Genomic DNA, 57,108 nt, shown 5'->3' on the forward strand with positions numbered 1-57,108 from the left:
CGGCGGCAGGTCGGGGGCGATCCCGAGTGCCTTCGTGACGGTCCACGAGACGGCCAGAGCCGTTACGAGGGCGGCGACGTAGACGAGGAGGAGCCGGCCCGCTCCTGTGCGCGCCCGCAGTGCCCACACCACGGTCAGCGGGACCGTCCAGAACAGCACGCAGCTGAAGAGCCACATCGCGTACAGGGTCAGCTTCGGGTCGAGGGCGGTGTCGCTGTCCAGCAGGGCGGCCGGCCAGGAGTCGAAGGTGCCGTAGACGGTGTGGAAGGCCGCCATGAAGGTGGAGAAGGCGATCGCGATCCACAGCAGCACCAGCCGTCCGGCGCCGCGGCGGGCCCGCGGCGCCGGCCTGCCCGGGGGCCGGGCCGGACGCGCCTGCCAGGCCAGGACCGCGACGGCGGCGTGCAGCACCCACTCCGGCAGCGACAGGAGCCCGGACATGCCGTGGCCCACCAGCCCCGTCGCCACGTACATCACCGCCTGTGAGCCGTTCAGCAGCGCGACGCAGCCGAGCGCCGGCCTGGTGACGGCAGCCGGCCGGTGCCGCAGGAGCACCAGGACGACCGGGTAGCTCCAGGCGATCGCCGACATGCCGTGCCACATCATCCGGAGCCCCTGCCGGGCGTCCGCGGCGGCGTCGCCGGCCATCAGGGCGTCGAGGGTCGGGGCGGCCTGTACGAACGTGTGCAGCACCGCGGTGACCGTCGCCACGGCCACGGCGGCCCACAGGGCCCACGGCCGTGCAACGGCCGCCGTCGTGGCGCTCGTGTCCCGCGTCATGATTTTCGTCGAGGTGTTCATGCCGTGCCTCCCGCCGTCGGGGAATCAGCTGGACCACTCACGCGCTCTTCCATACAGCGCTGTATGGAAGACGATAGGATGATCCATACAGTGCTGTATAGATGCTGGAGAGGTGACCTGTCTCATGGCGGTGGCGCGTACCCCGCGCGGCAGTTGGATTGCCGCGGGCCTGCAAGCTCTGACCTCCGGCGGGGTGGAGGCGGTGCGGATCGAGGTGCTGGCCAAGGAGCTCGGCGTCACCCGGGGCGGCTTCTACTGGCACTTCGCCGACCGGCAGGCCCTGCTCGAGGAGATGCTCGACGCCTGGGAGGGCGACGCGACCACGGCGGTGATCGAGAAGGCCGAGGCCGCCGGCGGTGACGCGCGGACCAGGCTGCGGCGGCTGTTCGCCGTCGCCGCCTCCGGCGAGGGCCTGCTCACCGACATCTTCACCGACTTCGCGATACGCGACTGGTCGCGGCGCGAGCCGGCCGTGGCGGAACGGCTGCGGCGCGTCGACAACCGGCGGATGGCGTACCTGCGCGAGCTGTTCGGCGAATTCTGCACCGATCCCGACGACGTCGAGGCCCGCTGCACGCTGTGCTTCATGGTGTGGATCGGCAACCGCCTCCTGGACCTCGACCACGGCGGACGCAGCCCGGCCGAGGTCATGGAGCTCATCCAGCGCCGGCTGCTGCAGTAGGGGCGGCGCGCCCGTCCGGGCGGCTACGTGCCCCGCTCGGCCGGTGCGTCCGGTCCCGCGGGCGGCGCCGGTTCGCCCGGCTCGACCGGGGCGGCGGTGCGCTCCTCGATCGCCCGCCGCTGCTCGGGCGTCACCGGGATCTCCACGCGGTGGCGGTAGTACCACGAGCTCAGGGCCAGCCGCAGCCGCTGCCTGCGGGGCAGCTCCCCCGCGGGGGCGGCGAGCGGCCGCGGGATCTCACGCACCATCAGGCGGTAGCCGCGGCCGGCGGACAGCGGCACGTGGCCTTCGCCGAGCCCGCCCTGGACGTCCTGCTCGACGTTCCCGCTCTCGTGGCCCTCGGTCAGCAGCGTGCGGTCGTGGGCCTGCAGGGCCAGGCAGATCCGCCGGGTGGCCCAGAAGGCCAGCACCGGACCCGCGACCACCGCGATGCGGAAGATCCAGGTCAGGGTGTTGACGGAGACCCGGAAGGAGAACGCGGCCACGTCGTTCCCGCCGGCGGCCAGCAGCACGGCGTAGAAGACGATGCCGGCCACCCCCAGGGCGGTCCGGGCCGCCTGGTTGCGGGGGCGGTCGCTCAGGTGGTGCTCGGTGCGGTCGCCCGCCACCCACTTCTCGATGAAGGGGTACAGGTAAAGGCCCGTGAACAGCACACCCGGCAGGATGACCGCGGGGATGAGCACGTTCCACATGAAGGTGTGCCCCCACAGCACGGTCTCCCACGGGGGCATGATGCGCAGGGCCCCCTCCAGGAACCCCACGTACCAGTCGGGCTGGGCGTCCGTCGCCACCTGGTCGGCGCGGTAGGGCCCGTAGGCCCACACGGGGTTGACCTGCGCGAGCGCGCCGAGCGCGGTCAGCAGGCCGAACAGCATCAGGAACAGCCCCGAGGACTTGGTGGCGAACTGCGGGAACATGGGCGTCCCGACCGCGTTGCGGTTGGTCCGGCCGCGCTCCGCCCAGTGGGTGTGCTTGAGGTAGACCACCAGGAGCAGGTGCACGGTGATCAGGGCGATGAGCACGCCGGGTACGAAGAGCACGTGCACGACGTACAGGCGGGGCATGATCACGTGCCCGGGGAACGGCCCGCGCCAGATGAACGAGCTCAGGTACGTGCCCACGACGGGGATCGACAGCACGATCGTGTGGGCCGTCCGCAGCCCGGTCCCGGACAGCAGGTCGTCGGGCAGCGAGTAGCCGGCGAACCCTTCGAGGAGCGCGAGGACGAACAGCGTCAGCCCCACGATCCAGTTGACCTCCCGGGGCCTGCGGAAGGCCCCCGTGAAGAACACGCGCAGCATGTGCACGGCGATCGCGGCCACGAAGATCAGCGCCGCCCAGTGGTGCACCTGCCGCATCAGCAGCCCGCCGCGCACCTCGAAGCTCAGGTCGAGCGTCGAGAGGTAGGCCTGCGACATCCGCAGGCCCCGCAGCGGCTCGTAGGGCCCGGCGTACACGCTCTGCGTCATGCCCGGGTCGAAGAAGAGCGTGAGGTAGGAGCCGGTGAGCACCAGGACGACGAAGCTGTAGAGGGCGAGCTCCCCCAGCAGGTACGACCAGTGGTCGGGGAACGCCTTGCGCAGCAGGGCCTTGGCCGCCTCGGCGGCCGGCAGCCGCCGGTCCAGCGCCATGAAGCCGGTCAGCGCCGCCTCCCGGACCTTCTCTTTCACCCGTCACGCTCCCTGTCGCCTCCGGCACCCGCTTCCGCGCGCGGGACCGCGGCTGATGGGTAACCGGCGCGCCCGGAGCTCAACCGCATGATCGCCGGGTGTCACCCGGAGCGCGCGGGGAAGGGACGGAGCGGCGGGGGCTCACTAAGCGGCGCTCTGCCGCGCCAGCGCCTTCTCGCGCCCGGCGTCGAGGACGGCCAGCACCCCGAACGTGAGGAGCGCCGCCGCGGTCGCCACGACGTAGCACCAGGGCGAGGGGAGGTAGTTCGCCGCGCGCAGGACCGTGCCTTCGTCGTCGCTGACGAGCCGGTAGACGATCGACAGCGGGCCCTCCCAGACACCCACGACGAGCGCCGCGATGGACAGGACCCTGTACCAGGCCTCGTGCATTCCGCCTCCTCAGGCCGGAGTTCTGTTTCGTTGATACGACTGTATCAACGAAAAGGGGCGGTAATGTCGGGTTTCGTCACGCATTTTAGTGAGGGATAAGCTGCCTTCGTGCGTGACGAAATTCAGGGTCGGTGCCGCGTCTGCGCCGGGCCGCTCGCCGTGGCGGTCCGGGGCCGCCCGCCCGTCTACTGCTCGCGGAGCTGCCAGGCCAGGGCGTACCGGCAGCGGGCCGGCGCGCGCGGCGGCCGCGAGGCGGGGGCGACCGCGGCCGGGGGGCCCGTCGCCGGCGGCGCGGGGGAGAGACGGCGTCAGATCGCCGGGGCCGTCTGGAGGATCGCGGCCGAGCGGGGCCTGGAGGCGGCCAGCATGCGCGAGGTCGCGGCCGAGGCCGGGGTCTCGCTGCGCGTCGTCCAGTACCACTTCGGGAGCAAGCACGGCCTCCTCGTCTCGGCGCTGCACCTGCTGCACGAGGAGAACGACCGGCGGGCCCGGGAGCGCATGGCCGCGCTGCCCGGCCCCGCGGACCCGCGGGCGGTGCTGGGCGCCGTCCTGAACGAGTTCCTGCCCCTGGACGAGCAGCGCCGCAGCGCTCTGCGCGTCTTCGTCGCGTACTACGTGCGCAGCCTGACCGATCCGGCGCTGGCCGCAGTCTTCCTGCACGCCTCCCAGCCCGTCGAGCAGCTGGTCGCCGGCCTGATCGCGCGGGCGGGGGCGGCGCCCGGCACCGACCCGGGGCGGGAGGCGGACCTGCTGGTGTCAGGGGTGACGGGGCTGGGCATGGACGTGCTCCACGGCCGGCGCACCCTCGCCGACGTCCGGGCGACGCTGGACTACCACCTCGACCGGATCCTGCCCGCGCACCGACCGCACGGCGGGAGAGGGCGGGCGCCGGGCCGTCCGGCGCCGCCCCCTTCCGTCACCTGACCGCCGGACCGTCAGGAGGCCTGGCCGGGGATCTCCGCGCGGACCGTGCGGGCCGCTGTGACCAGGTTTTCCAGGGAGGCCCGGACCTCGGTCCAGCCGCGGGTCTTCAGGCCGCAGTCGGGGTTGACCCACAGGCGCTCGCCGGGGATCGCCTCCAGGCCCTTGCGCAGCAGTGCCGCCGCCTCGTCCGCCCCCGGGATGCGCGGGGAGTGGATGTCGTAGACGCCGGGGCCGACCTCGCGCGGGTAGCCGGCGACGGCCAGCTCCGCGGCGACCTGCATGTGCGAGCGGGCGGCCTCCAGGCTGATGACGTCGGCGTCGAGGTCGTCGATGGCCTGGAGGACGTCGCCGAACTCCGCGTAGCACATGTGCGTGTGGATCTGGGTGTCCGGCCGGACGCCGCTGGTGGACAGGCGGAAGGACTCGGTCGCCCACGCGAGGTACCCGGCGTGGTCGGCGGCGCGCAGCGGCAGCGTCTCGCGCAGGGCGGGCTCGTCCACCTGGATGACCGACGTCCCGGCGGCCTCCAGGTCGTTCACCTCGTCGCGCAGGGCGAGGGCCACCTGGCGGGCGGTCTCGCCGAGCAGCTGGTCGTCGCGGACGAACGACCAGGCGAGCATGGTGACCGGGCCGGTCAGCATGCCCTTGACCGGGCGGCCCGCCACCGACTGGGCGAAGCGGGTCCAGCGCACGGTCATCGGCTCGGGGCGGGAGATGTCGCCGGCGAGGATCGGCGGGCGGACGTAGCGCGTGCCGTACGACTGCACCCAGCCGTGCTGCGTGGCCAGATAGCCCGTCAGCTGTTCGGCGAAGTACTGCACCATGTCGTTGCGCTCGGGCTCGCCGTGCACCAGGACGTCGATGCCGGCCTTCTCCTGGAAGGAGATGACCTCGCGGATCTCGGCCTCGATGCGCCGCTCGTAGGCGGCCTCGTCGATCCGTCCGGCGCGCAGGTCGGCGCGGGCGGTGCGCAGCTCCGTGGTCTGCGGGAAGGAGCCGATGGTGGTGGTCGGCAGCAGCGGCAGCCCGAGGTGGGCGCGCTGTGCGGCCGCCCGCTGGGCGTACGGCTGCGAGCGGCGCCCGTCGGTGGCGGTGACGGCCGCGGCGCGGGCGCGCACGGCCGGGTCGCGGGTGATGGCGGAGCCGGCGCGGGAGGCCAGGTCGGCGCGGTTGGCGGCCAGTTCGGCCGCGATGGTGTCGGTGCCCTGCGCCAGGCCGCGGGCCAGGGTGACGACCTCGGCGGTCTTCTGGCGGGCGAAGGCGAGCCAGCGGACGATCTGCGGGTCGATGTCCCGCTCGGCCGCCGCGTCCAGCGGGACGTGCAGCAGGGAGCAGGAGGAGGAGACGTCGACGCGGCCGGCGAGGCCGAGGAGGGTGCCGAGGGTGGACAGGGACTTCTCGAAGTCGTTGATCCACACGTTGCGGCCGTTGACGACGCCGGCCAGGAGGCGCTTGCCGGGCAGTCCGCCGACGGCCGCGAGGTCGTCGAGGTTGGCGGCGGCGGGCCCGGTGAAGTCCAGGGCGAGGCCCTCGACGGGGGTCTTGGCGAGGACGGGCAGGGCCTCGCCGAGCCGGTCGAAGTAGGAGGCGACGAGCAGCTGGGGCCGGTCGGTGAGGCCGCCCAGGTCGCGGTAGGCGCGGCCGGTGGCGTTCAGCTCGGCGGGGGTGCGGTCCTGGACCAGGGCGGGCTCGTCGAGCTGCACCCAGGCCGCCCCGGCGGCCCGCAGGTCGGCGAGCACCTCGGCGTACACCGGCAGCAGCCGGTCGAGGAGGGTGAGCGGTTCGAAGTCGGCGGCGACGCCGGGGGCGGCCTTGGCCAGGAGCAGGTAGGTGATGGGGCCGACGAGGACCGGACGGGGGGTCAGGCCGAGCGCGAGGGCTTCCTTCAGCTCGGCGACCTGCTTGGTGGAGTCCGGGGTGAAGACCGTGTCGGGGCCGAGCTCGGGGACCAGGTAGTGGTAGTTGGTGTCGAACCACTTGGTCATCTCCAGCGGCGCCACGTCCTGGGTGCCGCGGGCCATGGCGAAGTAGCCGTCGAGGGAGTCGGCTTCGACGGCCGCGCGGTGCCGCGCGGGGATCGCGCCGACCATGACGCTGGTGTCCAGGACGTGGTCGTAGAGCGAGAAGTCGCCGGTGGGCACCTCGTGGACGCCGGCGTCGGCCAGCTGCTGCCAGTTGGTGCGGCGCAGTGCGGCGGCGGTGTCCCGGAGGCTGCCGGCGGTGACGCGGCCCTTCCAGTACCCCTCGATCGCCTTCTTCAGTTCACGGTTGCGGCCCTGACGGGGGTAGCCGTACACGGTGGCCTGGGCTGCCGCGGCTGCGGACTTGCTGGTCACGGAACTCTCCTTCGCGAGCGTGCGTGCGTCCATGACCCCGGGGGACGGGCGGAAGGCGCGAAGGAACGACGGAACCGGGCGGGTTGCTGCCGGATGCGGTCGCGTGTGCGCCGCCGTCCGTGCCCGCCTGATGTATGCGCCGACCCGCCCTCGAGGTCACCGGGATCTCCGTGCGCTCGGCAGCGCACGGGCAGTCGGCAGGTCTTCGGACTCGCGGGCACGCCACATGGCACCTACTGGCCGTCGCTTCCCGGATCCGTATGGATCCAGTGCGTATGACGGCGGTCGTTCCCGCTCACCGCTGCGGGGCAGTCCCGGATTCCCACCGGGTTCCCTCTTACGACGCGCCTGCCTGGCGAGCAGGGCGAACCAGCTGCACCGCCACCATATGGTGCCGGACGGGCCCACGGACAGACCTGTTCGGATACCGGACTGTGGTGTGGGACACGCGACGCGCGAACGGGCGTCCCTCAGGAGCCTGTTCGCGTGGCCAGGCGCAGGCGCAGCTCCATCTCGTGCTCGCCGGAGACGTGCCCCCGGTGCTCGACGGCGAAGGCCCGTTCGAGCTCCTCCTTGACCTGGCGGACGGGGTCCGCCGCGCCGAAGAGGTCGGCGGTCACCGCGCCCGACAGGGGCGTCCCCTCCGGCTGCACCGCGTCGGCGCCGGTGCGCGTGCGGGTGTCGACGCTCATGCACCAGATCATGGGGCCGGCGCCGGGGGTGCCTGGCCCGGTCTCGCCGCGCGGCGGCCCGGCCTCGGGGAAGACGGCCTCGAGGACGCCGAAGACGGCGCCCGCGTCCTGGTGGCCGCAGTCCGTCAGATGCACGCTGACGTGGTCCGCACTCTCCCGGGCATCCGTCACTGCTCCTCCTTCGCCGTCCTGGCCGTGTCCGGGCCCCGCCGCCGAGCGGGGGAGGCCCTGCTCCGACCGTACGGCGCGCCCGGGGGCTCTGGCGCGGGCTGTGCGACCATCCGGGCCAGGTACCCGGCTCCCGCACGAAGATGCAGCGTCCGATTCAACGGCCTCACCCGAACGGTGGAATGCGCCGAAAGTAATTGACTGATTACGCTTAGTGCATGAACCTGTGGAGTCCTGAGCCGCTGCCGTGGAGGCCCGCCCTGCGGGCCTCCGTCGCCGTGCTGGTCTCCGTCCTCCTGCTGTTCTCCGGAGGGAGCGGCACGGTCTACGCCCTGGGCCCCGGCCCGGAGGAGAGCTCCGTCTCCGTGGAGTTCGCCGCCACCGACGACTGCGTCGCGGACACCCGTTCGCCCCGCTCCTCGGTCTCGCCCTCCCGGCGCTCCTGCCTCCCGCCCTTCCGGGCGTCCGTCCTGCCGGCCACCCCGGCCCGCCCGCTGTCGGCCCCGGCCGGCCCCGAGGGCCCCGCGGCGTCCGCCGGCCCCGCGCGCAACGACGTCCTGCGCTGCTGAGAAGGCCCGCGCCCGCCCCCGGCCGTCCGGAGCGGGCGCGCGTGCGGAACTCCCTTCACTACCGGCAGGCACGAGAGCAGAGAGACGTCATGCCCCTCGATCCCGCGCGTGTCCTGAGTGCGTATCTGCGCGCCCAGGCCTACCGCGCCCACGGCCCAGACCCCCAGCCCGCCTCCACCGACGGTGAGCACCCTCCGGGCACCACGAGCCCTTCGCACGGTGCGGACCCCGCCGCCCTGGCCGAGGAGAAGCCTCCCGCCGCTCCCGGCGCGAGCATCCCCGTCGCGGGAGCGGAACCGGCCGCCCCACGCGGCGCGCCGCCGACCCGGCCGGGCCTCTTCGCCCGTCTGCTGCTGTACGTACGGCAGGAGTAGCCGGAGCCGCTCCGCGGGCCGCCCGCTCCCGGCACCGGGAGCGGGCGGCCGCGTGCTCCGCCTGCCGACGCCGGAGCCGTCCCCTTTCAGGTGAAGGGGCGGGCCCGGCCCGTCGGTGGCCTCCCGGCGCCGGGAAGGGGATGCCCGTCGACGCTGACGAGGGAGAACCCATGCCGACCGACGATGTCGAGCGATTCCTTGGCGCCCTGAGCCCGGCTCACCGCGAGGAGGTCGGCCGGCAACCGCGCGCGCAGCAGGAGAAGCTGGCCGCCGCCTGGGAGAAGGAACTGCGGGAGGACACCGACCTCGACACGCTGAGCGAGCTCTCGCCGGCCGCCGCGGAGAGCGAGGCGGCCCGGCGGGTCGTCGAAGGGCGTTCGTAGGCACGGGGAGCACGGGGAGCACGGGGAGCACGGGAGCCCGGGGCACGGCCCGCGCCCCCCGCGCGGTGTCTCATTCCGTGGCCGTCACCCGGGCCAGCGCCTCGTCGCGTACGTCCGGGTGGGGGTGCCGGCGCAGGGAGCGCAGTTGCTCGCGCCAGGGCGCGGACCAGCCGGTGCGGCGGCCCCCGAGCGAGGTGAGCGCGAGCGCGAACAGCCCGGTGGCAAGGTCCCCGTCGTCCGCGAGGGAGCGGGCCGCGTGGGCGAGCGCCTCGTCGCTGCCGTCGCGGCTGCCGAAGCGCCCGGCGAGGGAGCCGGCCGTGCGCGCCGCGAGCGCGGGCCGGCCCTCGTGCAGCCGGGCGAGGCGCTCCAGCTGCGCCGTCAGGACCTCCGGCGCGGCGGCCGGGTCGAGGACCCGCACCATCAGCTCGACCGCTTCGGGAACGTGCTCCCCCGAGCCCGCGAGGAGTTCGGCGACCGCCGGCGCCGCCTCCCCGAGAGCCCGGGTGTGCCACCGGCTCCTGCCGCTCAGGCCGGTGACCAGGCGCCGGATGCGCGCGCGGGCGGGCCGGTCGCGGCCGGGCTCCGCGTCGGGCGCGTCCGGCAGGGCGTCGGCGTCCACGAGAGCCGTGAACGCCCGCATGAGCGGGGCGAGGTCCGGCGACCCGGACGGCGCCAGCACCACGACGTCGCACAGCGCCTCGGCGGCGTGGCTCCAGCTCGTCCTGTTCTCCAGGTCGGTGACGGCCGCCACCAGGACGTCCGCCGCTTCGGGCGTCCAGGGCGACCACCGGCCGAGCGCCGCGTACGCCTGGCGTGCCACCTCGGCGTCGTCGGTGTCGCACACGGCCCGGACCAGCGTCGCGTAGCGGCGCCGGTGCCGCGCCGGCAGCCGGCGGGGCACGGTCGAGAGCACGGCCGTCCGCAGCTCGCTCCGCCCGCTCGCCGCGGTCTCCAGCAACCCCCACGCCTCCTCGTGCGCGAGCAGGTCCGTCGTGAACGCCACGCAGGTGGCCTGCACGTCGTGGTGCTGGCCCGGGAGCGTGCACGCCTCGGCCAGGAGGGCCACCGCCTCGGGCGCGGGCAGCGCCGTGGCGGCGAGCCGTGCGGCCTCCTTCCGGCTGGTCACCTTCACCCCGGTGGCCGCGGTCAGCAGCTCGCGCAGCATCCCGGCCAGGGCGGACGGCGCGACGAACCGGGCCGCGCGGGACGCCGCCGTGATCGCGACCCGGGCCCGGTCCCCGCCGGCGTGCGAGAGCAGGAGCCGCACGTGCCGCCCCGGGGTGTCCGTCCACGCGAGGGCGGCCAGGGCGGCCTCGGCCAGCGGCACGTCGCCGTCGCCGGCCCGGCGCACCAGCAGCTCGGTGCCGTACTCCGGGATGCACGCGGCCAGCCGGATCGCGCGCACGCGCTGGTGCGTCGTGAGCGTCGGATCCCCGGCCGCGCGTTCCAGCAGCCGTGCGGCGGCGGCCTGATGGCGCGGCAGCCAGTACGCCGTCGCCCGGCGGACCGGCGGCAGCCAGTGGCTGTCCTTGGTGAGGAAGCGCCCGTAGGGAGGGGTGTCGCCCAGGGCGGCGTCCAGCAGGTCCGTGCGGCGGCGCACCAGTACCGCCTCCACGGCGGGGAGGGTGACGGCCGACGGGTCCAGCGCGATGAGCTCGGTGACCCGGGCCTCGCGCGTCCGCGGGTCGCCGAGCCAGTACGAGGCGGCGCTGCGGGCGTCGCCGGGGCCGCCGTGCTCGACCGCCCGCCGCAGCAGGGCCTGCAGTCCCGGTACGCCGTAAGCGCGCTCGCCGAGCGAGCCCGCGAGTTCCAGCGTCCCGGCGAAGTCCGCCCGGTCGGCGGCCGCTTCGAGCGACGGACGGCGGGCTTCGAAGATCCGGTGCTCCTGCCCGTGCCGCAGGGGCACGGGGGCGTGGGCGGAGCCGGGCAGCCGCGCCAGGGTGCGCAGCGACCAGGCGGCCGGCTCGCTCTCCTCGCCGCCCTCCCCGGCGGCGCCGTGTTCGCGCAGCAGCGCGTGGGCCAGGGAGCGCAGGGCGGTCTTCTCGGACCACGAGAAGTCCCGCGCCTCGATCGCGTACGTGGCGAGGCGGTCCAGGTGGGGAGCGGCTTCGGGGGCGAACAGCGAGGGGTGCACGGCGGCGAGCGCTGTCAGGGCGGCGGACCGCACCGGCTCCTGGTCGTTGCGCAGCCGGCCCAGGCCGGCGAGGAGTTCCGTGACGACGGCGGGGTCGCGGGCGAGGGCGGCGTTGCGCACGAGCAGCCCGTACGCGTACGCCCGGTCCTCGGCAACCGGGCGCCGGGCGGCGGCCAGCAGTTCCTCGCGGACCTCCGCCACCGGCAGGTACGACAGCGCAGACAGGACCGTCCGCCAGTCGGCCCCGCGCTCGCGGGCCTGCGCGGCCATGCGCCGGGCCTCGGCCTCCCGCCGCGCCCGCGGCAGCACTTGCAGGATCCTGTCCGTCAGCACGGCACGGCCGGTGTCCTGCCCGTGCGTCGCGGCGTCGTAGCACGCGGCGCGCTGCGACGGCGGCATCAGCCGCAGCAGGCCCGCGAGCGCGGGCTCGTGGCGGGCCAGCGCCCGGGCCAGGTCGTCGAAGCCCGGCGGCCGGTGGCGGACGAGCGTGAGCAGTACGGGCTTCCGCAGGCCGGTGAGGTCCGCGTCCTCGCGCCCGGGCGCCAGGAGGAGCCGGAGCGTGCCGGCCGGATCGGCGGCCGCCGGCCGTCCCAACCGGCGGTGCACCTGTCCGGGCAGCCTCCCGTGGCACAGGCGCTGCAGCAGGTCGAGCACCCGCAGCGGCTCGGCGTCCACGGTGGCCGCCACGACGGACCCGTACGACAGCCACCACCGGCGCCGGTGGTCCTCCGGCAGTGCGGTGAGCCGGCGTTCCGCCTCGTCGAGGATCGCGGTCGCGTGGCGGCGGGCGAGCTTCGGCCAGGGGACGGTGGTGTGGAAGAGGAGGGGGAGCAGCTCCGCGACGGTCCCGGGCCCGCAGACCGGCAGGAGCTTCGCCGCCTCGGCGTCGCCCCAGCGCTCGCGGACCGGCCGGACGAGGGCCTCCGCGAGCGCGGTCCGCCGCCCGGCGACGACCGCGCGCACGAGCTCGCGGCGGATCGCCACCGGGACGTCGTCCAGCGCCGCCGCCACCGCGGCGTCGGGTATGAGGCCCCGGCGCACGGCGGCGACGGCATGTACCCGCACCGCCGGGTCGGGGTCGGTCAGCCGGGTCTGCAGCCAGGCGACCTCACGGCCGACGCCCGCGGCCAGCCCGGCGACACCCCGCTCGTAGCGCCCGCGCCCGGACAGTTCGGCCACCACCGCGCCGAGCTCCCCGCGGGCGCCGAGCTCCCGGGCCCACCGGGCGACGTGGCGCACGCGCCGGGGGAAGGGGAGCGGGTCGAGAGCGGCGAGGAGCTCGTCGGCACGTGCGGGAGCGGAGGTTTCGGTCACGGGGTGATTCTTGCGGAGAGCGCCGCTCCGTCAGGCGCCGGGGCACCGCTTCCAGGAGAGGTGGTGGACGACGCGGGCATCGCTTTCGTCGGACGATTCCAGCGACAGGAAGCTGGTCGTCGCCGAGGTGTCCGAGGTGCCGGCGTTCACCCGCAGACCGAAGGAGAGGACGGCGTACAGCGACGCGCGGCACGGGGCGTAGACGACGGGGGAGGGGGTGTCGGACAGCTGCCAGCTCTCGCTGACCGGGCCGACGAAGGTGCGCTTCCTCGGCGCGGGCGCACTGCCCTGCAGGTAATTGCTGACGGTCACCTCGCCCGAGGCGCCCTTCGCCAGGTGCACCGCCCCGCGTGGTCGGCTCGCTCGCGGACCCGCCGGACGAGGCTCATGGCACCACCGGCGCCGGGAGGCGTACAGCTCGACTCAGGTCAACCTCACGGCAGTTTCCTGCCCGGACGCCGGGTCCGGTGGTGGCTGATTCGCAGTGGGGACTGCGGGTCCGGCGTCGCCTAGCGTGTGATGGGCGCTGCGGCCCGCTCTTCGGGGAGGAGCTCGGATGGGAACGGCGAGACGCGGATCCGGCGCGTACGAGCGCGCCTACGACCGTGACAGGCTGCGGCGGTTCCTCTCAGGGGAGGCGGTGGGGGAGGGAATCTCCCGCCGGGGCGTGCTGCGCCTCCTGGGAGTGGTGAGCGCTTCCGGGGCGGTGGCTTCGCTCCCGGGAATCGCCGTCGCCGGGCCCGCGGCGGCCGCGGAGGAGCCGGGCGCCCCGGGGATCGTCAAGCCGTTGCCCGCCGCACTGCTGACGGTCCGGGGCACGAACGCCGAGACGAACTGGGCGGCGCTGCGGGACACGGGCTACCACACCCCGGTCGACCGGTTCTTCGTCCGCAACCACACGGCGACGCCCCTCCTGGACCCCGCGCGGTGGCGCCTGACGGTGTGGGGCGGCGGGCTGCGCGGCGGCGCGGTGGAGTTCTCGTACGCGGACCTGCGCGCGCTGCCCGCCGTGACCACCAGCGCGTGCCTGGAGTGCGCGGGCAACGGCCGGAGCTACTTCACCACCCAGCAGGGCGACCCGGTCACCGGCACCCCGTGGACGATGGGGGCCGTCGGAGCGGCACGCTGGCGGGGCGCGCGGCTGTCGGACGTCCTGCGCCTGGCGGGCCTCTCGCCGCGGGCGGTGGACGTGATGCCGCGCGGTCTGGACGCGGCGTTCGTCACCGGAGGGACCGACCACGGGCGGGTGCGCCGGCCGATGCCGGTGGAGAAGGCCCTGGACGACGTCCTGCTGGCGTACGAGATGAACGGCCGCCCCCTGGTCCCCGACCACGGCAGTCCGGTGCGGCTGGTGGTGCCGTCCTGGGCGGGCATCGCGTCCGTCAAATGGGTCGGGGAAATCGAAGTGTCCGACCGCCCCCTGTTCTCGCCGTGGAACACCGTCTTCTACCGGCTCTTCGGCCCCGCGCACCCGGCCGGGGGCAGCGCTCCTGTGACCCGCCAGCCGGTCCGCAGCGCCTTCGAGCTGGCGCCCGGCGCGGTGTTCGCCGCGGGCCGCGGGCACCGGCTGACGGGCCGGTCGTGGTCGGGGCAGGGAGGGATCCGCCGGGTGGAGGTGAGCACGGACGGCGGCGGTGCGTGGCGGCCGGCCCGGCTGCACGACGCCCCGCGTCCGGGCGGCTGGGTGCGCTGGAGCACGTCCTGGCACCCGCGCGGCCCCGGCCCCGCCCACCTGCTGGCCCGGGCCACGGACACTGCGGGCAACACCCAGCCCGCCCGCTCCGTCCCGAACGAGCAGGGCTACTTCTTCGACGCCGTGGTCCGCCACGCCGTGGAGGTCGTCTGACCCGGTCGCAGGAGGCCTCACCCCGGCGGTCCGCCGCGGCGGGGCCCGAGTAGGGTGCCTGCCCATGACCGAACCAGGCTTCCTGAGCACGACCCGGGCGTTCTACGACGCCATCGCCGCCGACTACGCCGACCGCTACCGCGACATCCTGGACGCCCAGCCGCTGGACCGGGCGATGCTGGGCGCCTTCGCCGAGCTCGTGCAGGACGCCGGTGGGGGGACGGTCGCCGACATCGGGTGCGGCGAGGGCCGCGTGACGGCACACCTGAACGCCCTCGGTCTGCCCGCGTACGGGATCGACCTGTCGCCGCAGATGATCGCCACGGCCCGGCGGACGCACCCGGAGCTGAGGTTCGAGGTGGGCTCGATGCTGTCTCTGGACATACCGGACGGCGCGCTCGCCGGGGCCATGGCCTACTACTCGATCATCCACACCCCGCAGGAACTGCTGCCGCAGGTCTTCGCCGAGCTCCACCGCGTGCTGGCCCCGGGCGCACCCCTGCTGCTCGCCTTCCAGGTCGGCGACGAACCCCTGCACGTCGACCGGCCCTTCGGCCACGAGGTGTCGCTCGACTTCCACCGGCGGCAGCCGGACCGCATCGCCGAACTGCTCGCCGGGGCGGGGCTGGTCGTACGCGCCCGGCTGGTGCGCGAGCCCGAGGAAGGGGAAGGGACCCCGCAGGCCTTCCTGCTGGGCCGGAAGCCCGCCTGACGCGGCCCGTCCGCTCGCCCGCCCGTCCGGACCGGCGGGCGACGGGAGGACGGCGGCGCCTGCACGGGGAGCGCACCGCGCCGACGGACCCCCGCGGCTGACGTGCGCCCCGGGAACTAGGCCCCGCGGCACCGACTCCGGTCCCGGGCCCGATGCGGAGTCCGCCGGGCCTGCCTACCGTGCTCGGTATGAACACCATCGACACGAGCGGTGTGCTCGACGAAGCGCTGGAACGCCTGCACGCCTCGGGTCCCGAACGGCTCGGGCGGCTCACCAACCACGCACCGATGGTGGCCGAGGCCCTCGTGGCGCGCGGCCGGCCGGACGCGGTGCACCGCTGGCTCGACCGCTACGAGGACCACCTGGAGGACTTCCCCACGCCCGTGGCCCCCGTCACCGACGCCGACTGGGCCACCGCGCTGGGGGACCCGCGCCGGGTCGCCGACTGGATCGCGTACTTCACCCGCGCCCTCTCCGCACAGGACTGGAGGAGCCTCCTCGCGACGTGGTGGCCGCGCCTCCTGCCCGGCATGTTCGGCGGGTCCACCCACACCGTCATCCGGACCGGCCACGCCGTGCGCGCCCTCCTCGACCACGAGGAGAGCGAGCCCCGGCTGACCGAACTGGCGCACGCCCTGGGCTACTGGGCCGCCCGGCACCACCCCCTCTCCGGCGTCACGCGGCTCCCCGGCGCCGCGGACGCGGACGAGGCCCTGGAGGCCGTGCCCCCGATCCGTGTCCGCGAGGGAGGTTTCCCCACCCGGCTGGCCCTGGTCGGCGCCCTGCCGGTCTGGTCCGGTGACGTGACCGGCCCCGACGAGGCCCGGCAGCGGCTCACCGAGCTGGTGCGCGCCACGACCCACCGCTACGCCACCCACGGTCACGGCGAGGCGACCATGCTGGTCCACGCGGCCACCGCCCCCAACGCCGTACTGCGCAGCCTCCCCGCCCTCCCGCGCACCCTGTGGGTGCCGAGCCTGCACACGGCGTGGCAGGCGTCGGCCGCGGTGACGGCGATGTACGCCCCGGAGCAGCCCGTCGCCGCGGCGTGTGCAGGCTCCGTCCCGGCGGGAGAAGTCCTCCAACGCGCCTTGGAGCACGGCGACGAGCACGTCATCAAGCTCACCGACACCGCGCTGGACGTCGGCGACGAACAGGCGCTCGCCGCCGCCCTGCGTGCCGTCGAACTGAGCGAGCCCCTCTCCTGACGCCGGAGACCGACAGGGCGGGTGGGGCCGGCGGGGCCAATGGGACGGGAACCACCCGCAGTTGCGCGGATCGGCACTCGTTCGGCGCAATACGTGGTGCGCCATTCGGGGTATGTGACATGTGGTACCCGGCCGGTATCGGTGTCTCGGATCCGGCGCGCTCGCTTTTCGAGCACCCGCCCGGCGTACGGCAACAGGGGGCGAGATGAGCACACCCGCACCGATCCGCATCCTGCGCGGCACGGACCTGCTGGACCTCTCCTTCGGCTTTCCGGGGCTGAAGACCGAAGACTCCGGGGGGAGGCGGTGGCTCGTCCGCGCGGATCCGCAGCGGGAGGGGCTGCTGGTCGTCACCTTCGGCCCCCAGCACGTCGTGGAGCAGGCGTTCAGCGACCAAGTGCCGGGCGAGTCCAGGGAGCTCCCGGTGGACTCCCGGATCAGCGGCAGGAGCGTGCTGGTCTTCGAGGTCGGTCCGCAGGACTCCATCGCCTACAGCGAGGAGGGGCTGCTCGACGCCATGCGCAGGCTCCCGATGCGCGTGGTCGACGCGGCCCGCGAGCCCGAGACGGCGCCGCTCGCCGTCACCATCCGGAAGGCCGGGAGCGGCGCCGGCGACAGCAGTGACTTCAGTGATGGCGGTGGAGGCGGTGGCAGTGGTGAGGGCGGCGACGGCCGGGACGGTACGGCCAGGGCGATCGCCCTCGTCCAGCTCCTGCGCACCACCGCCGAACTGACGGCCCGCTACGGCCTCGACGCCACACTCGAAGCCGCCGCAGCGGCGGGAGCCGTGATCGAGACCTCGCGCGAGGACGCCGCCCCCGCCGCCCCCGCGGCGATCCGCCCCCAGGACCCCCTCGCCGACCCCGGCCACCCCGCCACGGGCATCGAGCTGCCCTACCGCCTCTACTTGTCCCCCTCCCAGAAGGGCCGCTGGACCCACCGGACGGCGATCTCCGGCCCCGGCCCGGGCGAGCGCGCCGAGCTGTGGCACACCCGGCTGAACGGCGCCCGGGTGCGCGCCGTGTGGGACCGGGAGGGCGGGCGGACGCCCGGCCCCGTCGAGCCCTCTCCTTTCCGGGAGCCGATGACGCCGCAGGACCGGCACGACATCGTCGAGCTCACCGCCAACGGCGGGCTGCTCAGGCCCGACGGGCAGCCCTACGTGCCGAAGCCCGTGGACGTGAACAATCTGATGCTCTCGGCGGTGGGCGGCTGGCTGGACGGCCTCGGCACGTGGCCGGAGCGCCCCGTGGGCATCTCGCTCTCGGAGTGGCGCCACCGCGCGTCGATGGGCCGGGACCACTACGTCAGGGTGATGCGGGAGGGGTACCTGTGCCCGTTCGGGCACAAGGCGGTCCACGTCCGGGTCACCGAGCGCAAGTTCGGCGACCCCCGCGGCACCTATCTGATCCAGCGGGAGTTCGTCGTGGTCCGCCAGCCGCTGCGCATCTACGACCCCGGCACCCCGCTGCCGGCCGGCCCCGAGCCGGACAGCGATCTGACGAACGTGCTGTTCCCGTTCACCCGCGTGCACATCGACACCGTCGTGACGCCGGACCTCGTACCGCCCGCGGACCGCACGAAGTTCTTCCCGGTGACGGGCTCCGAGAACCCGTACCGGTTCAAGATCACAGCTGTTGACCACGAGGGACGGCTCGTGGAGTTCCGCACCCCGTTGCTCTTCCTCGACGAGAGCAAGGCGTCCGGCGCCGAACTGGCCATCGCCGTAGGGGAGTACAACGGCAAGGACCGGCACCCGCCCACCGCTTCGACGCCCGCCGCCGCGGTGGAGGTCCCCGAGGAGACCGGTGCCGACCTGCTCGGCCAGTCCGTGGCCCTCGCCCCCCGGTCCAAGCCCGACGACACCCGGCTCGACGTGGCGCAGATGGTGTGGGGCATGGCGGCGCCCCCGGCCCTGGCCGCCCCCGGCCCGGGCACCCCGTCCGTCTCGCGGAACGCCCAGTTCGTCCCGCAGCTCCGCTGGGCCTACGCCACCGTGCCCGCGGTCAGCAGCCTGACCGGCGCCGCCACCACGGTGCCGGTGGCCTACGCCCGGCGCTACGCCCTCTCCGGCTTCTCGCAGGCCGCCGATCCCGTCCGCCCGGCCAACAAGGGCCAGGTCTTCCTCAGCCTCCTCACCCCGGCCGGCTCTCCGCTGAAGCTGGACTTCCAGAGGGAGCGCGACCGCTCCGGCGGTCTCTCGGCGCCCAGCATCGCCGTGGCGGGTCTGTCCCGGCTGACGGGGCCCGTCTCCGGTGTCGCGGCCGCCGCGGGCGGGGACCCGCTCGCCCTCATCGCCGACGGCGCCTTCCGGCCGGACGGGTTCTTCCGCCCGCTGAGCGGCGGCGACGAGATCGGCCCCAGCCTGCTGGGCCTGATCCCGCTGGCGAAGGTGATCAAGGCGGTGGACGGGCTGGACCAGCCCCTGAAGGTGCCGAACTTCTTCACGGAGACCATCACCGCCGTCACCGGCTTCCTCTCCGACCTCCGCCGCGTCCGCGAGCTGATCAACCACGAGATCGACCGCTACCCGGCCGCGGCCCGCCGCGTCGTCGAGACCGCGCAGAAGTTCGTCGGCACCGTCGGCGACTTCATCGCCGAGCGGCTCCCCGGCCGCCCGTCCCCGACGACCCAGATGCGGGACGTCGACAACGCCTTCGAGGCGTTCGCCGCCGCCCTGTCCGACCTGCTGGCCGCCCTGCCCGCCGACGCCGACCCCGGCGTCCGGGCCCTGCTGATCCATGTCCGGCAGCAGGTCGCGACCTGGACCACCGCCGCCGGGCAGGCGATCGCCCTCCGCGACGCCGTGGAGAAGGCGGCCCTGGGCGCCAGGCTCCCCGAGGCCGTCAACGCGCGCCTGGAATGGAGCCCGGGGATCCAGAAATATCCGGCCGCCGCGCCGGTCTTCGTCCCGGACGACGACGGCCGGTTCTCGGTCGTCGTCGACCTGCGCGGGTCCCTGCGCTCCGACCTGTCCGTCGGCGCGGACGTCACCTGCAGCCTGGAGCGCTTCAGCCTCCTCCTCGTCCCGGCGTTCAACGCCCTGCAACTGTCCTTCAAACACGTCCGCTTCAGCGCACGCGCGGGCAAGAAGCCCGAGATCGACGTCGTCCTCAAGAGCGTCGACTTCATCGGGCCCCTGTCCTTCGTCCAGACGCTGCGCCGGCTCATCCCCGTCGACGGCTTCAGCGACCCGCCCGGCATCGAGGTCACGCCCTCGGGCATCACCGCCCGCTACGCGCTGCCCCTGCCGAACCTGGCCGTCGGGGTGTTCAGTCTGGAGAACCTGCGCCTGGGCGCCTACCTCGACCTGCCGTTCATCGGCCGGACGGTGGAGATCGGCTTCTTCTTCTGCACCCGCCAGGCGCCCTTCCGGCTCACCGTCTCCCTGCTCGGCGGCGGGGGCTTCTTCGGCATCGTGCTGACCCCCGAGCGGGTCGCGGTGCTGGAGGCGGCCCTGGAGTTCGGCGCCGCGCTGTCGATGAACTTCGGGGTGGCCAGCGGGAGCCTGTCGGTGATGGCGGGCATCTACTACCGCCTGGAGCTGCCCTCCGACGAGTCGCGGCTGACGGGCTACTTCCGGGCCCGGGGGGAGGTCGACGTCCTCGGCATCGTCTCGGCCTCCATCGAGATCTGCCTGGAGCTGACCTTCGAGCCGCCGAACACGGTCTCCGGCCGGGCCCGGATCTCCATCAGCGTGCACATCGGCTTCTGGTCGCAGTCGGTCACGATCGAGTGCGAGAAGCGCTTCGTGGGATCGCCGAGCTCCCTGACCGCCCTGAACGGCGAGGCGGCCCTGGCCGAGGCGGCCGGCGCCGGCCGTCCGGTCACCTTCGCCGAGATGATGGCGCCCTATCCCGACCCGGTCACCGGCGTCCGGCGCGACCCCGTCGCCGAGTACTGCACCGCCTTCGCGGAAGTGAGCTGAGCCATGCCCGAGACGATCCGGTGGACCGTACTGCCCGACGGCCCGGCCGCCGACGGCAAGCTCCGGCTGACCGTCCTGGTCAGCCCGCGCCTGACCGGCGGGGACACCCTCGGAGCCTTCGGGAGCTTCCGGGACTGGCCCGCGACCCTGCGCACCTACGCGGCGGCGCTCCAGGTGGAGTTCAAGGGCCCCGGCGGGACCGTCGCGGTGCCCGCCGAGCCGCAGACCGGCCGCTTCCCGCCCGCCGACAGCGCCCTGTGGCCGAAGCTGTTCGGCCCCGACACGAAGGTGAGCCCGCCCGGCGGCGCCCTGGCCGCCGCCCCCGCGGGGCCGCCCGTCCTGCGCTCGTTCCCCAGCAGGGCCGTCCACGAACAGATCAGGGGACTGTACGAGGCGGCGGTGACCGCCACGGCGCAGCGCCGGGTATTCCCCCGCAGCGGCGGCTCCGGGCAGGCCGCGGCCGCGACCTCGGCGTCCTCCGGCCCCGGTACGGGCGCCGAAGCCGATCCCGCACCGCAGGGGAGCTGGGACCACCCCGAGCAGGGCGACCTGCTGAACAACCTCACCGGCACCATCCTGGGCTTCTCCCGGGACGTGGCCACCGGTTACGGCCGGCTGGACAGCCTGATCCGCGGGGCGTCCGGCACATCGGGCTCATCGGGCACGTCAGACACCTCCAGCACGTCAGACACCTCCAGCGCGTCAGACGCCTCCGACCCGTCCGGCGACGGCGGGCCGCACGCGGCCCCGGCGGCGAACCCCTACCGGCCGCTGCACATGGACCGCAGCAGCGCCCCGTACCGGCAGGACAGCGCCCTGCTCGGGCTCGCCGAGATGTACCGCTTCTACGACCGGGCGACGCCCGCGCGCCCGCCGGCCCCGGCCACCGGCCGGGACGGCGCAACCGCAGACAGCCCCGCCGGCGCGCCCGAGGATCCGGCTCCGCCGCCCCCGCCCCCGGTCCCTCCGGACCTCGACTTCCACGCCGCGTGCGCCCTGCTCGCGGACTACCCGGAGCTCCTGCGCCGCTTCGGCCTGGCCCTCGACCTCCTGGTCACGCCCCCGCCCGGGCTCGCCGACCGGTGGCAGGCCCGGGTGTCCTTCACGGCCGCGCAGGGAGGGCTCAACGCCGACGAGAGCCTGCGGCCGTGGACCGCGCTGCGCCACGTCGAAGGCCGCCGCTTCGAGGCGTACGCGGCCGACGACGGGCTCTACGGGCACCGGATGCTCAAGCTGGGCGCCGACGAGGTCCACACCCTCGACCTCGACGTGGACGGCGCGGCGATGAAGTACGTGGAGTTCTCCCGCGTCCTCGACCAGCTGCTCACCCGCGCGAGCGATCCGGCCAGGGCGCACTCCGGCGACCCCACGGCGCTCCCGGCGCTGCACGGGGCGGGCCTGACCGTCCTCTACGAGGGCCGCGACGCCTCGCTCGCCGACCAGATGGAGGCCGACGCCCGCCACTCGGCCGGCGTCGGCCCCGACGGCAGGCCGGTCGCCTCGGCGGTCCTCGACGCCGCCCACCTGGTGCGCGGCTACCGGGTCGACGTCGGCGTCGTCGACCCGGCGACGGGCCGCGTCGCCGCCTGGTTCCCCCTGTGCGCCCGTACCGGCGACTACGCCATCCGGCGCGCCGGGCAGCCGCCCGTGCCTATCACGGCGGACCCCGACGAGGGCCATGTCAAGGCCACCGCCGTCACCCGCGACAAGCAGGGAGCCAACCAGCTCTTCGTCCACCAGGCCCTCTTCGGCTGGCACGGCTGGAGCCTGGCCGCGCCCCCGCCCGGCCGGACCATCGGTGCGGACAACCTGCCCCGGGTGCCCGACCCCGAGATCTCGGACCGCTTCCCGCTGGCCGCCCGGTTCCGGCCGACGGCCGGAACCCTGCCCGCCCTGCGCTACGGCCGCACCTACCGGCTGCGCGCCCGGCTCGTCGACCTCGCGGGCAACAGCCTCGGCCCCGGCGCCCCGGCCGTGGAAGGCACCGCGACCGACCCGGTCACCTACGGGCGCTGGGAGCCCGTCCCGCCGCCCGCGATCGTCCCCCGGTGGCCCTTCCTGGAAGGCGAGTCGGAGCCGCGGCTGGTCATCCGCAGCACCGTCGACGAGGACGGCCGGCCCATGTCGCCGCTGGAGTGGGCGCAGCGCAGGAACGCCGAAGTGCCCGACCACGGTCCGGGCGACCCCCTCGACGGCCCCGACCGGCGCTACCGCCACTTCGACGAACGGCACGTCAGCCCGCCCAAGTCCGCGCTGCTCATGGCCGAGCAGCACGGGCAGTACGACGGCGCCTTCGGGCCCGGCCGGCCGGACGCGGTGCGCGAGGAGTACTTCGCCGCCGCCTCCCGGGAGTCCGGCACCTACCTCGACACGGTCGTCCGCCTCGCCGAGAACCCGCGCGTCACCCGCGACCTGAAGGCCCGGCACGAGATCCACGTCGTCAAGCACAACCCGCACGACACCTCCGCGCTGACCGTGCTGCCCGTGGAGCGCGGCAGCGGCCTCAAGCAGGGCGAGTACGTCACCCACAACGCCGATCAGCTCCTGCTGCCCTACCTGCCGGACGTCCTGGCGCGCGGCGTGTCGCTGCGCGGGCTGCCCCGCGCGAACGCTTCCGAGACCTACGACTTCACCGGGCCCTGGCCGCAGGCGCGGCCGCTTCGGCTGAGGATCGAAGAGGGCGACGGCCCGCCGACCCCACCGCTGGGCGGCGTCGTGACCGTCTTCCTGCCCAAGGGCGAGACGGTGACGGTCCGTATGAGCTGCCGGGTCGACGCCGCGGACCTCGGCGTCTTCCGCATCTGGCAGCTCCTGACCGGCTCGGCGCTGTGGCAGGACCCGGTGCGGCTGCCGCAGCAGAAGAAGGACGAGCTGACCGCCGCGGCGGCGGCCGGCGAGAACTGGATGATCACGCCGTGGGTGGACGTCACCCTGGTGCACGCCGTGGAACGGCCGCTGCAGCCCCCGGTGCTGGGCGAGCTGTCGTTCTTCCGCGAGGAGGGCAAGACCTCAGCCGAGATCTCCGGCACCGTGCAGAGCCACGCGAAGAGCACCGGCCGGATCGACCTCGACGCGACGTGGACCGAGTGGCACGACGACGTGACCGAGCCCGCCCCGCAGCAGATCACCGGGCGCGCCCACGTCGGCGAGGTCACGGTGCGGCCCTTCGAGGACGACCTGCGGATCGACGGCTTCCCCCACGAGCTGCGGCACGAGTTCCGCGACACCCGGCACCGCAACGTCACCTACACCCCGACCGCGACCACGCGCTTCCGCGAGTACTTCCACCCGGCGATCACCGACCGGACCGAGCTGATCACCAGCCGGGGGCCGGACAGCCGGGGCCCCTCCGGCAACGGCTGGCCGGTGCTCAGCACCCGCCGCCCCGAACCGCCCGAAGTGAGCCACCTCGTGCCCACCTTCGGCCGGGAGCGCACCGTCGACCGCGTACGGCACCAGGTCACCCAGGTCCGCCGGCACGCCGGGGTCCGCGCCTACCTCAAGCGCCCCTGGTTCTCCTCCGGCGACGACGAACTCCTCGCCGTCGTCCTCGACCCGGGCAGCCGGCTGCCCGCCGAACTCGTCACCCGCTGCGGCATCGACCCCGTGTGGGCGGACGACTCCGTCCTGCCCCGCCTGCGGCTGAGCAACTTCCCGAACGCGGCGCGCACCGCCTCCGGCGTGCTCGCCGAGCAGGTCGGAGGCGGCCAGGTGACGGTGCCGCTCGTGGCGTTCGTCCCGCAGTTCGACCAGGCGTCGGGGCTGTGGACCTGCGACATCGACGTGGACCTCGGCGACCTCGCCGACAGCCCCGCCTACTTCCCGTACGTGCGCCTGGCCCTCGCCCGCTACCAGCCGTGGTCCCTCGACCCGCTGCACCTGTCGAAGGTCGCGCTCTCGGAATTCGTCCAGCTGCTGCCCGACCGCACGGTCACCGCCGCCATGACGGCGGCGAACCGGTTCCGCATCGAGCTGAGCGGCCCGGCCGCCGCCAACGCCGCCGGCGAAGCGGCCGGGACGGGTCTGACGGCGATGGCCGCCAGCCGCCGGGTCCTCGCCACCGTGCAGAAGCGCGGCAGCGGAACCGGCGACCTCGACTGGACGGCCGCCGGCCCTTCCGCCGAACTGACCTGCACCGCGCGCGGCACCGGCTTCGTCTGGTCCGGCGAGCTCGCCCCGCCGGCCACGGCGCTGCTCACCGAGTACCGGCTCCTGATCGAGGAGCACGAGACGTACCTCACCGACCCGGCCACGGCCACCGGCACGATCACGGCCGGCGGCACCACACGTCCCGTGGGCCGGCGGCTCGTGCACGCCGACTACTTCGGCCTGACGGTGACGCTGCTGGGCCGGATCGTCCTCCAGGAATGAGCCAGCAGTTTCTTGTCGGGCTTGCCGACGGCGGTGAGCGGAATACGGTCCACGACGTGCACGGCGCTCGGTGCGTACATCGCCCCCTTGCGCTCCGTCACGAAGTCCCGGATCCGCTCGCGCCACGCCTCGCCCTGCGAGCCGTGCGCCGCCTCGTGCCCTGCCTTGTGCCCGGTCGCGGGGACGATTGCGGGGACGGCCGCGGGGACGATCGCGACGTGGACCTCCTCGCTCTCGTCCGCCCGCCGCACCCCGAACGCCGCGCACTGCGCGACGGCGGGGTGTCCGAGCAGGAGCTCCTCCAGCTCCGCCGGATAGACGTGCCCGCCGACCACGACGACCATGTCCTTGAGCCGGTCGACGAGATAGAGGTATCCGTCGGCGTCGAGGTAGCCGACGTCGCCGGTGCGGATCCAGCCGTCGCGCAGCACCTCCGCGGTCAGCCCGGGCTGTTGCCAGTAGCCGCTCATCATCATGGGGGTCCGGACGTGGACCTCCCCGGCCTCCCCGGGGGGCACCGGCCTGCCGTCCCCGTCGCGGATCGCGATCTCGGCGCCCGGGGCCGCGCGTCCGGCCGTGGCCCGGCCGCCGCGCCCCGTCACCGTGTGCTCGTGGGGCAGCACCTCGGCGATGTTGCCCGCTTCCGTCTGCCCGTACCAGCCGTGGAGCACCGGCCCGAACGCCTCGGCCGCGCCGCGCAGCCGCCGGGCCGAGGCGGCTGTTCCTCCGTAGAAGAGGCGGCGCAGCGCGGACACGTCGGTCTCCGGCAGGTCCGGGTGGTCCAGCAGCTCGTACAGCAGGGGCGGCAGCAGCCACATGTCGGTGATGCGCTCGCGCGCGAGGGCGGCCAGCACGGCCCCCGCGTCGAAGGCGGGCTGCAGGACCACCGTGCCGCCCGCGAGGAGCGTGATGTCGGCAACAATCCCGGCCATGTGCGCGAGCGGGGTGCAGGCGAGGAAGCGGGGCCGTGACCCGGGCGGGATCCTGCCGGCGTACAGGGCCAGCATCCGCCCGTACGGGCCGTGGGCCATCCGGACGCCCTTGGGTATCCCCGTGGTGCCTCCGGTGAAGCGGATGCACCAGTCGTCCCCGGCGCGCGCCGCACCCGCCACCGGCCGCGGCGCGCGGAGCGCCGCGTGGGCCAGGAGGTCCTCGCCGAAGGGTGCGGGGCCGAGGGTGAGCACGGCGGGGACCGGGGCCCGGGCGAGCAGCGCCTCGGCGGCCTCCCGCGCGGCGGGGGCGGCGAGCAGCATCGCGGGCCCGACGCTGTGCACGATCTGCGCCTGCGTCTCCGGGGCCGTGCCCTCGGTGAGGTGGACCACGCGGGCCCCCAGGAGGTTCGCCGCGTAGCGGGCGAGGAGCGCCTCGGGCTGGTTGCCGGTGAGGAGCACGACGGTGCTGCCCCGGCCGATGCCGCGCGCCGCCAGCTCCGCGGCCGCCCGGAGGACGTCGTCGCGCAGCTCCCCGGCCGGGACGGTACGGCCCTCCGAGGTGATCAGTGCGGGGTGGGCGGGGGAGTGCGAGAGCGCGTCCAGGAGGGGCTCGACGTAACTCTCGTACGGAGGGGTTGGGTTGGCGGTCATGGCTCGTGTCTCCTTCGGGGCGAGGGGGATGTCCGGAGGCTACGGGCGGGGGACTTATGCGGTCCAAGACCAATCCGGGCATGTAAAGATGCCTGGAGAGTTATGAGAGAGAGCCGTCAGGAAGACAGGAAGAGTCGTCAGGGGGAGGCGAACGGGTGGACCTGCTGTCCCTGCGCTGCTTCCAGGTCGTCGCGCGCCATGAGCACATCAGCCGGGCCGCCGCGGAGCTGCACGTCGCCCAGCCCTCGGTGAGCCGGACCATCGCACGGCTGGAAGCCGAACTGGGCGTCCCGCTCTTCGACCGCCGCGGCCGCCGCATCCGGCTCAACCAGCACGGCGCCGCCTTCCTGCGCCGCGTCGACCGGGCGCTCGGCGAGCTCGAGGACGGCCGCCGCGAACTGGCCGACGCCGCCGGAGGCGAAGGCGGCACCGTGACGGTCGCCACCGAAACCCTGCTGACCCTCGCCGGGCTGCTCGCCGGCTTCCGCGCGGCACACCCGGGCGTGGACGTCCGCCTGCACCAGGCGTCCGCGGACGCGATGGCGGAGCGGCTCCGCACGCGCGAAGTGGACTTCTGCCTGGTCTCCCGGCCGCTCACGGGCCCGGCGCTGACCTCCGTCGAACTCCTCCGGGAGGACGTCCTCCTCGCCGTACCCACCGGCCACCGGCTGGCCGGGCAGGAGGGCGTCGACCTCGCCGCGCTGGACGGGGAGCCGTTCATCACCCCCAGCCCGGGCCACTGGCAACGCACCCTCGCCGACCGGCTGTTCGCCCGGGCCGGGGTCCGCCCCGCGATCGTCTGCGAAGGCAACGAGCCGGGCGCGATCCTGGACCTCGTCGGCGCGGGGCTGGGGGTCGCCCTGCTCCCGGCCATGGCACGCGACACCGGCGGCCGCGGCACGGTCGCCTGGGCCCGGCTCGCCGCCCCCGACTGCCACCGCGTGCTCCGCCTCGCCCGCCACGAGGACGCCTACCTGACCGCTGCGGCCCGCCGCTTCGGCGAGTTCGCCGTCGAACACTTCGCGGCGGTGCCGGGCAGGCACCTTGCGCTCGGGAGCGCCGCGGTGAGCCGGCCGGCCGTCTTCTGATCGCGATGCCGGTGCTCGGTCCTGTGGCCGTAGGCCAATGGCCGGTCCAGGAGGCCACTTGGGCAGGAAAAACGCAACTTCGACAGGGCCTGCAAAGGCAGCTACCTTCACCTGGTCTTCGGCGATCGCCCACGGTCGCCCGGGAGTTCCTTCAGGCTGAGCCACCCGCGACGGGACGAGTCGGCCACGCCCCAGGAATCCTCGCGCTCACGCCCAAGCCACCGAACCGGGTCCACACCAGGCACCCCCCCCAACCAGGGAGAGACGCATTGCCCCATCTTGCTCTGTACACATTCGGCGTCCTGAAGTCACCTCTCACCGATCCCGGACCTCTCACGCGCGAACTCCACCACAGCGGCGAGGCCATCTACCGGAAGATCGGCCGGCACCCCGGATACCTCGGTCGTGCCGAAGCGGCGGACCGCAGCCGGGGCACACACTTCGACCTGGACTGGGGTGCATGGGGAGAGTTCGCCGTACCGACCTGGTACGACAAGGGCCGCACGGTGGAAACCATCGTCCTGGACGCGACCCTCTCACTCTGGACCGACCTGCGCCCCGCCTTCGACGCCGTGTACACCGGTCTGCACCGTGAGGCGCTCAACAGGCGCTACGACTGGTTCGAGAGGACGGAACACCCCAATTACGTGACCTGGTGGGTCCCCGACGGCGCGATACCCACCTGGCAGGACGGGGTCTCCAGGCTGGAACACCTCCACGACCACGGCTCCGCGCCGCACGCCTTCACCTTCCACCACTCGTTCACCTCCGACGGAACTCGGACCGGGATCAAAGACATCGGGCCGAAGAACGACCGGGCTCACTGACGTGGAAGCCTGAGCGACTGGGTTCGCCGGCTCTCCGGTTCGCAGGTGGCGGGGGTCACATTTCGTCGGCTTGACCTTCACATATATGTGAGGGTTCCAGGATTCACGACATGTCAATGATCAAAACGGAACCGTCCGTTGAACCCGCAGCCGGTGTCGTTCAGGAGAAGCTCCCGCTGATGGCGCTGCTGGCGCTTGCCATGGCCGTGTTCATCACGAGTCTGACGGAGACGCTGCCCGCGGGCGTGCTGCCCGCCATGAGCGGGGCCCTGGGGGTGAGCGAGTCCGCCGCCGGGCAGACGGTCACGATCTACGCGATCGGCACGGCCCTCACGGCGATCCCGCTGACCGCGGCCACCGCCGGGTGGCGGCGCAAGGGCCTGCTGCTGACGGCGATGGGCGCCTTCGCCGTCGCCAACACGGTCACGGCGGTCTCGACGAACTACCCCCTGACCATGGTGGCCCGGTTCGTGGCCGGTGTGGCGGCGGGGCTGGCCTGGGCGCTGCTGGCCGGTTACGCGCGCCGTATGGCGCCGGTGCCCCTGCAGGGCAAAGCGATCGCGATCGTGATGACCGGCATCCCGGTCGCCCTCTCGCTGGGCGTGCCCGCGGGCACGTTCCTGGGCAAGGCGCTGAGCTGGCAGGTGGCGTTCCTGGTCATGACGGGTCTCACGCTCGTCGTCATCGCGTGGATCGTGGCGATGGTGCCCGACTACCCGGGGCAGAAGCGCGGTGAGCGCGAGCCGATCCTGCGGGCCCTGAAGGTGCCCGGCGTGGTGCCGGTCCTCTTCGTCGTGACCGTCTTCGTGCTGGCGCACACCATCCTCTACACCTACATCGCCACCTTCCTCGACCGGCTCGGCATGGGCGGCTCGACGGACGTGGTGCTGCTGGTCTTCGGTGTCGCCTCCCTGCTGAGCATCTGGATCGTCGGCGCACGGATCCACCGCCGGCTGCGCCAGCTGACGGTCCTCAGCGCGCTGCTGGTCGCGGCCGCGGCGGCCCTCCTGGCCGTGCTGTCCGACAGTCACGCGCTCGTCTACGGGGCGGCGGCGCTGTGGGGCCTGGGCTGGGGCGGCGCTCCGACGCTCCTGCAGACCGCCGTGGGCGACGCGGGCGGCGAGCAGGCCGACGCGGCGCAGGCCATGCTCGTCACGCTGTGGAACGTGGCCATGGCCGGCGGCGGAGTCGTCGGCGGAGTCCTCCTCGGGCTGTGGGGCACTTCCTCCTTCCCCTGGAGCGTGCTGGTGCTGCTGGTGCCGGTCCTGGCCGTCGTGCTCGCCGCCCGGGCGCACGGCTTCCCCGCCGAACGCGCGAGGGCGCACTCGTGAACGCCCACGCGGCACACCGCGGCCCCACGAGGACCCACCCGGTCCCGTGGGGCCGCCCCGCGATGTGCGAACGCCCCGCCCCACGACCCGGTGTGTATGCTCGAACGATCACACGTATGTCAGAGGTCAACTCGGCGGACTGCGAGGGCGGAACATGCGGATCGGGGAGCTGTCGGAGCGCACCGGCACGTCCCGCCGGCTGCTGCGCTACTACGAGGAGCAGGGGCTGATCGTCTCCCAGCGCTCCCCGAACGGCTACCGCCACTACGACGAGCGCTTCGTGGACCGCGTCCTGCAGATCAGGGGGCTGCTCGACGCCGGGCTGCCCACGCGCATCATCAAGCAGATCCTCCCGTGCCTGGACAAGCCCCGCGTCATCCACTTCCCCGACGCGACGCCGGAGATGCTGGCCACCCTCGAACTCGAACGCGACCGCATGACCGAGCGGATCGAGTGCCTGATCCGCAACCGGGACGCCGTGGCCGAGTACTTGGACACCGTGCGTACCAACCGCCGCCCGGAGGTGGCGGCGTGACGGGCGGGACCGGGACGTGGACGCCGGGGGAGCCCGGTGTTCTGCAGCTGCCCTCCGGGCGCCTCGTCAGGGGCCGTGGCCTGAGCAAGCCCCTGCCCGCGGGCCCGGCGCCGTCCTTCGCCGTGTACCTGCTCGGCAAGCAGCCGCCCGAGGTCCCGTGGGAGTCCCGCTGGCTGCCCTGGCCGGACTTCCGGCTGCCCCGCAGCGCCGCGGACGCCCGTGAAGCCTTCCAGGAGGCGTGGAAGCGGTCCGCGGCCGAGCGCGTCGAGATCGCCTGCGGCGGCGGCCGGGGCCGGACGGGCACGGCGCTGGCCTGTCTCGCCGTCCTGGACGGGGTCCCCGCCGGCAGCGCCGTGGAATTCGTACGCCGCCACTACGACCGGCACGCCGTCGAAACCCCCTGGCAGAAGCGCTACGTCCGCCGCTTCACCGCCTGACGGCACAGCACGCCCCGGCAACACCACGTCCACATCCCGGCCGCGGGCGGTCAGGTACTCAGGCCCCGACCGGGGCGATCTGAGTACGGAGGCGGATGCCCGCCGGTGGGCGCGGTTCGTAGGGTCCGGCACATGGAGAACACCAGCACCACGTCCGACACCCGCGCCCCCGCCTCCGCCCCCGCCCCCGGCCCGAGCCGCCCCGGCGCCCCCCGGCGGCGCACCGCCGGCGACTGGGTCTGGCTCGTCGTCGTCGCCGTGGTCGTCCTCGTCGTCGGCGCCTTCGTCGGAGTGGTGGGACCGCTGCTGGCCATCTCCTGCGCCTCCTGCCAGGACGGCGTGCGCGGCTCGCTGCGCTTCGGCGGAGAGATGGCTGTCGCCTGGGGCACCGTGCCGCTCGTCACCCTGGGGACGGTGATCGGCATCTTCGTGCCCCGGGGCGGCGCCCGGGTGGGCGCCTACGGGCTGGGGGCCCTGGTGGTCCTGTTCACCGGGATGCTGATCCTCGGTCAGTACGCGACCTGACCGGCCCAGCGCGGCGGGCCGGGCCTGCACCACCGCCGCAACCCCCGCTTCCCCGAGGCGGAGAAGCCGCCGCTACCGTACTCAGGCGATCTTGAGGCCGTCAGCAGGCCCGGACCGGAACGGAACCACGAGGAGTCCCATGCAAGCGGCAGCCCACGACGAGGCGCACGACGAGTTCTTCCCGCTCGTCCCGGCACCGCAGGACGGCTCCCGCTGGCAGGCGCCCACCGATCTGGAGCAGTACCTGTACAAGCTCAGCCGGGCGGACAACGCGTACGCGTACCTCCGCACGCTCGCGATCGAGGGCGTGTACTACCCCGTGCGCCTCGACCACGCGCAGGCCGCCGGCGAGGACGAGCGCCCCATGCTCACCATCGAGACCCCCGACGGGCGCACCGCGGCGCAGGTCTACACCCCCGGCCTGCTGCCCCGGCCGCACCCCTTCCTCGTCTACGAGTACGCGACGCTCGGCGCGCTCGCGCAGATCGTCCCCGACGACGTGGACGTCCTCGCCGTCAACCCGGCCACGCCCTGCGAGCAGTACTTCCTCATCAGCGACGAGGAACGCGACGTGTGGCTGGACCTGCACCACGAGCTGTTCTCCCCGGACGGGCTGATGGACCGTGTGGTGACCCGGCGCACCGGCGCCCCCGCGCCCGGCCCGCTGCTGCACGGCCTGGCCTGCGGCGCCCACCTGTGCTTCACCAACGGCGACGCGTGGAACACCCTGCACTGGCACGGCATGGGCTACCGCGGCGAGGTCGAGCGGATCGCCGACAGCTGGGGCGTGCACGGCCGCGAGGACTGGCTCTCGATCCAGGAGCGGCTCCTCGGCCTGGACGTGAGCCCCTGGTACTGGGACTTCGTCCTGGGAGCGCGCAGCGCGCTGGCCCGCGCGCGGGGCGGCCGCGTCGATCCCGCCGAGTGGCGCAACACCGTGGAGTCGACGCTGCGCGTCCGCGCCCAGGAGGGCGGGACCGCCGCGGACGACGCCGAGCTCACCGGTCTCGTGTCCCACCTGCGCGCCCTGGTGGGCGAGGTGCTGCGCTACGAGGCCCGCTTCCGCGCCGACGGGCTCCTGCCGCCGGACGGCTTCGTGCGCACGATCGCCGCCTGGGACATAGGCCGCGGGTCCAAGATGGCCCGCTGGGGACGGGGCGCGCGGTACGCCACGGAGGCCGAGATGCACGCGGCGATCGAGCGCGCCTCCCGGGAGGCGCAGGCCGCCTACGACTCGTGGGAGGAGTTCTCGGCCGGCTACGTCCTGGGCCGGTGCCTGCACTTCGACGAGGAGGAGTTCGGCCCGTGGTACACGACGGTCCTCGACGCCCACCGGGCCCTGACCACGGACCCGGAGAGCCCTTGGCGGACGGTGCCTTTCAAGAGTTGAAAGTGCCCTTCGCAAGAGCTGAAGGTGCCCTTCAAGGGCCGACGGGTGCCTTTCACGGGCTGACGGTACGCCGGCGCACCACGTAGGCGAAGGGCACGGCCACGAGGGTCGCCGCCGCCAGGGCGGTCAGGGTGACGAGCGTGGGGTTGACCCAGGCCGGGACGATCTCCACGCCGCTGCAGACCGTGCTGAGCGGGAAGAGGCTGGAGGACTCCGGGTGGGCCCTGACGCCCATGGTGAACATGCAGGTCTTGTCTCCCCAGAGCCCGGGCGAGTACGTCCCCTCCGCGTAACTGAAGACCAGGAACGCGGAGCTCAGGGCCGCCACGGACACCAGGGCCAGCGGCTTGGGGCTCGCCAGGCGGGGCCGGTGCCCGCCCCGGAGCCGGCTCCGGGCGTGCAGGGCCAGGTGGAGGAGGGCCGCCCCCAGGACCAGCATCGTCGGAATGATGAGAACGAAGAACATGCACCATGATCACATACGGTGCCCGGGCTACTCGGAGGAAGAGCCGTGACCCGTCTGCGGCTACCGAACCCCGGCCAGAGCCTCCAGCGGCTACCGGACCCCTGCCAGAGCCTCCAGCAGCAGCCCCGGATCGGCCCCCCGAGGCAGGTCGCTGACCTGCCCGTCCCCGGCCTCCACCACCCGCCACACGCCGTCCTCGCGCAGCGCGAGGTCGGTGGTGACGAACCGGCAGCCCAGCGCGGCGACCAGCGGTGACACCGCGTCGAGGACCGGCGCGGGCCGCAGGTCGGGGCGGTCCGGGTGGGCCGTGACGAGGACGGGGCGCCCGTCGACCCACCACGCGCGGGCCTCGCCGCCCTCCGCGAAGCGCTCGAAGGCCCGTATCACCACGCCGCCCGCGAGGAACTCCTCCTGGAGCTCGACGAAACGGGCCACCACGGCGCCCAGCCGCTCCGTGTCGGCGAGGTCCGGTACGTAACACGCCTCGTGCCACTCGTGCTTGCGGGACTTGACGAAGTCCTTGACGATCGCGGGCCCGCCGCCGAGGGGCGCCGTGAGGGCCGCGAGCTCGTGGGCGACCGAGGCGTGCCCCGGCCGGGCGGGCAGCCACACGCTCCGCGGCGTGACGGGGGAGAGCGTGGGGTACCAGCCCGGCAGCTCGTGCGCACGGCGGTAGGCGTCGGGCGAGGTCAGCAGCGTCACCCCGCGGTCGGCGAGCGCGCCGGCCAGCTCCGCGTACCGCCCGGAGGGCACCATCCAGCCCCGGTACCAGGCCGCCCCGGCCCCGCGCGGCACACCACGGACCGCGCCCGAGACGTCCCCGGCGAGCAGCGCGTCGTGATCCAGCAGCGCGGTCCGCAGCCCCAGCCCGCGGGCGGCGCGGGCCTCGCCGGCGAAGTGCGGGTCCGCCCGCCGGGCGCCGAGCGGGTCGCTGCAGAAAACGATCAAGGGTGCCATGCGCGGCACCCTAGCCGTCGTGCCCGGGGCGAGAGCAAGCGCATTCCACGTGGACGAGGCCCCGCCGGACACCCGGAAGGCCCAGCTTCGCCTGCGCGGCACGACCGTTCCGGGAGAGCGTGGGGGTATGGAAGAGCGTGGGGGCATGGAGACGGCGCCGGAGGGGCCCGCCCGGCCCGGCGGCAGCACCGGACGGCCGCAGCTGGTGCTGGTCGCGGGGGCCACGGGCTACATCGGGGGCCGGCTGGTGCCCGTCCTGCTCGACGCCGGGTACCGGGTGCGCTGCCTGGTGCGCGACCCCCGCCGGCTGCGCGACCAGCCGTGGGCCGGCCGCATCGAGGCCGTCCGCGGCGACGTCACCCGCCCGGACACCCTCGCCGGCCCTTGCGAGGGGGTCGACGTCCTCTACTACCTGGTGCACGCGCTGGGCACCGGAGCGGACTTCGAGGAGACCGACCGCCGGGCGGCCCTCGCGGTGGGCCGGGCGGCGAAGAAGGCCGGAGTGGGCAGGATCGTCTACCTCGGCGGGCTCGCCCCGCGCCAGGTGGCCGAACGCGACCTCTCGCCCCACCTGCGCTCCCGCGCCGAAGTCGGACGGATCCTGCTGAACAGCGGAGTGCCCACCGCCCAGCTGCGGGCCGCCGTCATCATCGGCTCCGGCTCCGCCTCCTTCGAGATGCTGCGCTACCTCACCGAACGGCTGCCCGTGATGGTCACCCCCAGCTGGGTCGCCACCCGCATCCAGCCCATCGCCGTGCGGGACGTCCTGCGCTGCCTCCTCGCCGCCGCCCGGCTCCCTCCCGACGTCAACCGCGGCTTCGACATCGGCGGCCCGGACGTGCTGACCTACCGGCAGATGATGATGCGCTACGCGGCCGTGGCCCGGCTGCCCCGCCGCCTGGTCCTGCCCGTGCCCGCCCTCACGCCCGGCCTGTCCAGCCTCTGGGTCGGCCTCGTGACCCCGGTGCCCGCCTCGATCGCCCGCCCGCTGGTGGAGTCGCTGCGCCACGAAGTCATCTGCCGCGAGAACGACTTCGCCCGCTACGCCCCCGCCCCTCCCGAGGGCCTGATCGGCTTCGACGAAGCCGTCCGCCTCGCCCTCAAGCGGGTGCGCGACACGGACGTGGCCACCCGCTGGTCCTCCGCCTCCCTGCCCGGCGCCCCCAGCGACCCGCTGCCCTCGGACCCGGACTGGTCGGGCGGCACGCTCTACGAGGACCGCCGCGAAGCGCACATCGAGGCCCCGGCCCGCGAACTGTGGCGCGTGGTCGAGGGCATCGGCGGCGAGAACGGCTGGTACTCCTTCCCGCTCGCCTGGTCCCTGCGCGGCCTGCTCGACCGGCTGGCCGGCGGCGTGGGCCTGCGCCGCGGCCGCCGCGACCCGCACGCGCTGCGCCTCGGCGACTCGCTGGACTTCTGGCGCGTGGAGGAGATCGAACGCGGCCACGTGCTGCGGCTGCGGGCCGAGATGCGGCTGCCCGGCCGCGCCTGGCTGGAACTGACCGTCACGCCCGACGGCCCCTCCCGCTCCACCTACCGGCAGCGGGCCCTCTTCCGCCCCCACGGGCTGGCGGGACACGCCTACTGGTGGAGCGTGTCCCCCTTCCACGCGGTCGTCTTCGGCGGCATGGCCCGCAACATCACGCGGCGCGCCCTGCAGGAGGCGGCCCGGCCCGGGGTGGACTGAGGGGCCGCCTCCGGTCACGACCGGCCGGGACGGTCGTCGACGACGATCACCGTACGGCCCCGGGTCGCCTGCGCCGAGCCTGTGCCCTGGCGGTCGTCCGGGCGGACGGTGTCCACGACGTCGGCGATGCGCTCGTAGAACTTCCTGGCCAGAGCACAGTCGCCGGGGTCGCCGCCGGGACCCTGGTGCATGACGGCGTCCAGGGCGGTGAGGATCGCCATCAGACTGCGCCCGGACACGATGACGCGTGCCTGGCCGTCCTCCCCGGCCACCACCTCGCCCGGCACCCTGAAGTGGGCGTTCCGTGCGGCCTGCTCCACGATGTACGCCCAGGTGTCGCGGTGGCACACCAGCTCCGCGGCGCCGATTCCCGCGGCCTTTTCCAGCCGCTTCTCCGGCGTCTTCTCATCGGCTTCCCTCTCCACCGCTTCCGGCTCCGCGGCCGGGCCGGCCTCCACGCCCGGAGCCCCGACAGGAACGGGTTCGGGGCGCGGTGCCCGTACGGTGTTGAGCGGCCCGGTGGGACCTTCGGCGGCTTCCCGGCAGGCGGCCCGCAGTTCCTGCCGCAGCGCCTCGTTCTCCCGGCGGGTCTCCGCGACGTCCTCGCGCACGTCGGTCAGCGCGCGCCGCAGATCGCGCAGCTCTTCGTGCAGCTCACCCAGCCTGCCGCCCAGGCCGCCGCCGAGTTCCTGACGCAGCCCGTCGTTCTGCCGGCGCAGTTCCTGAAACCCGTCCCGGAACGTCCTGCTCATCTCGTGCTGCAGGCCGGCTATGGCCTCTCCGAGCTTCCTCAGTAGCTCCTCATCCGCCTGCTTCCCCCACCTGAACATGCGGCTCCTCGCACCCGTGGTCAGTCCGTTGACCGGAACCGTTCAAGGATCCCGGCCCGCCCGCGGAGGAGGAGAGAAGTCCGTTAAGGGTGGCTTGTTCCCGTCACCCGGCCGTCCGGAACGGCCTGGTTGCACGGGCCGCTCCGGGCGTCACCGAGAATGCGGGGATGCGCGCGATACCTGACCAACCGTTTCTCGAAGCCGGCCGGCCGTACTGGGCCGCGGTGAGCGCCGACGGACTCTGGCTGGCCACACCGGCCTCCGGGACGGGGCCGGGCGGCGGGCCGCGGGTGGCGGTCTACCGGAAGAGCGACCTCTCCCTGTGGGACCTCGTGGAGATCGATCACCACGTGGACGCGTTTGCGTTCCACCCGGTCCTCCCGCTGTTCGCGATCTCCACCGAGTGGGGCGAGGAGTGGAATCGCCGGGGCGGCTTGTTCCTCTACGAGCCGCAGGCGCGGCGGCTGGTCTCCTTCCCCGTCACCGGCGTGGGCGTGACGGCGCTGCGCTGGCTCGACGAGCGCAGGCTGCAAGTGATCTTCTCCGTACCGGACGTCTCCTACGAGCGGGACGGCGAGGACGCCTTCGCGCAGTGCGTCGTCGAGCGCCCTGCCGACGCATGGCTGGGCGTCGAGGAAGGCGAGATCGACCTGGAGGCGCGCAAGGCCCTGGCGAACGAGGACGTGGACTGGGGCCCGCCGCTGGAACCCGGCTACCGGGTGGGCGACCGCCTCGTCGCCCTGGCCGCCGAGGCGGGGCGGACGTGGACTCCCCGCACCGACGTCATGGCGGTGGAGGCCCTGCGGGACGGCCGGGTGCTCTGCTGCCCGCTCAACAGCAGCCTGCTGGAGTGCTGGTCGTCCGAGGGCTCCCTGCTGTGGGCCGTGCCCGAACCCGAGGACGCCTTCCAACGTTCCGGCTGCCAGGTGTACGTGGCGCCGGACGATCGCACGGCGTGGGTCACCGTGATCGCCGGCACCAGCGACGACAGGAAGACGCTCCTCCGGCGGGTCGACCTCGCGGACGGCACGGTCCTCGCCGAGCACCGCCTCGACTTCCCCGCCCGGCTCGCCGCGCGGGCCGACGGCGCGTGGGCAGCCCGGGACTCGCGCGACCTGTTCCCGCCGGCCAGGTGGCCGCCCTCCGAGACTCCCGTGTTCACGCCCACGGGCCGTCAGCTGGGCACGGTGGCGCTGGGAGAGTGCGACAAGTCCTTCGAGTTCGGCATCCGCCGCTCTCCGCACCTGCTCTTCCTGCAAGGCGACGGCGATGAGCCCCGCCCCGAGAAGTGGGTGGTCGAGGCCTCTCCCCGGGGCGTCGAGCCCCTGTTCCCGCTGCGGTGGGAGGAGTGCCCTGCCGGACACATCGCCGGCGGGCCCGGCGTGTACGTCGAGGACGGCCGCGGACCGGGGATCGTCCACGCCGCCACCACCGCCGAAGGGCCGTTCCTGCTCCGCCGGGCGCTCCCTCACGGCGAGGTGGTGTGGGCGCACCGCATGGATGCGGAGATCCGGGCGGCGGACGCCGGGGGCGGGCTCCTTTACGCGGTGACCGGCGCGAAGGAGCTGCTGACCCTGCGGCCGGCCGACGGCGAGGTGGTACGCCGCCGGCCGACCGCCGTGAGCGGGCACGACTTCACTCCCAGGAGCCTGAGCGCCGCCCCTGGCGGGGACGTGTTCATCGGCACGGCCGAGGGGCGGATCCTCGTGCTCGAAGGGCAGGAAGCCGCGTACGGGCTCTGAACGCCGTTCGCTACTGGATGTTCAGCCTGATGGGGTGGGCCGGGTCCGCCGGGCAGGTGAAGACGCGGAGCTCGCCGTGGCGCCCCACGCTGACGTCCGGGCCGTCGTGGCTGCTGTCCACGGTCAGGAACAGCCGCATGCGGGCCCCGCAGGTGCAGTCGATGGCCATGAGGTCGGTGAGGTGCCAGCTGGGCCAGCCGCCGGCCTTCCAGCCGGGGCGGCAGGCCAGGTCGCGGTGGTACTCGACGTCGTGGTCCTCCGCCCAGCGCTCGCCCTCGGCGTGCAGGTCTTCGGGAACCTCGTCCTGGTCGGGCAGGTCGGTGACCTCCACGGGGGCGAGCACACAGGGCCGGGGCAGGTAGCAGTCGTCGGCCCGGTCCGGCCGCGGCGGGTCGGGCACCGCCCCCACCACCCGGGACGACGAGCGGTACCGCAGGGTGACCATGGGCCCCCAGTAACGCGGCTGGCCCGGCGGGTCGCTGTGCTCGGTCGGGCACCACAGCATCTGCAGGACGTCCGCGCCCTCAGGCCAGGGCACGGCCGCGGGAGCGTCCCGCGCGTACAGCTGCAGGACGGGCACCATCGGCACGCCCGGGCCCGAGGCGTCCTGCGCCCAGCGCATCCGTTCCCACGTGACCATGTCGAGTGCCGAGGCGCCCGCCATGATCTGCTGCTGGACCAGGACCTCCTCCGCGGTGAGCTCGTACGCCCGGCCGGGGTTCAGGCGGCGCCGCTCCTTCACGGCCCGGTCGATCCGCTGCCAGGCATCACGCTCGTCGTCCGTCAGCTTCTCGTGCACCCGCACCGCGTGCGGTGCCCGGCACACGGGCCACGGCTCGTCCTCGGGCCAGAGCAAGGGCCCGCCGACGGAGCTGTCCCGGACGCCGGGAGCGCCCTCGGACGGCCTGAGCAGCGTCGCCGTGCGGGCGTGCGCCGCGAAGGCGGGCACCTCGGCTATCAGGGACTCGGCGGATGCGGGCAAGACGTACCCCTCTCGTGGAACTCCGGGCAGGCCCCGATCATGCCGGAAGGGACTGACACCGAGTGCCCGGCCCCCGGGGGACCGGCTTCCCCGGGCCCGGAGCCGGTGCCCGGAGCCCCGTCAGAATCCGCCCCCGCTGCTGCTGTCGGAGCTCGATCCGCTGTCGCTGCTGCTCCCGGAGTCGCCGGAGCCGCCCGAGTCCGAACCGCCGGAGCCCGAGCCGCCACCCGACCCCGAGCCGCTGTCGAGCGCGCCGATGACGTCGGACATCCACGACGTGGAATCCGTGGGGTCCGAGCCGACGCCGCACCGGGTGAGCAGGTCGCACAGGGGTGCGTCGGGCAGCGCGCCGGCCCCGTCGAGCGCGAGCGCCAAGGCCACGCCACCGGCCGCCGGGGCCGCCGACGCCGTCACCGTGGCCGCGTACGGGGAACGGGGGCGCCGGGCCTTGTGGACGCGCTGGGCTGCCCTCACCAGGTCCTCGCCGTCGGCCGTGGCGGGCGCCGGGCCTGGCAGCACGTTGTCGCCGACGGCCCGGCACGCGAAGCCGGCGAGGACCAGCAGGACGGCGACGGTCATGCGGTGGCCGTGGGCGGAGAACCCGCCTTCGGAAACGGTCGTGTCGAAGGAGAACACCAGCATGACCACCGCCAGGGCCGCCAGCCACGGATACACCTTGGCGCACAGGCGCAGCAGGAGGTGCCCGACGCGGAGCCGCCGGCAGTCCTCGGGGCCGTAGGCCAGGCCGCGCCCGGTGAGCGAGGCGCCGATCGCCACGGTCTCCTGATGGCCGATCAGCCGCTTGCGCAGGTCGCGCAGGGCCACCGGTGCCCCGCTGCGCCCGGCGGCCTCCGCGCACTCGGTGGTGATCGCGCGCTCGACGGGGGTGCGCGGCCGGGCCCCGGGGGCGAGGGAGAGGTGCCCCTGGTGGTCGATGTGCAGTAGCCCGTCCTGCTGCATGGTGAGCAGCGCGGTGTCGGCGGTCCGCGCGGCGCCTCCCTGGAGCCAGGCGATTTCGAGCACGTCGCGCGGAGCGCCGCCGGCGGCCGGCTGCCTTCCCCACCACGCCTCGGTGGTCACGGGCGGGAGCTCCGGGACGGGCGCGGGCCGGGCCCGGCGGGGGCGGGCCCGCATCAGCAAGCCGTAGGCGGCGCTCAGGACGGCGAGGGCGTAGCCGGGTATGAGGATGAAGTACCCGAAGGGCATGGTGGCTTTGTCTTCCTTTGGTGAGGAACGGGACGCGTCCGGTGAGGAGCCGAACGCGTTCCGCCCGCGGCGTCCCGCGGCGACGGAGCCTACCTCTGCACCTCGCGGACCCAGGCCGTGAGCCCTGCCAGGAACCCCGCCCTCTCGTCGGCCGACAGCCCGTCCAGGGCGCGCAGCAGCGGTTCGGTGCGCCGGACGATGAAGGTTTCGAGGGGCGGGCGGAACTCCTCGGCCAGGGAGACCAGGACGCGGCGGCGGTTCGCCGGATCCTCGGCGCGTTCCACGATCCCGGCCCGGCTCAGGCCGCCGACCAGGTCGCTGGCGGTGGGCAGCGACACCTGCAGCCGCCGGGCGATCTCGCTGACGGTCAGCGGCTGCCCGGCCAGCAGCTGGGGCAGGACGGCGCCGTGACGGGGGGTCAGTCCGTGGGTCTCCATCGCTTCGCGCAGCGGTGCCGGCATCAGTTCCCGGACCACCGCTCCTCGGTAGAACGGCTCCAACAGTGGTACGAGGCCGACGACTTCGAGCTCGGCCGGCGTCGGTTTCCGCGGGGCCTTCCCGGCCTCTGGGGTGTGCTGCATACTACGAGTGTATATGGTTTGGATCTCCAAACTATTTGGATAGTCGAATAATGCGAAGGGTCTCGCCATGACGTCGATCAGCTACAGCGATGCGCTCAACGATGCTCTGGAACGGATGGACGACCTCGGGTACGAGCGCGGGCAGGGTGTCGACCTCGCCAACCACGGCCCCATGGGCGCCGAGGCGCTCGCCCTGCTCGGGCAGGAGGACGAGGTCGCCCGCTGGGTGGTGCGCTACCGCAAGGCGATGGAGCACCACGAGCCCCCGGCCGCACGCTTCGCCCTGGACCCCTGGGACGAGTCCTCGTGGCGCCCCGCCCTCGGGGTCTTCGACCGGGCCGGGGACTGGGAGCGCCTCTTCGCCCGCGAACTGGCCGGCGCCCACTGGCGCGAGGTCCTCGTCCGCTGGTGGCCGCGCCTGATCCCGGGCCTGTTCGCCGGCCTGACCCACGGCCTCATCCGCACCGCCCACGCCGTACGCGGCCTGTACGCGGCCGCCGAGAGGCCGACCCCCCTCCAGCTGAACGAGCTGGCCCGCGGCCTGGCCTACTGGGCCGCCCGGTACACCGAACTCCCCGGCCGCCCGCGGCTCGGCGGCTCCTACGACCTGCACGCCGCGGTCGCCGCACTGCCCCGCGTGGCCACGGACGGCCCGATGGGCCCGGGCGTCGCCCGCCGGCGCCTGGACACGCTCGACCAACTGCCCGGCTACGACGAGTCGCTGGGCCGGCTCGCCCCGGAACAGGCGCCCCGGCTGCTGAGCGAGATGACCCTCCGGTTCACCGACGTCTACCTCGGCCACCCCGAGGTGTTCCCGGTCCCGCTGATCCACGGCGTCACCGCCCCCGCCGCCGTCCGCATCGTGCTCCCGCACCTGCCGCACGCCCTGCCAGAGCCGACCCTGGCCCGGCTCTGGCAGGTGCAAACCGCCTTCCTGCTGGCCTTCACCACCGACCGGCGCGAGGAGGACACCGACGCCTGGCGAGCGGAGACGGGGGACCTGCCCCCGCTGGACGAACTGGGCGCACGCGCCGCCGAACACGGCGACGAGCACGTCATCAAGTTCACCGAGGCGTGCCTGCGCGAGTACGCCCTGCGCCCCGACCCGCGCTACCCGGCCGCCGCCTACGCCGCGCAGCGGCGGATCACCCGCCTGGACGACGGCGGCGCGGTGCGAAGCGTCTGAGCGCGGCCGGGGCCTCGGGCGGCGCCTGCACGGCAGGCGCCGCTAGTCGCCGTCGCGGCCCGTGGAGCGCAGCTGCTGTCGGTAGCCGGCGATGTCGATGCGGCCGTCGGAGAAGTCCCTCAGGACCGCCTGGTAGGTGGCCGCCCGCTCTCGCGCCGACAAATGCCGCATGTTCACCGGGCGCCCTTCGGCCTCCTGCTGCCGGCTCACGTGGGCCTGCAGCCTCGCCCGGTGCTCGTCGTCCCAGTTGCGGAGCGTCCACGACGCCTCGCCCTCGTCGCGGGCGGCGAACAGGAACACCACGACGCACAGGCACAGGAAGCAGACGGTCGTCAGGATCAGGCCGACGTCGTGCAGCACCACCCCGGCCACCAGGACCGTGCCGAGCACGAAGCCCGCCTTCAGCAGGCCTCCCCGGAGGGCTGCCAGGCCGGCCGGGATCCACTTCTGCGGGCTCCGCAAGGGCGGCTGATAGGCGGCGCCCAGCCGTACGGCCTTCGGCAGCCGGGCGGCGTAGGCCGCCAGGGTCAGCAAAGGCAGGTGCCAGGAGATCGTGGCGGCCATGGACGGCCAGGTCGCGCCCCAGACGAGCCAGGCCGCCGCGACCGACAGCACGCCCCAGGCCCCCAGCCACAGCGTCACGCGGCCGGCCGCCCCCAGCCGGGCGGCCGGTGTGTACCGGGCGACCTCGTAGGCGGCCCACCGGCGCTCGTGTTCGGCATGGGCGGCCGCGCAGGCCCGGGCCTCCTCCTCCCGTGCCGCTTGCTCGGCCCGCTGCTTCGCCTCGTGCGCCGCCTGCTGCGCGAGCCGCTCCGCATCGACCGCGGCGTACGCGGCGAAGTCGGTGCGCACGAGCTGCCCGACGGGGGAGCTTGGATCGCCGCCCGCCGCGCACAGCCGGTCGTACCACCCGACGCTTCCGGCGGCGGGCGGCACCACGCGCCCGAGGGCGGTACGGATCCATTCGCCGGCCAGGGGATCGGGCAGGAGCGATGCCAGCAGGAAGCCCCGCGCGCCGCCCTCGGCCCACTCCCGGGCGGGAGCCGGCCAGTAGCCCACCGTCCCGGCCACCTGCCGCCAGGTCTCCCAGGCGTCCTCCCACGCCTCCTGCGTCCCGCGCAGGCCGCGCAGCTCGGTGAAGGCGGCCAGGGCGTCGAGCAACCCGCCCGCGCAGAGGTCCCGGTAGACCTCCGCCGCCGGGCCGTCGGTGTCCAGGCGGCCTTGCAGGCACGCCGTGGCCAGCGACTCCATGGTCACGCGCGTGCCCTTCCAGACCGCCTCCCCGTCCGGGTCGAGCCAGCCCAGCAGGTGCAGGACCTTCAGATCGGGCGTCACGCCCGGATCCGTCAGCCGGCGGTCGATCAGGTCGCGCCGGCCCTCGACGTCGTCGCTGAACGGGTCGTCGAACTGCTGCAGCCACGCCAGCAGATCGCGCCGGCCTTCGGCGGGCTCCGGCGCGGTGCCCGTGCGGTCGAAGAACTGCTGCCGGGCGGCGGTCCAGTGCGCACGGACGGTCCGCGCCAGGTCCCGCGGCGTCGCGTGCAGCACCCCGGCCAGGGCGAGCGGCTTCCTCGCCCGCGCGGCCGGCGACAGTCCGGTGACGAGCGGCGCGGCCCCGGCATGAAGGGTGACGACGTCGACGAAGGACGCGTCGTCGAGCAGGGTCCTTCCTTTGACCGCCTCCAGCCGCTGGTGCCGCCAGTTGCGGGGAGCCTCCGCCACGACGCCCAGCAGCAGCCCGTCGGCGAAGAGCGCGGCGCCCGACATGCCCTGCCACGGCGAATCGCCGCCGGCCGGCTCCGGCGTGACGTCCTTGACGTCCAGCACGTACCGGTTGCGGATGAGGCCCGAGCCGGGGCGCAGCGCGCACTCGATGTGCTCGACGTCCACGCCCCGGGACTTGTCGTGCTGGGCGCGGGGGAAGCCCATGGCCTGGCAGCCGCGGAGGGGCGAGTCGTCCGTCAGCCGTGCCCAGTGCACCGGGGACAGCCGGGCGGCGGTCTCCGGCCGGACTAGGTCGCTGCCGCAGAGCAGCAGGGCGGCGTCGCACGCCCCTTCTCCGCGCCACACCACCTGGGCGCGCCGGCTGCCCGTGCCGCCCACCACCGTCACCCGTGCCTCGGGCTCGTCCCCGAGGACGTGGGCGGCGGTGAGGACGAGCCGCGGCGTCAGCAGATAGCCGCTGCCCCGGCCGCCGGTGATGTGCACGGCGGCGACGCGGCCGTGCTCGGGGCCCACCGGCCGGCCGGCGCGTAAGGTGCCGCTCACAGCGGGCCGGCACCGGCGAGGCCGGACACGTCACCCTCGTCGTCGTCGGAGATGAGCACGGGAGTCCCGTCGGCCAGGACGGGTTCGAGGGTGAGCGAGACGCGGTGCGTGCGCGTCCGGCTGATACCGGCGTCGGTCTCCCCGGAGACGACGAAGGCGCGTATCCCGCCCCGCGCGCGGGCGTCCTTGCGCAGCTCGACGGTGAACTCCAGCGCGATCGGACCCACCTTGAAGGTGACGTCGCTTCCGGCGCCCTGAGCGGCGGCACTCATCAGCTCGTCGCGCACGGCCTGCACCGCCTCGGCCAGCTCCATGTCCCCGGACCCCAACGCATCCCCCTCGTACTGTCGTTCGTCTCGAAAATATGCTGACCCAGAGTAAAGCAGGTGGGTGTCCCCTGCCCCCGAGGCATCTCATGCCTCCGAGGTGTCTCATACCCCCGGGGCGGCGGCCTCCAAGTCGTCGATGCTGCCCGACATGATGGTTCGCACGTGCTCGGTGATGTGCTCCGCGGGCCAGTCCCACCAGGCCACCGCCAGCAGCCGGGCGACGTCCTCGGCGTCGTAGCGGGTGCGGAGGAGACGGGCCGGGTTGCCGCCGACGATCCCGTAGTCGGGCACGTCCGCGGTGACGACCGAGCCCGAGCCGATGATCGCGCCGTGCCCGATCCGCACGCCGGGCATGACGGTGGTGCCGTAGCCGAACCAGACGTCGTTGCCGACGACGGTGTCGCCGCGCCCCGGCAGGCCGGTGAGCAGGTCGAAGTGGTCCGCCCACGAACCGCCCATGGTGGGGAAGGGGAAGGTCGACGGGCCGTCCATGCGGTGGTTGGCGCCGTTCATGATGAACCGCACGCCCGTGCCCAGCGCGCAGAACTTGCCGATGACCAGCTTCTCCGGCCCGTAGTGGTAGAGCACGTTGCGGGTCTCGAACGCGGTCGCGTCGTCCGGGTCGTCGTAGTAGGAGTACTCCCCGACCTCGATCAACGGGGACTTCACCAGGGGCTTGAGCAGCACCACCCGGGGCTGGCCGGGCATCGGGTGGAGCACGGTCGGATCGGCGGGAACGGGCATGGTTGATCATTCCTTACGGAGGACGTACCGGTTCCCGTCCATGATCGCAGCGCCGGTTCCGGCCCGCTCCGGTGGCTGCCGCCCCTGCGGGAACCGATCGGGTGCCGGGCCGTCGAGCCTGCCGCTACGGGGCGTTGCCGCTCCGTAGCATCGGCGCATGACGACGACGCAGGTCCCGGGCTACGTGTTCGACAACGAACATGCGGAGGCCGCCGAGCAGCACCGCTGTCTGGCGGGTGCGTACGACGCCTTCACCACCCGCCGGTTGTCCCGCCTTCCCCTCGCTCCGGGGTCGGTGTGCCTGGAGGTGGGGGCGGGTGGCGGCAGCGTCGCGCGGTGGCTGGCGGAAAGGGTGGCTCCGGGCGGCTCGGTGCTGGCCACGGACGTCAAGCCGCAGCACACCCCGCCCACGCCCGGCGTGGAGGTGCTCACCCACGACATCACGCGCGACCCCCTCCCGGAGGCCGCCTTCGACGTCATCCATGCCCGGCTGGTGCTCCTGCACCTGCCCGAGCGCATCGACGTCCTCCGGCGCCTGGTCTCGGCGCTCAGGCCCGGGGGGTGGCTGCAGCTCGACGAGTTCGACGAGACGACGTACGGACCGCTGGTGTCGCTCGGCAGGTCGGGGGACGCGGCCGCCGCGGCGTACCGGAGCTATCTCGGGGCCAAGCTCCGCCTCCTGCAATCCGCCGGCGCGGACCTCACCTGGGGGCGGACCGCCGCCACGGCCATGCACCGGGCCGGTCTCGTCGGCATCGACGCCGAGCCGGACGTCCAGCAGTGGCGCGCGCACTCGCCGGGAACGGCCCTGCAGGTCCACAACACGCGGCACCTGCGGGACCGGTTCCTGGCCGTGGGCATGACCGAGGAGCAGCTCGACGAGGCGGCTGCGGCCATGAGCCACCCCGACTTCCTGGCGAGCTCCTGCCTGATGTACTCGACTCAGGGGCAACGGCCGGCCGGCGAACCCGCGGCTGCCGGGGCCGCAGTCGGAAGGTCCGCGGAGACGGCATCCGCCGGTGCGGGGGCCGCGCTCACCGGGCGGACGGCGGCGAGGTGAGGAAGCCGCCGATCTCGCGGGCCACGGCCTCGGGCTCGTCCAGCATCGACAGCACGTACGCCCCGGGCACTTCGGCGTAGCGCCCGGCGGGCCGGAGCTCGGCCAGGCGGCGTCCGTGGGCGAGGGGCATCACGCGGTTGTCGGGCGACCACAGGACGAGCGCGTCGCCGGTGAAGCGGCGCAGCGCTTCGGTGTCGCGGACGAGTTCCGTCTTGTCGAACGGTCCGCGGCAGTACGCGATCAGGTCGCGGCGGATGCGGGGGTCGCGCAGGAGAGGTTCGGTCCAGCGGCGGGCGAGGGCGTCCGGCACCGGCCGCCGGGTCATCTGTCCCATCAGCGGGGGAAGCCGGCGGACCGGGCCGATCCGCAGCCGGCGGGCGGCGATCCGGAGCCCACCGGGCATGCTGACGGCAAGCTTCACCATCTTGCCGGGCAGTCCGGGCGGGAAGTTGCCGAACGCCTCGCACGGGAGGATCACCTGCCGGGCGACGCGCCGGTCCAGGCCGTGGGCGGTGAGGAAGAGCGCCCCGCCCCAGTCGCTGTGCACGAGCGTGACGTCGTCGAGGCCGAGGGCGTCCAGGAGGTCGGCGACCAGGCGGACCTGACCGCGCAGCGTGAGGTCGGCGCCGGGTGGGCGGGCCGTGACGAGGCCCGCCCACCCGGGACCGGACGGGGCTTACGGGTGCCAGATCTCCTTGATGGTCTTCACCTTGCCCTCGGGGTCGAGCGTGATGTCGTAGATGTTCCCGGAGCAGCTGTAGGGCGACTTCACGGCGGAGCTGTTCGTCATGCAGTCACCGGCGTGCGTCCACAGCTCCCCGACGGGGACCGTCTTGGTGGACCCGGCGCCGGTGGCCAGCTCCGCCTTCACGTTCTCGGAGAACAGGTAGTAGTTGGCCTTGCCGTCGCCGTGGTAGATCCAGTCGTTGGGCGTGCAGGCCGGCTTGGCGTCCTTGGCGGTCATCGAGCCCTTGGACGGGGGCGCGGCGACCTCGATCATCTTGTGGCCGGCCGGGAGCTTCGGCGGCTGACCGCAGTCGCCGCCGCCGTTGTCCGCGGAGCCGCCGCTGTTGCCGCCGCTTCCGCCCTTGCCCGTGCTCGGCTTCGCCGACGGCTGGGAGGAGGCGCCGGAGCCGGTGGCGGTGTCCTCCTCGGGCCCGCAGGCGGTGGCGGCGCTCAGTGCGGCCACGACGGCGACGGTACTGATGAGACGTCGAGTGCGAGTCATTTCTGATCCCCCGTAGTGAAATGTGACGTGATCATGATCGATCGAGGGGGATTTCTACACCACGGAGCACGCCAAGATCCAATCGGTGTGACGGGCGGCCGCCCGCAGGCTCAGCTGCGGCGGGCGCCGGCGCGCCATTCGCGGGGCGATACGCCGTAGGCGGCACGGAAGGCGCGGCTGAAGTGGGACGGGCTGGTGAAGCCGAAGCGGTGCGCGACGGCCGTCACCGACGGCGCGCTCCTGCCGGGGCGGCCGAGCTCCCGGCGGCAGCGCTCCAGCCGGCGCTCCAGGATCCAGCGGCTGACGGTGATGCCCTCGGCGCCCCCGGTCCCCTCATCGCGGAAGAGCCGGTGCAGATGGCGCACGGAGATGTGGTGGGCGGCGGCGACGGTCTGCGGGGACAGGCCGGGATCGGCGAGGTGGCGGTCGATGAAGGTCTTGACGCGCAGCCGCAGCGCGGTGCGCGCGGGGTCGGCGCCGGTGCCCGGGTCGGGGGGCGTGCGGTCCAGCCGCTCGGCGAGGAGCGTGGCCAGCAGGTCCGCGGCGTTGCGGGCGAGCATGTCGCCGATGTGCGGCGGCGGGACGTCCGTCATGGCGGCGAGCCGGGAGAAGAAGGGGACGGCCAGCGCTGCCACCGGGCTGTCGGCGCCCAGGGGCACCGCCGTGATGCGGTGCAACTCGGCCTCGCGGAAGCCCACCATCGACCGCGGCACCTGGAACACGTGCATGCAGTGGCGGGCGGGCAGGGTGCTGGTGTAGGGGCGGGTGGTGTCGAAGAGGGTGAGTGAGCCGGCCCGCAGCAGCGTCTGGCCGTCGTCCTGGTCGATGACCAGTTGACCGCTCTCCTGCACGCACACGTCGAGGTAGTCGTCGTGTCTTCCGTCAATCCCCCGCGTCTTCTGGCGGACCTGCACGGGATCGGAGACCGTCGTCGCCACGCGCAGGGGCCCGAGCTCGTCAGCGGTGATCGTGCCGGCGAAGGGGGCCTCGGTGGGCGTGGAGATGTCCAGCCGGACCGAGGCCAGTTGGCCGTAGGTCTGACCGATCACCTCGTACCAGTAGTCCAGCCGGTCTTCGGCAGGCACCGTCGCCGTGGAGAGCACGATGCTCATGAAGATCCTCCTCCGCCGTGGTCACTCCTGTCTTTCTGACGGTCCGTGAGGCGGGTGCGTTCAATCGACGAGGCACTCAGTGACAAGTCCTCGGGCGCGGAGAGTCAATCCGGCCCTTGCCTATGGCCATAACTTCCCCTTGCGGTGACTGATTCCGCCGCACAGCAAGTCCGCTGAGCAGTGACGAAGCACGACTGTTGGAGGTATCGCGTGACCGGTACGAAGAACAGGACGGCGGCGCGTGCCGCCGTGGTCGGTCTGGCCGCCGCCCTGCTGGCGGGGGCTCAGGCCGGCTCCGCCTCGGCGGCCCCATGGGTCGCGGACAAGGTCCGCATCAAGGCCGGGAACGGCCAGAACGAGTGCGCCACCGAATTCGAGAGAGCCTCCCGCCCGATCGTGCTCCAGCGGTGCGACACGGACGACCTCCGGGGCAACTGGCGCATCATCCCCTGGAACGAACACGGCTACTTCATGGCCAAGAACTGGGCCTCGGGCGAGTGCCTGACCGCAGGACCCCAGCCCTCGGAGCAGGTCTACACACTGCCCTGCGACCGCTCCGACAGCGGCCAGCTATGGATCTTCGACTGCAGCAACGGCCACCTGATGAGCGCAGGCCCGACGACGCTGCTGACGTGGTGGAACGACAACAAGGTCAGCACGCGGTTCTTCTCGCCCGAGCTGAAGGCGAAGCAGTCCTGGAACGTCGTACCGCGGCCGGGGCCCTGCGCATTGGGCGGGTGACGGGCCGGAGGGTACGCCGGGGCGGGGCCGGCCCCGGGTCCGGAGCCGGGACCGACTCCGGACCGCCGGGGTCGGATCAGATCACGTCCCACGGCGCGGCTTCGTACAGCCGCTGCAGCATGCGCACGGGCTCCGCATCCGACGGGAACCGCACGTCGTCGATGAGCGGCACGGGGGAGACGCCCACGGAGTTGCAGACGAACGCCGCGTCGAAGCGCGCCACCTCGTCCAGCCGCACCGCCTGCCGCCGCCACGGCAGGCCCGCCCGGTCCAGCTCCCGCTGCAGCACCAGCAGGGTGATGCCGTCCAGGGCGGGGGCCGAGGGCCAGACGACCGTGTCGCCGTCGATGAAACCCACGTTGGTGATGGCGCCCTCGGCCACCGTGCCGTCGGGCTCCACCAGCAGTGCCTCGTCGAAGCCCGCGGCCTTCACCTGCCGCAGGTGGTAGACCTGCCCGAAGACCCCCACGTGCTTGAGGTGGGCGCTCGGCCGGGCGTACGGGACGCTGCGCACCCGCTGCGGGCCGGGCTCCGGCACGGCGGGCCGCAGGATCACCGCGGTCACCGTCCTGTCGCCCGGCTCCGGCGCGTACACGTAGAGCCGCGCCGACGCGTCGCGCACGCCCGCCTCGTCCAGGGCGCCCCGGATCCGGTCCCGCACCAGCCCGCCGTCCAGCCCCTCGCCGAAGAGCTCCTTGGTGGCGGTGTCCAGCCGGGTGAGGTGGAAGTCCAGGCCGCGCACCCGGCCGTCGCGGACCTGCATGGCGGTCATGTGCCCGTAGCCGCCCATCAGCGCGAGGAACAGCGGATCGGCGTCGAGGGCGCGGCCGTCGACCTGGACGTACGGGGTGGAAAGATCGTTCATGCTCATCACCGTACGTCGCGGGGGAGGGGGACGGCGGGAGCCGGCGTCGCGCTCAGCGGGCGGCCTCGGCCCTGCGGACGACCCGGGCCGCGTCGTGCGCCACGCCGGTGAGCCACGCCTCGGTGTCGGCGATCAGGAGGACCGCCGTGGGATCCGTATTCCCATCTGCATCTGCATCTGCATCCGGCGTCCGGGTCTGTGCCTGTGCGACCGCGCAGCGCAACGGTGCCGACTCCGCCGGCGGATACGGTCCGGAGAGCTGCGGCACCACCGTCCCCGCCGAGCGGACGACCTGGGTGGCCCGTAGACAGTCGTCCGCCACGCGGTCGGCCAGGGCCATGAGCAAGGCGGTCGCGTCGGCGGGCAGTTCGGTGCCCTCCCCGTCCCGGCGGGCCGCGAGCAGCAGCGCGCCGCCGCTGACGGCGTGGTGGCCGGGCTGCATGGCCGTCTCCCAGGGAGGGCTCGCCCGGTCCCGGCCGGCGTGCTCCGTCCGGTACTGGGTGTGGGCCGCCTGGGCGAGGAGCATTGCGGCGTGGGCCGGACGCAGGGGATCCGCGGAGCCGTCGCGGGTGCGGGCTTGCTCCCGGCCGGGGCCGTGGCACAGCCCGAGAGTCACGGTCTTGCACGCCTCCGCGCCCCGGCCCATGAAGTTCACGACGGAGCGCCGCAGTTCGCCGCCCGCCCCCTTGGGCCACGCGACCAGGCTCGCCGCGGCGCCCAGGGACCCTCCGATCACCACGTCGAGGAGCCGTACCGCGGGCAGCCGGCGGTCCGGGGGCAGGATCTGGGCGAAGAGCAGGATGAGGACGAGGGTCAGCGCGGCCTGTGTCCAGGCGGTGCCCAGCACGGGGCCCACGCTGAAGCCCACCAGGAACACGACGGGCGCCGCGGCGATGTAGAAGGCCGGCGTATCGCCCACCACGACGACCATCAGCGTCGCGAGCGCCGCGCCTGCGGCCACGCCGAGGAACGTCGGTGGCAGGGCGCCGCGGGTGTCCGCGGCCGAGGTGCGCATGAGGCTGATGAGCGCCAGCAGCACCCAGAAGCCGTGCGGCAGGTCCAGGGCGCCCACGATCAGCCGTGCGACCGCCAGCGCGAAGGCCACGCGCAGGGCGTTCTGCAGGAGGACCGAGCGCGGGGTCAGATGCAGCCGCAGCCGCCGCCACCACCGGGCGGGAGGGCGCAGGGCGGCGTACGGGAACGGGCCGCCCGGCCGCTGCCACCGGGCGTCGAGAGGTGCCCCGAAGGCGATCCGGGCGCCCTCGCCGGCCAGCAACGCGCCCGTGGCGGCCGCCTGGACGACCGAGTCCTGCCGCAGCCGCAGGGCCGTGACGCCCGCGAGGCGCCGGGCGCGGTCCGTACGGAAGGAGGACAAGGCCGTGGCCAACGCGTCGTCGCGCGGCCCCGGGGTCCCGGAACGCAGCACCTGCCCGGTCTCCCGCAGGGCCGCCGCGGTGCGGTCCAGCAGATGCGCGGCGGCGGGGTCCGGCCCCCTGGCACCGCCGAGCAGCCGGTCCAGCTGAGCCCGTACGTGCCGCACGGCCGCACGGACGTCGTAGCAGGCCCGGTCCCGCAGGGAGGCGGACGTGGGGCGCTCCGCCGGCGGCACCCGGGACAGCAGCGTCGCCTGCAACGCCTGGTAGGCCGCCTCCTGGTCCCGCTGCGCGGCGGAGCGGTCCGCGGCTTCGCCGTCACCCGCGCCGGGACCGGGAACGGGGTCGGAACCGGGACCAGGGTCGGGTCCGGGTCCGGGGCCGGGACTGGGTCCGGGGCGGGGGCCCGCCATGAGGCGGCCGATGGAGGCGCAGTAGCCGGCCAAGGCGTCCACCGCGTCGGCGAGGAGGACTCGGTACGGGACCGGTTGCTCGTCGCGCCACAGGAGCCGGTCGACGAGGGCCGTCAGCAGGATGCCCACCGTGAGCCCGCCGAGCCGCTCGTCCAGCGTCTCCGGGGCGTAGGGCGGGAAGCACGGGAGCAGGTAGTACAGCTGGAAGGCGGCGGCCAGCCCGCCCAGGCGCGGGCCGCCGACCCCCAGGAACGAGGTCGTGAAGCCCACCACGAACATGCCGCAGGCGGCGCTCCACGAGTGCGCGGCGAGCAGCGTGCCGGCGGTGACCAGGACCCAGCCGGCGGGCAGCACCGCGAGGAACGTCCGCGTCCGCTGCTCCGCGGGCCCCGGGACCTGGGAGAACAGCGTCAGCGGCAGCGCGCCGAACAGGGCGTAGAGGGCCATGCCGGGCGCGTCGAAGCCGTAGCGCAAGGCGTAGAAGCCGGTGAGCCCGGCGACGGCGGCCCAGGTCGCACGCCGGAGGTACTCCGGCCCCTGGTCCTGCCGCAGCAGCCACCGGAGCGGGCCGGTCACCACCACGACGGCTCCCGGCCGGCGGGGGGAGGCGTCACGCTCGCCACCCTAGGCGAACCACACACCTTCGCAACCGGGAGTGCCCCTTCGGCCGGCTGCACTGAGGCCGGTTACGTCAGGGACGGCCCAGCAACGCCGCGGCAATGGCAACCTGTGCAGGTTCCAGCGCGGTCCTGCCGTCGTCGAGGTCCCAGAGGGCGTTCTGGAGCACCCGGCCGAGCGTCCAGCCGGTCGCCCGCTGCCGGTCCAGGCCGAGGGTCTCGGTCAGCCGGTCGAAGCGGCGGAGCACCGTACGTTCCACGTCACCCGCCGCGACCACCTCGTCCCACCGGTTGTCGAGTGCCGGAAGCAGCTCGAATCCGGGGTCGCCGGCCAGGGGTTCGGGGTCGATGGCGAGCCACGGTTCCCGTTCGCCGGCGAGGATGTTGTCGTAGTGCAGGTCCCAGTGGAGCAGGCGGTCGCCTGCTTCGCCGATGAGCTCGGCCACGGCGGAGGCGCAGGTGCGCACGAGCCGCCGCTCGGCGGGGTCGCGCAGCGCCGGCACGGCTTGCGGGACCTGGTCGAGCATGGCGGCGGCGATGTCGGCCAGCTGCCGCAGCCCTTGCGGGGCGGGCACCGAGGTCAGGCGCGCCAGCAGTCCGGCCAGGATCTCCATGGCCCGGTCGTCGTCGGACACCGTGGACAGGGTCCGGTCCGCGTCGAGCCGCTCCAGCAACTGGGTGCCGCTGGGGGCGTCATGGTCGAGCAGCCGCACCACGCCGTCGCCACCCCACGCCCGCAGCCCCGCGGCGGCACCCGCGGTCTCCTCCCGGACCTGCTGGAGCTTGAGCACGGCGGGCGTACCGTCGGCCCGGAGGACCGGCAGCACGAGCGAGGCCATCCCATGGACGGCCGGCCCGTCCGGCCGCAACTCCCACCGCTCCAGGAACTCGCCGCCGAGCCGCGGCAGCCCGTCGATCCACGCGCTCGCCTCGGCGCCGTGGGCGCGGTAGGAGGCGGCGAACGCATCGGGAATGTCGATGAACGCCATGTCTGTCCTCACTCAGTTGTCCAGGGTCAGTTCCCCACGGCCGGTTGATCACCGGCAGTTGCCCACCGTCAGCCGCCCACTGTCAGCCGTCGGCCGTCAGTTCTCCACGGTCTGGACCCGCGGCGGATGGCCGTTCCACGTGACGAACACCGACGTCGTCTTCGTGCCGGCCATGAAGTCCACCCGGATCCAGGCGCTCTGCTTCCACACCCGCATCCGCCACCCCTCCTCCGGCGTCGCCGAGACGAGCGCGGCGGACTTCTCGCCGAGGTCGAAGACCGCCCGGCCGCCCCGGACCGGATAGCTCTTCACTTCGCCGGCGCCCGGCTGGGATTGGGCCTCGGCGCTCTGCGTCGCCCCGGCCCCGGCCCCGGATCCGGACCCGTCTCCCGTCCCGGGTGCGGACGTGTCCGGGGCCGGGGGCGCGAGTTGCTTCCCGGAGGGGGAGGGGGTGCCCGGCAGCGCGGGGGAGGGCGGTGGGCCCGGCGTGCGGGCCGAGGAGGCCGGTTCGCCTATGGCCGGGGCCGCGGTGCCGGAGATCGGCAGTGCGCGCGGCGGCTCGTAGGCCGTGCCCGCCAGGACGGTGCGCACCCCGTACCAGGACACCGCCATGGCGGCCGCGGTCGCCAGCATCCACGCCAGGGCCTGCATGATTCCTCGTCTCACCTGGCTCATAGTGCCTCACCCGAATGGCGTACGGTGCGGGCCATGGCAAGACTGCTCGTAGTCGAGGACGACCCGTTCGTGCGCTCCGCCCTCATCCGGCAGCTCACCGAGGCTTCGCACACCGTGCGCAGCGTCGGGACCGCTCTCGAGGCGTTGCGCGAAGTGGCGCAGGTCGGCTTCGACCTGGTCATCCTCGACCTGGGACTGCCGGATCTCGACGGGGCGCAGGCGCTGAAGATGCTGCGCGGCATCACCGACGTGCCGGTCATCGTGGCCACCGCCCGGGACGACGAGGCCGAGATCATCCGGCTGCTCACCGACGGTGCCGACGACTATCTGGTCAAGCCGTTCTCCGTGGCGCACCTGACCGCACGCATGGCCGCCGTCCTGCGCCGGACGGGCCGGGGCGGCCCGGCGGGCGACCCCGCGCCGTCGGCCGCGCTGCAGGTCGGCGGCCTGTCGGTCGACCCCTTGCGCCGGCTGGCGGAACTGGACGGCGTCCCCCTGGACCTGACGCGCCGTGAATTCGACCTGCTCGCCTACCTGGCCGGCCGCCCGGGCGTCGTCGTCCCGCGCAAGGAGCTCCTCGCCGAGGTCTGGCAGCAGTCCTACGGGGACGACCAGACCATCGACGTGCACCTGTCCTGGTTGCGCCGCAAGCTCGGCGAGACCGCCGCCAGCCCGCGCTACCTGCACACCGTCCGCGGGGTCGGGGTGAAGCTGGAGCCCCCGGCCGCGGGGTCGGCTCTCCCGGAGCAGCCGTGAGATGGGCGCTCGTCAGGGTTTCGCTGGCCGTCACGGTGATGGTCGTGCTGGCCTTCGCCGTGCCGCTCGGCCTGGTGGTCAGGGAACTGGCCCGGGACCGCGCCTTCGCCGACGCCGAACGGCAGGCCGCCCAGATCCGGCCCGCGCTCGCCATCACCACCGACCGCGACCAGCTGGAACGGGCGGTCGCCAGCTCACAGGCCGGCGGCGACGGGCGGATGGCCGTCCACGTACCCGGTAACGTCGGCGAACAGGACGGCAGCGAACAGGACGGCAGCAAGCGGAACGGCAGCAAGCGGAGCGACGGCGATCAGAACGACGGCGATCAGAACGACGGTGCACCGAACGACGGCGCGCAGCAGGGTCCCGGCGCCGAAGGGCACAAGGCCTACGACATAGGCCCCCGCCGGGCCGACCCGCGGGACGTGGAGACGGCCCGCCGCGGCCGCTCCACCGTCACCTCCGTGCCCGGCGGCTACGCCCTGCTGCAGCCGACGGCCCTGAGCACCGGCGAGTTCGCGGTGGTCGAGGTGTACGTGCCGCACCGCGCCGTCGGCAACGGCGTCACCACGTCCTGGGTGATCCTCGCCGGCGTGGGCCTCGGCCTGATCGCCGGTTCCCTCGTGACCGCGGACCGCCTCGGCCTGCGCCTGGTACGCCCGGCGGAGCGGCTCGCGAAGGCGGCCGCCGAGCTGGGGGAGGGCAAGCTGGGCGTCCGGGTGCGCGAGGACGGGCCGGCGGAACTGCGGGCCGCGGCCGTCGCGTTCAACTCCATGGCCGACAAGATCGTGCAGCTGCTCTCCAACGAACGCGAGCTCGCCGCCGACCTCTCCCACCGCCTGCGCACCCCGCTCACCGTCCTGCGCCTGAACGCCGCCTCGCTCGGCGAGGGCCCGGCCGCCGAGCAGACCCGCGCCGCCGTCGCCCAGCTGGAGCGCGAGGTCGACCAGCTGATCCGCGCGGCCCGCGAGCAGGGCGAGCAGAAGGAACGGCCCACGCTCGGCTGCGACGCCAGTGAAGTGATCCGCGAGCGGATGGACTTCTGGTCCGCGCTCGCCGAGGACGAGGGCCGCACGGTCCGGCTCTCGGGCGTCGACGCGACCGTACGCGTCCCCGTCGCCCGCCCCGAACTCGCCGCCGCCCTCGACGCGATGCTCGGCAACGTCTTCCGGCACACCCCCGAAGGCACCGCCTTCGCGGTCGACGTGCACCACAGCGAGGACGCCGTCATCGTGCTCGTCTCCGACGCGGGCCCCGGCATCGCCGATCCGGACGCCGCGCTGCGCCGCGGCCACGGCGACGGCGGCCCCGGCTCCACCGGCCTCGGCCTGGACATCGTGCGCCGCGTCGCGGAGTCGACGGGCGGCGACGTACGGATCGGGCGGTCGGTGCTCGGCGGTACGGAAGTGCGGGTGTGGCTCTCGCCGGACGGCGGCGGGTCCAAGGGCCGTGAGCGCCGCCGCCGGCGGGTACGGCGGGGGCGGCCGCGCCGCTGATCCCGGCCCAACCCTCGTTGACAGCCTCCCTCACCTCTCGCCTCTCACTCCTCATTACCCCCCGCCGATGCGTTCCTTAACGCAGTCATAAGGACGGGGCCGGGGAAGCCGATTCGACGATTTGCCGGTTTTGGTCTCGCTAGCGTGCCGCACGTACCAACCCCCCAACCCAGAACAGGCAGGCACGCGATGGGTTCCTCCGCACACCGCCGACGAGTGAGCCGCAAGGCGAAGCTCGCCGGTGCCGGCCTCGCCGCGGCGATCGCGACGGGCGCCGCGTTCACCCTCACCGGCACGGCGCAGGCCGCCTCGGTCGGCGCGGCCTTCTCCCGGACCGGCGCCTGGTCGGACGGCTACACCGGGCAGTACGTCCTCACCAACGACACCGGCAAGGACCTGGCGGGCTGGAAGCTCACCTTCGACCTCCCCGCCGGCGCGAAGATCACCTCGCTGTGGAACGGCAAGCACACCGTCAGCGGCCGCAGCGTCACCGTCGAGCCGGAGAGCTGGAACGCGACGATCGCCCCCGGCAAGTCCGTGACCGTCGGCTTCGTCGCCGCCGGCAACGGGATCGGCGCGGGTGCGGC

Annotated in this window: 48 protein-coding genes, 1 pseudogene and 1 riboswitch (2 of these 50 cut by a window edge); of the genes and pseudogenes, 25 read left to right on the forward strand and 24 right to left on the reverse strand. The window is 74.0% G+C overall.

Going from position 1 to position 57,108, the window contains the following annotated elements:
• A protein-coding gene (locus tag NQU55_RS01830; protein WP_168094955.1) for a hypothetical protein crosses the window boundary here: on the reverse strand, positions 1-801 show its 5' portion. The gene continues 114 nt to the left of window position 1, outside the view; the window shows 801 of its 915 coding nt (coding positions 1-801); it begins with the start codon at positions 799-801; its stop codon lies beyond the left edge, outside the window.
• Positions 802-925: 124 nt separating this feature from the next.
• Here NQU55_RS01830 and NQU55_RS01835 point away from each other — a divergent pair, with 124 nt between their 5' ends.
• Entirely contained in the window at positions 926-1,483 is a 558-nt protein-coding gene (locus NQU55_RS01835; protein WP_168094956.1) for a TetR/AcrR family transcriptional regulator, read from the forward strand.
• Positions 1,484-1,506: 23 nt separating this feature from the next.
• Here NQU55_RS01835 and qcrB read toward each other — a convergent pair whose 3' ends face one another.
• Complete coding sequence (gene qcrB, locus NQU55_RS01840; RefSeq protein ID WP_206329792.1) at positions 1,507-3,114, reverse strand: cytochrome bc1 complex cytochrome b subunit; 1,608 nt, start codon at positions 3,112-3,114, stop codon at positions 1,507-1,509.
• Between the two features lie 183 nt (positions 3,115-3,297).
• A complete protein-coding gene (locus tag NQU55_RS01845; RefSeq protein ID WP_168094958.1) occupies positions 3,298-3,543 on the reverse strand; it encodes a hypothetical protein in 246 nt (81 codons plus the stop codon).
• A gap of 108 nt (positions 3,544-3,651) precedes the next feature.
• Here NQU55_RS01845 and NQU55_RS36725 point away from each other — a divergent pair, with 108 nt between their 5' ends.
• Entirely contained in the window at positions 3,652-4,467 is an 816-nt protein-coding gene (locus NQU55_RS36725) for a TetR/AcrR family transcriptional regulator (protein WP_256789485.1), read from the forward strand.
• Between the two features lie 11 nt (positions 4,468-4,478).
• Here the strand turns inward: NQU55_RS36725 and metE are convergent, their stop codons facing one another.
• A complete protein-coding gene (metE, locus tag NQU55_RS01855) occupies positions 4,479-6,803 on the reverse strand; it encodes a 5-methyltetrahydropteroyltriglutamate--homocysteine S-methyltransferase (RefSeq protein WP_168094959.1) in 2,325 nt (774 codons plus the stop codon).
• A gap of 179 nt (positions 6,804-6,982) precedes the next feature.
• Positions 6,983-7,192: riboswitch (cobalamin riboswitch) on the reverse strand.
• An 81-nt stretch (positions 7,193-7,273) separates the two neighbouring features.
• Positions 7,274-7,666, reverse strand: a complete 393-nt coding sequence (locus NQU55_RS01860; protein ID WP_168095008.1) for a hypothetical protein — start codon at positions 7,664-7,666, stop codon at positions 7,274-7,276.
• Between the two features lie 215 nt (positions 7,667-7,881).
• On the opposite strand from NQU55_RS01860, the gene NQU55_RS01865 reads away from it, so the two are divergent.
• The 3 genes from NQU55_RS01865 (at position 7,882) to NQU55_RS01875 (ending at position 8,989) form a co-directional block, all read left to right on the forward strand.
• Positions 7,882-8,232, forward strand: coding sequence for a hypothetical protein (locus NQU55_RS01865; protein ID WP_168095007.1), 351 nt, complete (start codon positions 7,882-7,884; stop codon positions 8,230-8,232).
• An 89-nt stretch (positions 8,233-8,321) separates the two neighbouring features.
• Positions 8,322-8,606 carry a hypothetical protein gene (locus NQU55_RS01870; RefSeq protein ID WP_168095006.1) on the forward strand — a complete coding sequence of 95 codons (285 nt, stop codon included), beginning with the start codon at positions 8,322-8,324 and terminating at the stop codon, positions 8,604-8,606.
• Positions 8,607-8,776: 170 nt separating this feature from the next.
• Complete coding sequence (locus NQU55_RS01875; RefSeq protein WP_168095005.1) at positions 8,777-8,989, forward strand: hypothetical protein; 213 nt, start codon at positions 8,777-8,779, stop codon at positions 8,987-8,989.
• Positions 8,990-9,059: 70 nt separating this feature from the next.
• Here NQU55_RS01875 and NQU55_RS01880 read toward each other — a convergent pair whose 3' ends face one another.
• Together NQU55_RS01880 and NQU55_RS01885 are read right to left on the reverse strand one after the other, a co-directional pair.
• The gene (locus NQU55_RS01880) at positions 9,060-12,437 is read right to left on the reverse strand and encodes a hypothetical protein (RefSeq protein ID WP_168095004.1); all 3,378 of its coding nucleotides are present in this window, start codon (positions 12,435-12,437) and stop codon (positions 9,060-9,062) included.
• Positions 12,438-12,467: 30 nt separating this feature from the next.
• Positions 12,468-12,779: a DUF4360 domain-containing protein gene (locus NQU55_RS01885; protein ID WP_168095003.1), complete on the reverse strand. Its 312-nt coding sequence runs from the start codon at positions 12,777-12,779 to the stop codon at positions 12,468-12,470.
• A 214-nt stretch (positions 12,780-12,993) separates the two neighbouring features.
• On the opposite strand from NQU55_RS01885, the gene NQU55_RS01890 reads away from it, so the two are divergent.
• From NQU55_RS01890 to NQU55_RS01910, 5 genes are all read left to right on the forward strand, one after another.
• Positions 12,994-14,283, forward strand: coding sequence for a sulfite oxidase (locus tag NQU55_RS01890; RefSeq protein ID WP_168095002.1), 1,290 nt, complete (start codon positions 12,994-12,996; stop codon positions 14,281-14,283).
• A gap of 64 nt (positions 14,284-14,347) precedes the next feature.
• Entirely contained in the window at positions 14,348-14,995 is a 648-nt protein-coding gene (locus NQU55_RS01895; protein WP_256789490.1) for a class I SAM-dependent DNA methyltransferase, read from the forward strand.
• A gap of 188 nt (positions 14,996-15,183) precedes the next feature.
• Complete coding sequence (locus NQU55_RS01900; RefSeq protein ID WP_256789492.1) at positions 15,184-16,203, forward strand: questin oxidase family protein; 1,020 nt, start codon at positions 15,184-15,186, stop codon at positions 16,201-16,203.
• A 205-nt stretch (positions 16,204-16,408) separates the two neighbouring features.
• Positions 16,409-20,131: a hypothetical protein gene (locus NQU55_RS01905; protein ID WP_256789494.1), complete on the forward strand. Its 3,723-nt coding sequence runs from the start codon at positions 16,409-16,411 to the stop codon at positions 20,129-20,131.
• 3 nt (positions 20,132-20,134) lie between these two features.
• Positions 20,135-24,502 (forward strand): hypothetical protein, encoded by a 4,368-nt coding sequence (locus NQU55_RS01910; RefSeq protein ID WP_168093468.1) that lies wholly within the window; start codon positions 20,135-20,137, stop codon positions 24,500-24,502.
• Here NQU55_RS01910 and NQU55_RS01915 read toward each other — a convergent pair.
• Complete coding sequence (locus tag NQU55_RS01915) at positions 24,451-26,085, reverse strand: AMP-binding protein (RefSeq protein ID WP_168093469.1); 1,635 nt, start codon at positions 26,083-26,085, stop codon at positions 24,451-24,453. The genes NQU55_RS01910 and NQU55_RS01915 overlap by 52 nt on opposite strands.
• A 155-nt stretch (positions 26,086-26,240) precedes the next feature.
• Between NQU55_RS01915 and NQU55_RS01920 the strand changes: the two genes are divergently transcribed.
• From NQU55_RS01920 to NQU55_RS01950, 7 genes are all read left to right on the forward strand, one after another.
• Positions 26,241-27,173 carry a LysR family transcriptional regulator gene (locus NQU55_RS01920; protein WP_168093470.1) on the forward strand — a complete coding sequence of 311 codons (933 nt, stop codon included), beginning with the start codon at positions 26,241-26,243 and terminating at the stop codon, positions 27,171-27,173.
• Positions 27,174-27,442: 269 nt separating this feature from the next.
• A complete protein-coding gene (locus tag NQU55_RS01925) occupies positions 27,443-28,000 on the forward strand; it encodes a DUF3291 domain-containing protein (protein ID WP_168093471.1) in 558 nt (185 codons plus the stop codon).
• 116 nt (positions 28,001-28,116) lie between these two features.
• Positions 28,117-29,331 (forward strand): MFS transporter, encoded by a 1,215-nt coding sequence (locus NQU55_RS01930; protein WP_372504610.1) that lies wholly within the window; start codon positions 28,117-28,119, stop codon positions 29,329-29,331.
• A 154-nt stretch (positions 29,332-29,485) separates the two neighbouring features.
• On the forward strand, positions 29,486-29,866 hold the full coding sequence (locus NQU55_RS01935; RefSeq protein WP_168093473.1) for a MerR family transcriptional regulator: 381 nt from the start codon (positions 29,486-29,488) through the stop codon (positions 29,864-29,866).
• Complete coding sequence (locus NQU55_RS01940) at positions 29,863-30,303, forward strand: protein-tyrosine phosphatase family protein (protein ID WP_168093474.1); 441 nt, start codon at positions 29,863-29,865, stop codon at positions 30,301-30,303. Before NQU55_RS01935 ends, NQU55_RS01940 begins: the two co-directional genes overlap by 4 nt.
• Before the next feature lie 132 nt (positions 30,304-30,435).
• Entirely contained in the window at positions 30,436-30,828 is a 393-nt protein-coding gene (locus NQU55_RS01945) for a hypothetical protein (RefSeq protein ID WP_168093475.1), read from the forward strand.
• Positions 30,829-30,967: 139 nt separating this feature from the next.
• On the forward strand, positions 30,968-32,218 hold the full coding sequence (locus NQU55_RS01950) for a DUF1266 domain-containing protein (protein WP_256789498.1): 1,251 nt from the start codon (positions 30,968-30,970) through the stop codon (positions 32,216-32,218).
• Between the two features lie 52 nt (positions 32,219-32,270).
• Here NQU55_RS01950 and NQU55_RS01955 read toward each other — a convergent pair whose 3' ends face one another.
• Both NQU55_RS01955 and NQU55_RS01960 read right to left on the reverse strand, forming a co-directional pair.
• The gene (locus NQU55_RS01955) at positions 32,271-32,684 is read right to left on the reverse strand and encodes a hypothetical protein (RefSeq protein WP_168092026.1); all 414 of its coding nucleotides are present in this window, start codon (positions 32,682-32,684) and stop codon (positions 32,271-32,273) included.
• 90 nt (positions 32,685-32,774) lie between these two features.
• Positions 32,775-33,641 carry an ATP-grasp domain-containing protein gene (locus NQU55_RS01960; protein WP_168092025.1) on the reverse strand — a complete coding sequence of 289 codons (867 nt, stop codon included), beginning with the start codon at positions 33,639-33,641 and terminating at the stop codon, positions 32,775-32,777.
• Between the two features lie 145 nt (positions 33,642-33,786).
• Here NQU55_RS01960 and NQU55_RS01965 point away from each other — a divergent pair, with 145 nt between their 5' ends.
• The gene (locus NQU55_RS01965) at positions 33,787-35,328 is read left to right on the forward strand and encodes an SDR family oxidoreductase (protein WP_168092028.1); all 1,542 of its coding nucleotides are present in this window, start codon (positions 33,787-33,789) and stop codon (positions 35,326-35,328) included.
• A gap of 14 nt (positions 35,329-35,342) precedes the next feature.
• On the opposite strand, the gene NQU55_RS01970 is transcribed toward NQU55_RS01965, so the two are convergent.
• Positions 35,343-36,158 carry a hypothetical protein gene (locus tag NQU55_RS01970; RefSeq protein ID WP_168092024.1) on the reverse strand — a complete coding sequence of 272 codons (816 nt, stop codon included), beginning with the start codon at positions 36,156-36,158 and terminating at the stop codon, positions 35,343-35,345.
• 167 nt (positions 36,159-36,325) lie between these two features.
• Here NQU55_RS01970 and NQU55_RS01975 point away from each other — a divergent pair, with 167 nt between their 5' ends.
• The gene (locus NQU55_RS01975) at positions 36,326-37,900 is read left to right on the forward strand and encodes a hypothetical protein (protein ID WP_168092023.1); all 1,575 of its coding nucleotides are present in this window, start codon (positions 36,326-36,328) and stop codon (positions 37,898-37,900) included.
• Between the two features lie 10 nt (positions 37,901-37,910).
• Here NQU55_RS01975 and NQU55_RS01980 read toward each other — a convergent pair whose 3' ends face one another.
• The 3 genes from NQU55_RS01980 to NQU55_RS01990 form a co-directional block, all read right to left on the reverse strand.
• On the reverse strand, positions 37,911-38,882 hold the full coding sequence (locus NQU55_RS01980; RefSeq protein WP_168092022.1) for a hypothetical protein: 972 nt from the start codon (positions 38,880-38,882) through the stop codon (positions 37,911-37,913).
• Between the two features lie 120 nt (positions 38,883-39,002).
• The gene (locus tag NQU55_RS01985; RefSeq protein ID WP_168092021.1) at positions 39,003-40,088 is read right to left on the reverse strand and encodes a TIGR04222 domain-containing membrane protein; all 1,086 of its coding nucleotides are present in this window, start codon (positions 40,086-40,088) and stop codon (positions 39,003-39,005) included.
• Positions 40,089-40,177: 89 nt separating this feature from the next.
• Positions 40,178-40,669 (reverse strand): MarR family winged helix-turn-helix transcriptional regulator, encoded by a 492-nt coding sequence (locus tag NQU55_RS01990; protein ID WP_168092020.1) that lies wholly within the window; start codon positions 40,667-40,669, stop codon positions 40,178-40,180.
• A 67-nt stretch (positions 40,670-40,736) separates the two neighbouring features.
• On the opposite strand from NQU55_RS01990, the gene NQU55_RS01995 reads away from it, so the two are divergent.
• The gene (locus NQU55_RS01995; protein WP_168092019.1) at positions 40,737-41,855 is read left to right on the forward strand and encodes a questin oxidase family protein; all 1,119 of its coding nucleotides are present in this window, start codon (positions 40,737-40,739) and stop codon (positions 41,853-41,855) included.
• A 42-nt stretch (positions 41,856-41,897) separates the two neighbouring features.
• Here NQU55_RS01995 and NQU55_RS02000 read toward each other — a convergent pair whose 3' ends face one another.
• From NQU55_RS02000 to NQU55_RS02010, 3 genes are all read right to left on the reverse strand, one after another.
• Entirely contained in the window at positions 41,898-44,123 is a 2,226-nt protein-coding gene (locus NQU55_RS02000; protein ID WP_168092018.1) for a S1 family peptidase, read from the reverse strand.
• Entirely contained in the window at positions 44,120-44,452 is a 333-nt protein-coding gene (locus tag NQU55_RS02005) for a trypco2 family protein (protein ID WP_240976226.1), read from the reverse strand. The genes NQU55_RS02000 and NQU55_RS02005 overlap by 4 nt, the downstream gene beginning before the upstream one ends.
• A gap of 102 nt (positions 44,453-44,554) precedes the next feature.
• Positions 44,555-45,196, reverse strand: a complete 642-nt coding sequence (locus NQU55_RS02010; RefSeq protein WP_168092017.1) for a CatB-related O-acetyltransferase — start codon at positions 45,194-45,196, stop codon at positions 44,555-44,557.
• A gap of 157 nt (positions 45,197-45,353) precedes the next feature.
• Here NQU55_RS02010 and NQU55_RS02015 point away from each other — a divergent pair, with 157 nt between their 5' ends.
• A complete protein-coding gene (locus NQU55_RS02015; RefSeq protein ID WP_168092016.1) occupies positions 45,354-46,256 on the forward strand; it encodes a class I SAM-dependent methyltransferase in 903 nt (300 codons plus the stop codon).
• Here NQU55_RS02015 and NQU55_RS02020 read toward each other — a convergent pair.
• From NQU55_RS02020 to NQU55_RS02030, 3 genes and pseudogenes are all read right to left on the reverse strand, one after another.
• Positions 46,231-46,920 (reverse strand): annotated as a pseudogene (locus NQU55_RS02020) (alpha/beta fold hydrolase); the annotation flags it as partial. The gene NQU55_RS02015 and the pseudogene NQU55_RS02020 overlap by 26 nt on opposite strands.
• 12 nt (positions 46,921-46,932) lie before the next feature.
• Complete coding sequence (locus NQU55_RS02025) at positions 46,933-47,445, reverse strand: hypothetical protein (protein ID WP_168092015.1); 513 nt, start codon at positions 47,443-47,445, stop codon at positions 46,933-46,935.
• 149 nt (positions 47,446-47,594) lie between these two features.
• Positions 47,595-48,596, reverse strand: coding sequence for a helix-turn-helix domain-containing protein (locus tag NQU55_RS02030; RefSeq protein ID WP_168092014.1), 1,002 nt, complete (start codon positions 48,594-48,596; stop codon positions 47,595-47,597).
• Between the two features lie 210 nt (positions 48,597-48,806).
• Between NQU55_RS02030 and NQU55_RS02035 the strand changes: the two genes are divergently transcribed.
• Positions 48,807-49,337, forward strand: coding sequence for an RICIN domain-containing protein (locus NQU55_RS02035; protein WP_168092013.1), 531 nt, complete (start codon positions 48,807-48,809; stop codon positions 49,335-49,337).
• Positions 49,338-49,413: 76 nt separating this feature from the next.
• On the opposite strand, the gene NQU55_RS02040 is transcribed toward NQU55_RS02035, so the two are convergent.
• The 4 genes from NQU55_RS02040 to NQU55_RS02055 all read right to left on the reverse strand — a co-directional run bounded on the left by NQU55_RS02040 (position 49,414) and on the right by NQU55_RS02055 (position 54,269).
• Entirely contained in the window at positions 49,414-50,202 is a 789-nt protein-coding gene (locus NQU55_RS02040; RefSeq protein WP_240976225.1) for an aminotransferase class IV, read from the reverse strand.
• 52 nt (positions 50,203-50,254) lie between these two features.
• Positions 50,255-52,564, reverse strand: coding sequence for an FUSC family protein (locus tag NQU55_RS02045; protein ID WP_168092011.1), 2,310 nt, complete (start codon positions 52,562-52,564; stop codon positions 50,255-50,257).
• 115 nt (positions 52,565-52,679) lie between these two features.
• On the reverse strand, positions 52,680-53,594 hold the full coding sequence (locus NQU55_RS02050; RefSeq protein ID WP_168092010.1) for an aminoglycoside phosphotransferase family protein: 915 nt from the start codon (positions 53,592-53,594) through the stop codon (positions 52,680-52,682).
• Positions 53,595-53,690: 96 nt separating this feature from the next.
• The gene (locus tag NQU55_RS02055; RefSeq protein ID WP_206329130.1) at positions 53,691-54,269 is read right to left on the reverse strand and encodes a hypothetical protein; all 579 of its coding nucleotides are present in this window, start codon (positions 54,267-54,269) and stop codon (positions 53,691-53,693) included.
• 33 nt (positions 54,270-54,302) lie between these two features.
• Between NQU55_RS02055 and NQU55_RS02060 the strand changes: the two genes are divergently transcribed.
• The 3 genes from NQU55_RS02060 to NQU55_RS02070 form a co-directional block, all read left to right on the forward strand.
• Positions 54,303-55,025 (forward strand): response regulator transcription factor, encoded by a 723-nt coding sequence (locus NQU55_RS02060; RefSeq protein WP_206329129.1) that lies wholly within the window; start codon positions 54,303-54,305, stop codon positions 55,023-55,025.
• A complete protein-coding gene (locus tag NQU55_RS02065) occupies positions 55,022-56,521 on the forward strand; it encodes a sensor histidine kinase (RefSeq protein WP_168092007.1) in 1,500 nt (499 codons plus the stop codon). The genes NQU55_RS02060 and NQU55_RS02065 overlap by 4 nt, the downstream gene beginning before the upstream one ends.
• A 189-nt stretch (positions 56,522-56,710) precedes the next feature.
• On the forward strand, positions 56,711-57,108 hold the 5' end (the start) of the coding sequence (locus NQU55_RS02070; protein WP_256789503.1) for a glycoside hydrolase family 18 protein. Its footprint extends 1,051 nt past the window's final position; only the first 398 of its 1,449 coding nucleotides appear in the window; its start codon is at positions 56,711-56,713; its stop codon lies beyond the right edge, outside the window.

The sequence above is a fragment of the Streptomyces telluris genome (assembly GCF_024519335.1).
GTDB classification, from domain to species: Bacteria; Actinomycetota; Actinomycetes; order Streptomycetales; family Streptomycetaceae; genus Streptomyces; species Streptomyces telluris.

Bases quoted from the DNA above. Each gene is read 5' to 3' on its own strand.
- qcrB (WP_206329792.1), bottom strand. From the start codon at position 3,114: ATGGCGCTGGACCGGCGGCTGCCGGCCGCCGAGGCGGCCAAGGCCCTG.
- NQU55_RS01870 (WP_168095006.1), top strand. From the start codon at position 8,322: ATGCCCCTCGATCCCGCGCGTGTCCTGAGTGCGTATCTGCGCGCCCAG.
- NQU55_RS01985 (WP_168092021.1), bottom strand. From the start codon at position 40,088: ATGCCCTTCGGGTACTTCATCCTCATACCCGGCTACGCCCTCGCCGTC.
- NQU55_RS02060 (WP_206329129.1), top strand. From the start codon at position 54,303: ATGGCAAGACTGCTCGTAGTCGAGGACGACCCGTTCGTGCGCTCCGCC.
- NQU55_RS01905 (WP_256789494.1), top strand. From the start codon at position 16,409: ATGAGCACACCCGCACCGATCCGCATCCTGCGCGGCACGGACCTGCTG.
- NQU55_RS01875 (WP_168095005.1), top strand. From the start codon at position 8,777: ATGCCGACCGACGATGTCGAGCGATTCCTTGGCGCCCTGAGCCCGGCT.
- NQU55_RS01865 (WP_168095007.1), top strand. From the start codon at position 7,882: ATGAACCTGTGGAGTCCTGAGCCGCTGCCGTGGAGGCCCGCCCTGCGG.
- NQU55_RS02050 (WP_168092010.1), bottom strand. From the start codon at position 53,594: ATGGCGTTCATCGACATTCCCGATGCGTTCGCCGCCTCCTACCGCGCC.
- NQU55_RS01900 (WP_256789492.1), top strand. From the start codon at position 15,184: ATGAACACCATCGACACGAGCGGTGTGCTCGACGAAGCGCTGGAACGC.
- NQU55_RS01835 (WP_168094956.1), top strand. From the start codon at position 926: ATGGCGGTGGCGCGTACCCCGCGCGGCAGTTGGATTGCCGCGGGCCTG.
- NQU55_RS01950 (WP_256789498.1), top strand. From the start codon at position 30,968: ATGCAAGCGGCAGCCCACGACGAGGCGCACGACGAGTTCTTCCCGCTC.
- NQU55_RS01890 (WP_168095002.1), top strand. From the start codon at position 12,994: ATGGGAACGGCGAGACGCGGATCCGGCGCGTACGAGCGCGCCTACGAC.
- NQU55_RS02040 (WP_240976225.1), bottom strand. From the start codon at position 50,202: ATGAACGATCTTTCCACCCCGTACGTCCAGGTCGACGGCCGCGCCCTC.
- NQU55_RS02055 (WP_206329130.1), bottom strand. From the start codon at position 54,269: ATGAGCCAGGTGAGACGAGGAATCATGCAGGCCCTGGCGTGGATGCTG.
- NQU55_RS01965 (WP_168092028.1), top strand. From the start codon at position 33,787: ATGGAGACGGCGCCGGAGGGGCCCGCCCGGCCCGGCGGCAGCACCGGA.
- NQU55_RS01915 (WP_168093469.1), bottom strand. From the start codon at position 26,085: ATGACCGCCAACCCAACCCCTCCGTACGAGAGTTACGTCGAGCCCCTC.
- NQU55_RS01945 (WP_168093475.1), top strand. From the start codon at position 30,436: ATGGAGAACACCAGCACCACGTCCGACACCCGCGCCCCCGCCTCCGCC.
- NQU55_RS01935 (WP_168093473.1), top strand. From the start codon at position 29,486: ATGCGGATCGGGGAGCTGTCGGAGCGCACCGGCACGTCCCGCCGGCTG.
- NQU55_RS02015 (WP_168092016.1), top strand. From the start codon at position 45,354: ATGACGACGACGCAGGTCCCGGGCTACGTGTTCGACAACGAACATGCG.
- NQU55_RS02030 (WP_168092014.1), bottom strand. From the start codon at position 48,596: ATGAGCATCGTGCTCTCCACGGCGACGGTGCCTGCCGAAGACCGGCTG.
- NQU55_RS01960 (WP_168092025.1), bottom strand. From the start codon at position 33,641: ATGGCACCCTTGATCGTTTTCTGCAGCGACCCGCTCGGCGCCCGGCGG.
- NQU55_RS01975 (WP_168092023.1), top strand. From the start codon at position 36,326: ATGCGCGCGATACCTGACCAACCGTTTCTCGAAGCCGGCCGGCCGTAC.
- NQU55_RS02010 (WP_168092017.1), bottom strand. From the start codon at position 45,196: ATGCCCGTTCCCGCCGATCCGACCGTGCTCCACCCGATGCCCGGCCAG.
- NQU55_RS01955 (WP_168092026.1), bottom strand. From the start codon at position 32,684: ATGTTCTTCGTTCTCATCATTCCGACGATGCTGGTCCTGGGGGCGGCC.
- NQU55_RS01895 (WP_256789490.1), top strand. From the start codon at position 14,348: ATGACCGAACCAGGCTTCCTGAGCACGACCCGGGCGTTCTACGACGCC.
- NQU55_RS01910 (WP_168093468.1), top strand. From the start codon at position 20,135: ATGCCCGAGACGATCCGGTGGACCGTACTGCCCGACGGCCCGGCCGCC.
- NQU55_RS01990 (WP_168092020.1), bottom strand. From the start codon at position 40,669: ATGCAGCACACCCCAGAGGCCGGGAAGGCCCCGCGGAAACCGACGCCG.
- NQU55_RS01970 (WP_168092024.1), bottom strand. From the start codon at position 36,158: ATGTTCAGGTGGGGGAAGCAGGCGGATGAGGAGCTACTGAGGAAGCTC.
- NQU55_RS01845 (WP_168094958.1), bottom strand. From the start codon at position 3,543: ATGCACGAGGCCTGGTACAGGGTCCTGTCCATCGCGGCGCTCGTCGTG.
- NQU55_RS01995 (WP_168092019.1), top strand. From the start codon at position 40,737: ATGACGTCGATCAGCTACAGCGATGCGCTCAACGATGCTCTGGAACGG.
- NQU55_RS01930 (WP_372504610.1), top strand. From the start codon at position 28,117: ATGATCAAAACGGAACCGTCCGTTGAACCCGCAGCCGGTGTCGTTCAG.